The sequence below is a fragment of the Aminobacter sp. Piv2-1 genome (assembly GCF_037625995.1).
In the GTDB taxonomy this organism is placed as follows: domain Bacteria; phylum Pseudomonadota; class Alphaproteobacteria; order Rhizobiales; family Rhizobiaceae; genus Aminobacter.
Genome location: NZ_JARKMU010000001.1, coordinates 279,721 through 335,899, shown reverse-complemented (window position 1 = coordinate 335,899; position 56,179 = coordinate 279,721). Strand labels below are relative to the sequence as shown.

The following is a 56,179-nucleotide window of genomic DNA, read 5'->3' as shown; positions in this document are numbered from 1 at the left end:
CGCCTCGACCATGCGCACGATGCCGGCATAGGTGCTCGCGCGCGCGATGGCGGTCGCGCGCATGTGGAACGGCTCGCCCGCATTGACGGTGCCGCTGCGGAGCGGCTCCCCGGCCTGACGATGCTTCGCCAGCGGCTCTCCCGTGACCGCCGATTCGTCTATCCGGGCGGACCGCTCCAACAGGACGCCATCGACCGGCACCAGTTCCCCGGCGCGGACCAGCAGGCGGTCCTCGATCCGGACGTCGTCGACGGGGATGCGCTGCAGGCCCATAGCAGAGAGCCGATGGGCGATCCGGGGTGAGCGGTCGGTCAGCGCCCTGAGGTCGCGTTCGGCCCTACCCCTTGCGAAGTCCTCGATGACCGTGCCACCGACATACATGATGGCGACCACAAGCCCGGCCAGGGTCTGGTCGAGGACGATCGCGGCGGACATCGAAATCAGGGCGATCGCATCGACGCCGACGCGCCCGGCCAGGAGCTCCAAGGCAATGGACCGCGCAAGACTTAGCGCCACCGGCACCGTCGCCAATATGCGTATCGTGTCGGAAGGAATGCCCACGAAGGTCTGGGCCTCGCCCAGGAAACCTGCAACGAGTCCGGTCAGTGCGATCGCAAGTAGGGTTTTCCTGAGCAGCGGCTCGTTCACGGCGGTCTCTTGGCCTGCTAGGTCCGGCCGGGAAGCAATCTGGCTGCGGGCAAACGATCGAAACCCACCGTCGCTGCATTCAGGCAGCCGAACGCCGTTGCGCCGCCGATGTGGCGCGTCTTCCAGCCGGCACCTGCTCCGCAGGCAGCCACAACGTTTTCCATCGCGGATCCATCCTCCTGTCGTCCCTCTTTCGGGTATTGCCGGGCTTTGCGCCTTGACGCACGTCAATCCCGCTTGATGCCGGCGCGCCTTGACCTAGCGCAAGGCACGACGGCTGCCTTCGCGCTAGTTCTGGCGCCAGGCAAATCCTTCGAGAGGTTCCAAGCCATGCCATTCAGGACAATTCTTGCGATCACGGGCGTCCACGACGGAGACGGCGACATCAAGCTGGCCGCCAGACTGAGCGAACAGGCGGGAGCCCACCTTTCCGTCATGGCCGTCGCGCTCGCCGCTCCGCCGCCGATCGGCGACTATGCAGCCCCGCTGTCCGACGCCTGGGCGGAGGAGCGGCGGATGGACATGGCGAACCTGGACAAGCGGACCCAGGCGGTATCGAGCCTCCTGGCGGCCATGCCGATCTCCAGCGACGTGACCAGCGCATATGCCGAGATGGGCTGGTCGGACGAGATCATCGGCCGGCGTGCCCGCTACGCCGACCTGACCGTGATCGGACCGGAGATGCTTTCAGGCGGAACGCTCAGGAACAAGGCCATGGAAGGGGCACTGTTTTCATCGGGAAAGCCGGTTCTTCTGGCGCCTGCCGGCATAACCCCGACCCTGCAGCCGAAGCGGGTGATGGTCGCGTGGGATTCCCGCCTCGAGGCATCGCGCGCCGTTCGGGAAGCTCTGGAAATCCTGGCCCGGGCCGACGAGGTCCGCATCGTTCTCGTCGATCCTGTGGAGGGAGAATACGATCATGGCGAGGAACCGGGAGCGGACGTAGCAGTGTATCTCGCCCGCCATGGCGCCAACGTGGCGGTGGACCGGTTGCCGCGGTCCGGACAGGCCGTGGCCGACGTGCTCAGGCGCCATGCCGGCGACATGTCCGCCGACCTGCTGGTCATGGGGGCCTACGGGCATTCGAGGCTGCGCGAGCGAATCTTCGGCGGGGTGACCAAGTCCATGCTCGGCGAGCCATCCTTGCCAATCCTCACGGCTCGGTAAAGGCATGATGCCGGGGGCGGCGGCTTCAAGCTGCCCCCCTCGAGAACGTCAGTCGTCGACAGCCTCGCGGCCGGTCATCTGCTCGACGAAGATGCGGAAGAACAAATGCGACGAATGATCGGCTATGGGCTGTTCGCCCAGCTTGAGCCCCCCCGGCTCCCACCAGTTGACATGGGCGCTGAGAAGCCGCCAGGCATGTTCGCGTAGCTGCCTGTCCTCCGGAGAATCGCCGAGTTCCTCGTATCGGCCGTCGACGAGCACGCTTCGCCACTGCCGCCCCTCGCCGCGTTCCTCCACCAGAACGCAGACTTGCGGATTGGCGCGCATGCATTCGATCTTCTTGCCCGGCATCGAAAAGGCGTACAGCCAGTTGCCCGAGTAGCAGCAGTAGACGGGCACGACATAGGGCCGGCCGCCATGAGCGCATGCCAGATGGCAAAGGTGATTGTTCGTCAACACCTTGGTGCATTCGACTGTCGTGAGTGCTCTCAGTCTCATCGCATGATCTCCTCGGGAACGCGCCGCAGTCCAGCCTCATGGCCGGCCGCCGTGCATCTTCCCGATACGGCCGGCATTCGCGCCGTGGCCGGCGCGACCACCCAAACGTCATTCGCAGATGGAGATTTGCGCTTCCCGGCCAAGGCGACATTGACCTGCGTCAAATGCCGCCATGAGCCCTCTCATGAAGAAGCTCATGCCCGGCCGTCTAAGCAATCGCCTAGTGTGCGGCGGGCGGCGGCGAGGCCTGCCCGTAACAGTCCGCGCCCGTCTTGGTTCCGCATGGCTTGTTCCAATGTCCGGACGGCACCTGCTGGCACGCGGCGACGATCAACGCCGTGGCCAGCAGCGCCAGCGCCCGCACGCTCCGGATCGCCTGCGTGCGACCTGAGGAGCTTTCCTCATCCATCCGGCCAGCTTTCAAGGTCGTTCCACTCATCGATTTCATTTTCCTGCTCCCACTGCCCGATTGAAGTTTCCCCGGGTGCCGATCAGCGACACGGCCCGCAGAACTGCGATTGTTTGAGAATGTATCGCCTTCAGCCGGGCCCGCTTTGAGCCAGATCAAAAAGCAGATGCAGGTGCCGTGGAATCAGCCCCGAGCCATGTCACTGCAGCAGCTGTGTTCGACGCCGATGCCAGGGCCGTAAGCCTACCTCTTCTGGAAAGATTTGCGATATAAACATCTTGATCACATCCATTACGTCTAGACATCGTCCAAGACATATAAATATTGTTCGTTCTGATACTTTCCTAAAAATGCGTAGAATTTGAGAGCGCCATAATACTAACGTGAACGATCATGGGTACAGGTCATTCGGCAATGGCTGGCTTGGACGGCACCGTCACAGACTTAACGTTGATTGCTCCTATGTGCACCGACCTGCCAACTCCAACATCGTTCGACAGTACTCGGCCTTGTAGTCGACAACGAGCCCCGGCAGGATCTGACGCGGGCAGCCAAGCAGGTAACGTTAAAGCCAAGATGATCTGGCCCCACATGGTCGCGGCACTCTGAGAACTCGCCTAAGAAGGTGCTATGCAATCTAAAGTTGACCAGAGACAAACGTGAACGACATCGATTCCAAATTGATTGTCAATATATCAATACTAATTTTTGGAATTGTTTTGGCTACATTCTATATCTCAAGAGAGATATACTATGAAATAAATAAAATTCCGCTTATCAGAAGAAAACCTATTATGTTTTCCGATCTACTCTTGTCAACATACAAATCCATTTCTCCACGTCATGCCAGATATATACAACTTTCCTCTTTATTATTCGGGATAATAGTTGTTATTATTTCAATGTTTTAGATAATAAATATTTACGAAAATTTTTTAATATAGGCCGCGGCCTTTCCTTGCGGAACATCTCTCGACCTTTGATCCAGTAATACACGCGCTGCTGCTCGCCCTACATTCGACTCATCTGGGCAGTGCGCGTGCTCGGCCCATCATGTTCCCAGCAGCACCACCATTCTGCTAGACTTGGCAGCCATGGGAACGATATGGCGCGGGGCGTATTGCAGCGGCGTGGTGCAATCAATATCGCGAGGCCAAAATGACTGAGATTGCCGTCAATGTCCGCTACATGGTCGACGACGTCCAGGCTGCCGTGGAGTGGTACACCAAGCATCTGGGCTTCTCGCCCCTCACCAACTTTGCCCCGGCTTTCGCGGACGTGACGCGGGGCGCGCTGCGATTGCTGCTCAGCGGTCCGACCAGTTCGGCCGGCCGTCCGATGCCCGACGGCGACCGGCCGGGTCCGGGCGGCTGGAACCGCATCCATCTCATCGTCGACGACCTGAACGCCGAAGTCGAGCGGCTGCGGACCGCCGGCGTGACGTTCCGCAACGACATCGTCAGCGGCCCCGGCGGGCAGCAGATCCTGCTCGTCGACCCGTCGGGCAACCTGGTCGAGCTGTTCCAGCCGGCCCAGAGCGGGCCTGCGGCAAGGTAGCCTGACGCGACCGATCACCGCCAGCGGCGTCGGCGACAGGGCGCGAGTCTTCCAATGCGAAAAAGGCCCCGGATCGCTCCGGGGCCTTCTGTTCGTTTCGGACGTTCATCCGCCTCAGTGGTGCGCGGGTTCCGCCATCTGCTTGGCGTCCGGCATCTCGGCGTGGGCCGCGACGTCCTTGCGGGCGATGAAGGTGTAGAACATCGGCACCACGAACAGCGTGAACACCGTTCCCACCAGCACGCCGGCGAAGATCACCAGGCCCATCGAATAGCGCGCCGCCGCACCCGCGCCAGAGGCGATGATCAGCGGCACGACGCCGAGCGCCATCGCCGCCGTGGTCATCAGGATCGGCCGCAGGCGAACCTTGGCCGAAGCGATGATCGCCTCCTTGCGCGACATCCCATGCTCCTCGCGCTGCTGGTTCGCGAATTCGACCAGAAGGATGCCGTGCTTGGTGATCAGCCCTATCAGCGTGATCAGGCCCACCTGGGTGTAGATGTTCAGCGTGCCCAACCCGAGATTGAGCGGAACGATGGCGCCGAAGATCGACAGCGGCACCGACATCATGATGATGAACGGGTCGCGGAAGCTCTCGAACTGCGCGGCCAGCACCAGGTAGATCACCACGATCGCGAGCGCGAAGGCGATGAGGATGGTGTTGCCCTGCTCGCTTTCGAGGCGCGACTGGCCGGAATAGTCGATGAAGAAGCCGGCCGGCAGCAGCGGCCGGGCAATCTCCTCGATCGTCTTCAGGCCGTCGCCCGTCGTCACGCTCGGAACCGGCAGCGCCGAGATCGTCGCCGAATTGAGCTGGTTGAACTGCTCGATCGACGCCGGCGAGGCGTTGGTCCTGATCGTCACCACCGCCGACAGCGGCACCATCTGGCCGTTGACGCTGCGGACGAAGAACTCGCCGAGCTTCTCCGGATTCTCGCGGTACTGCTGCGGCACCTGAATGATGATGTCGTAGCTGTTGGAATCGCGGTCGAACTGGGCGATCGACCCGCCGCCGACGAGCAGGCTCAGGGTCTGGCCGATCTCGCGTACCGACAGGTTGAGCGCGGCCGCCCGGTCGCGGTCGATGGTCACCGTGACCTGCGGCGCATCGAAGGACAGGGAGTTCTGCACGACGATGAAGCGCCCCGAGGCCTGGGCCTTCTCGCGGATCTGCTCGGCCACCTCGTAGACCTGGCTCGGGTCGCCGGTCGACTGGATAACCACCGAGATCGGCAGGCCGCCGCCGGCACCCGGCAGCGATGGCGGCGCGAACACCAGCGCCTCGACGCCGTTGACCTTCGACAGCCGGCCCTGGATGTCGGCCTGGATCTCCTTCTGCGAGCGCGTGCGGTCCGCCCAGTCCTTGAGCGCCCAGACGGAGAAGCCCGAATTGGTGCCGCCGCCCATGCCGACGATCGAGAAGGTGGTCTTGAGTTCCGGCAGGTCCTTGGTGAGGTCGCGGATCTGGTCGGTGTAGAGGCTGGTGTATTCGGTCGTCGCGTAGCGCGGCGCCGTCACCAGCGCGAACAGGGCGCCCGAATCCTCCTCGGGTGCCAGTTCGCTCGACGTCTTGAAGAACATGAACGCCGTCACCGAGACCAGAGCCACGACGATCAGAAGCGTCACCGGCCGGTAGTTGAGCGAACCCGCGACCAGCCGCTCGTAGCGGTTGGTGACACGTTCGAAGGTGCGGTCGACGAAGGCGGAGAAGCGGCTGTGGCTGCCCGATTTCAGGAGGCGCGCCGACATCATCGGGGTGATCGTCACGGCGATGAAGCCGGAGAGGATCACCGCGCCCGCGAGCGTGATGGCGAACTCGCGGAACAGCGACCCGGTCAGGCCGCCGGTGAAGACGAGCGGCGCGAACACGGCGGCGAGCGTGATGGTCATCGCCACCACCGGCGCGAAGATCTCGCGCATGCCCTTGAAGGCCGCCTGCATCGGCGTCATGCCGTCCTCGATGTGGCGATGGATGTTCTCCACCACCACGATCGCGTCGTCGACCACCAGGCCGATCGCCAGCACCATGGCCAATAGCGACAACAGGTTGATCGAGTAGCCCATCATCAGCAGCACGAAACAGACGCCGATCAGCGATAGCGGGATGGTCACCACCGGCATCAGCACCGAGCGGAACGAGCCCAGGAACAGCAGGATGACCACGATGACGATGGCGACCGCTTCGGCGATCGTCTTGAACACTTCGTCGATCGAGGCGGCGATGGTTTCCGTCGAATCGTAGACCATGGTGATGGTCATACCGTCGGGCAGGCTGGCCCGGATCGCCGGCAGCTCGTCGATGACGGCCGCCGCCGTGTCGAGCGGATTTGCCGAAGGCGTCGGGAAGATGCCGATGAAGGTGCCCGGCTCGCCGTTGAAGTTGACGACCGTATCGGTGCTCTCGGCCGCAAGCTCGACGCGTGCCACGTCGCGCAGCCTGACGACGTTGCCGTCCTTGGACGTGAGCGGCAGCTCGGCGAAGGCTTCCGGCGTCTGCAGCGTCGACTTCATCGTGATCGAATAGGCGACGTATTCGTTCTTGGTCTTGCCGGGCGCCGACAGGAAGTTGGAGGCGTTGATGGCCTGCAGCACTTCGGCGGCCGTCAGCCCTCGCGCGGCGAGCCTGACCGGATCGATCCAGACGCGCATCGAATATTTCGCCGCGCCCAGCACCTGCACCTCGGCAACGCCCTCGATGGTCGACATGCGCGGGCGGATGACGCGCTCGATGTATTCGGTCAGCTCTTCCGCCGTCATGTTGGGGTTCTGCATCGCCAGGTACATGATGGCGAACTGCATGCCCGTGCCCTTGACGATGGTCGGGTCCTCGGCGTCCGACGGCAACTGGCCGCGCACCTGCTGAACCTTCGACATGACCTCGGTGAGCGCCGTGTCGGGGTTGGACCCGAGCTCCATCTGGACCGTCACCGTGCTTGATGACGGACGGCTCTGCGAGGTCACGTAGTCGATGTTCTCGGTGGTCGAGACGGCCGAGGCGATCGGGGCGGTGATGAAGCCCTGGATCAGGTCGGCGCTGGCGCCGGGATAGACGGTGGTGATGGTGATCACCGTCTCCTCGACCTCTGGATACTGCCTCACCGCCAGGTTGAAGATACCCTGGAAGCCGACGAGCAGGATCATGAAGGCCACCACCGTCGCCAGGACGGGGCGGCGGATGAAGATGTCGGAGAAACTCATTTCGATGCCGCCTGCGCGTTGGTCGACGCCGTGGGCGACACGGTGTTGTCGACCTTGACCGGGGTTCCGTTGCTCAGCCTGTTCTGGCCGGCGACCACGAGTTCGTCGTCGAGCTTCACGCCCTCGAGAATTTCGACGCGGCCTTCCGAGCGGCGGCCGACCTTGACGAAGACCTGGTGGGCGGAAAGCGTCGGCTCGGCCTGCGACTGGGCCTGGGCGGCGCCTGCCTCGGCCGATGCGGCCTCCGGCTTTGCGGCCGGCCGCACGACATAGACGAAATCGCCATAGAGGCTCGAGGTCAGCGCGGTCTGCGGCACGGCGACGACGCCGTCCTCCTCGGGCAGCACGATGCGCACGCGCACGAACTGGCCCGGGCTCAGCTTGCCCTCGGGATTGGCGATCTCGGCGCGCACGGACACCAGCCGGCTCTGGGGATCGACCTTCGGATCGATGCCGACGATCGAACCCTTGAACGGCATGTCGCCCTCGGCGAGGCCGAACTGCACGGGCTGGCCGATCTTGAGCAGGCCGAGCTGCTGCTCGGGAACCGAGAAGTCGGCACGCATGGTGTCGAGATCCTGCAGCGTCGCGACGATGTTGCCGGGGGCGACATACTGGCCGTTGTCGACCTTCGGGATGCCGATCGTTCCCGAGAACGGCGCGCGCAGCTGCTTCTGGTCCAGCACGGCCTGCAGCTTCTGCACCTGCGAGGCCGAGGTCGACGCGGTCGCACGCGCCGCATCCAGCGCGACGTCGGAGCCGACGCCGCGGCGGCGCAGTTCGGTCGCCCGGTCCAGCGCCTGCTGGTCCAGGTCGGCCTGGGTCTTGGCGGCGGCCAGGTCGGCGCGCTGCACGGTGTCGTCGAGCTGGATCAGGATGTCGCCCGCCTTGACATGCTGGTTGGCCGAGAACCCGATCTCCTTGACGATGCCGTTCACTTCCACGGTCAGGTCGACGCCCTGGGATGCGCCCACCGTGCCGATCGTTTCGATGCCAGGCTTCCACGGCGCCGCTTGCACCTTGTCCGTCGCCACGGTCACGGCGGAAACCGGCATATTGGCGAAGAACTGCTCGATGGCGTTGTCGCGGAAAATATTGAACCCGACGATGCCGCCCACGACCAGGACGAGCAGCACGAGGGCGATGATGAGACGCTTGATCAAAGGAGATCCCCATTCTCTGTCAGGAATCTGCATCCGGCTGCGGCCCGATGCACATTGGCTCGACATATCATGAAATCAGAGGCGCGCTTACTGTACCGTCTGGACGGTAATGTCAATCGGGGTTAAAGGTGCTGCTGACAAATGAGGTGCCGCTAATGTCTGGAAACAGAGCCAGTTCCCGTGAGAAGATCCTCGCGGCAGCAGCCGAACTCGCCGATTGCGTCGGCCCGGGCAACCTTTCGCTTGACGCCGTCGCCCAGCGCGCCGGCGTTTCCAAGGGCGGCCTCCTCTACAACTTCCCCAGCAAGGCCAAGCTGATGCAGGCGCTGGTGGAAGACTACATCTCGAAGTTCGATACCGACCTTGCCGCCAAGTCCGCGGACCAGCATGGCGTTCCCGCCAGCCGCCTTGCCGCCTACATCGAGTTGTCCGCCGAAGAGTGCGCGCAGGTCCACCCTTCCGCGGCCGGGGTCGTCGCGGCACTCGCGGAGGACCCGGATTTCCTCAAACCCATCCGCAACTACAAGCGCCGCCTGCTCGACAGCCTGAAGGCCGAAAGCACGGACCCCGCCAAGCTCATCGTCGCATTCCTGATGATCGAAGGCCTGCGCAGCATGAAGCTGTTCGACATGGACATACTGCACGAAGATGAACGCAGCATGGCGCTCTCCTACCTGCTGGCGGAGGCCGCGGCGTCGCAAGAATCGACGGGAAACTGAACTGAGCGGCCGGCTTCAAATCAGCCGGTAAGTTGGGCAGCGCCAATCTTGCGCAGGCTGCGGGATCAGCTCGCCTCGCGCAACGCTTCGGCCGCCTGGAGGTCGACCGAAACGAGTTGGCTCACGCCCTGCTCGGCCATCGTCACGCCGAACAGCCGGTCCATGCGCGCCATGGTGATGGGGTTGTGGGTGATCACGACGAAGCGCGTCTCGGTCGAGGCGGCCATCTCGTCCATCAGGTTGCAGAAGCGCTCGACATTGTGGTCGTCGAGCGGCGCGTCGACCTCGTCGAGAACGCAGATCGGCGCCGGATTGGTCAGGAACACCGCAAAGATCAGCGCCATCGCCGTCAGCGCCTGCTCGCCGCCGGAAAGCAGCGTCATGGTCTGCGGCTTCTTGCCCGGCGGGCGGGCCAGGATCTCGAGCCCCGCTTCCAGCGGGTCTTCGGACTCGATCAGCTGCAGCTCGGCCGTTCCGCCGCCGAACAAGTGCGTGAACAGCCGCTGGAAATGGCCGTTGACCAGGTCGAAGGCCGCGAGCAGCCGTTCGCGACCCTCGCGGTTCAGCCCCTGGATGCCCTGGCGCAGCTTGCGGATGGCCTCGATGATGTCCTCGCGCTCGGAAACGATCGCTTCGAGGCGCTCGGACAGTTCCTTCTGCTCCTCCTCGGCGCGCAGGTTGACCGCGCCCAGGCGTTCGCGTTCGAGCTTCAGCCGTTCCAGCGTCCTCTCGATGTCCATCGGATCCGGCATCGGGCTGTCGGCATCGAGGCCGGTGTGGCGGAAGACCAGATGCGGCGGCGTGTTGAGCGCCTCCTGGATGCGCGCCTCGATCTCGCGGCGGCGTTCGTCGGCGGCAGTCAGGCGCTCTTCGGCCCGCGCCCTCGCCTCGCGCGCCTCGGCGAGGCCCTGGATGGCGGCCGTCGCCGACTTGTCGAGCGCCGCCTGCCTGGCCTCGGCCTCCTGCAGCTTGTCGGTCGCGTCCTTGCGCAGCGCTTCGGCCTGCGACAACTGCGACATCAGCATGCGGCGGCGGGCGTCGAGTTCATCGGGCGCCTCGGCCAGCGCCTCGCGCTCGGCGGCGGCTTCCTCGCGCCGCTCGGTCAGCGCTTCGATCTGCTCGGCCGCGCTTTCGGCGCGCTGCACCCAGCTCTGCCGCTCGGCGGCTATCGAACCCAGCCTGCGCGACCGCGCCTCGGCCTCTCGGTTGAGGCCGTCGTGCACGGCACGGGCGTCGGCGAGCGCGGAGCGATCGCGTGCCACGGTAGCCGAAAGCTGGTCCAGCAGCGCCTGGAGTTCGCCGAGATCGTGGGCGGAACCCAGCAAATCCTCGGCTTCCACATAGGCGGCCTGAGCTTCCTCATGCGCGTCGGCCACCCGGGCGCGCGCCTCGTCGAGCGCCGCACGCCGGCTGACGAGCTCGCCGGCGGCCTTCTCGGCCTGCGCCAGCGCGTCGCGCGCAGCCCCGACCTGATGCTGGGCGTCGCGCCACCCCTGGCGGGCCAGCCGCTCGGCTTCGGTACCGGCGCGCACGGCGGCTTCGGCACGCGCCAAGGCCTCTTCGGCGGCGCGCACGCGCTGCGTCGCCTCGACCGCCTCGGCGTCGAGTTCGGCGAGCCGGTTCTTCTGGGCCAGCCTCTGGGCTGCGGCGGTGGGAGCGTCGGCGCTCGCCGTGAAGCCGTCCCAGCGCCACAGCGCGCCCTCGCGGCTGACGAGCTTCTGGCCGGGCGCCAGCAGCAGCTGGAGCCTCGACCCGTCCGCCGCGTCCACCACGCCGATCTGGGCGAGACGCCGCGCCAGCTGGCGCGGCGCACGCACGACTTCGGCGAGGCTGCGCACGCCCGCCGGCAACTTCAGGGCGGCGTCCGCCGGCCCCATGTCGCCCCAGTGGACGGGTGCTGCGGGGTCGAGTGCCGCATCCAGGTCCTCGCCCAGCGCCGCGCCCAGCGCGGTCTCGAAGCCGCGCTCGACGCCGATCTGCTCCAGAACCGCCGGATAGGCATCGCCCGAGGCGGCGTTGATGATCTTGGCCAGCGTCCGCGCCTCGGTCTCGGTGCGCGCGAGTTCCGCCCTGGCCTCCTGCAGGGGCTGGCGCGAAGCAGCTTCCGCCTGTCTGGCCTCAGCAACGGCGCGCTCGGCCTCGGTCGCCGCATATTCGGCTTCCTCGAGCGCTTCCTGCGCCGCTTCGGCGAGCATGCGCTTTTCCGCCGGGTCGGCGAGCGTCGCGATGCGGGCGGCGATCTCGCCGGCCTCGCGGTCGAGTTCGGCCAGCTGCCGGGCGAAGCGGTCGCGCCGCTCGGCGGCTTCGCGCATCGCGCGCTCGGCCTGGGTGCGGCCCGCGGCAGCCTCGGCACGCTCGGCGGTCGCCCGCCCCAGCTCAGCCTCGGTCCCCGACAGCGTCGCCATCGCCTCTTCAAGGGCGTCGCGGGTCGCCGCCTCGCGATCGGCGGCGCCGTCATTCTCCTCCCGCAGCGACTTTTCCTCGGCGTCGAGGCGCGCAAGGATCGCGTCATTGTCGCCGATCATGCGCTGTTCGCGGGCTATGTCGGCGTCGAGCTGCTGCAGCCGGCGGTCGAGTTCGCTCTGGCGCTGGCCGATGCGGCCGGCCTCCTCCTCGAGCTGCGAACGGGCGATCGACAGGCGCTGGAAGGTGGCGGCGGCGGTCGCTTCGGCCTCACGCAGCGCCGGCAGCTTGTGCGCCCCCACCCCCTGATCCTTGGCGGCCGTCATCTGGGCGGCGGCCCTATCGCCGACCAGCGCGGTCGCCGAGGCAAGTGCAGACTGCGCCTCGCCTTCCTGCGTCTTTGCGAGCGTCCAGCGCAGGTGAAGCAGTATCGCTTCCGCCTTGCGGATGTCGGCCGACAGGTTCTTGAAGCGGGATGCCTGGCGGGCCTGCCGCTTCAGGCTTTCGATCTGGCTTTCGAGTTCGCCGACGACGTCGTCGAGCCGCTCGAGATTCTGCTCGGCGGCGCGCAGGCGCAGTTCCGCCTCGTGCCGGCGCGAATGCAGGCCGGAAATGCCGGCCGCCTCTTCGAGCAGGGCGCGGCGCGCCTGGGGCTTGGCCTGGATCAGCTCGCCGATGCGCCCCTGCCCCACCATCGACGGCGAACGGGCGCCGGTCGACTGGTCGGCGAAAAGCAGCTGCACATCCTTGGCGCGAGCTTCCTTGCCGTTGATGCGATAGACGGAGCCGGCCTCGCGTTCGATGCGGCGCGACACCTGCAATTCGTCGGCATCGTTGAAGGAGGCCGGCGCGGTGCGGTCGCTGTTGTCGAGGAACAGCGTCACCTCGGCGGTGTTGCGCGCCGGGCGCGTGCCGGAGCCGGAGAAGATGACGTCGTCCATGCCGGAAGCGCGCATGTTCTTGTACGAGCTTTCGCCCATAACCCAGCGCAACGCTTCGACCAGATTGGACTTGCCGCAGCCGTTCGGCCCGACGACGCCGGTGAGGCCCCGTTCGATGACGAACTCACCGGGCTCGACGAAGGATTTGAAACCGAGGAGGCGGAGGCGCGAAAACTTCATTCGCGCCACCCCATGCAAAAGGGCGCACCGAAGCTGGACCGCTTCGGCGCTACGAGAATGTCAGAGCATGCCGTCGATGATCGCCGACATTTCCTCAATCGACATTGCCCCCTTGTACAGCTTTCCGTTGATGAAGAACGTCGGCGTCGAGTCCACCGCGAAGTCCTTCTCGCCGCGGGCGCGCACGGCCCTGATATCGTCCAGAAGCTTCTGATCCGTCAAGCAGGCCTCGAACGACTCCTGTGTAAAGCCGGCGAGCCGCGCGATCTGCAGGAGCGCATCCTTGGGGTTCTGCGAGGCGGCCCAGGTCTGCTGCTGCTTGAACAGCACCTCGACCATCGGGAAGTAGTTGTCCTTGGAGCAGCGTGCGAGCATGAAGCCGGCCTCGGCCAGCGGATCGAAGGCGAACTCGCGATAGAGCAGGCGCACCTTGCCTGTGTCGATGTACTTCTTGGTCAGTTCCGGCAGGGTCGCCTCATGGAAGCGCGCGCAGTGCGGGCAGGTCATCGACGCGTATTCGACGATGGTCACCGGCGCATCCGCCTTGCCGAGCACCATTTCCGGCAGCGGACCGGCCTCGAGCAGCTTGGCCATGTCCACATTGCCCTGCGAGGGCGGCGCCTCGACCGTTGCAGCCGGCGCGGCCGACTGGCCCGAGGCGGCGGCCGGTTCGGCAGGCTTCGCGGTCGCCTTGGCCTCCTCGCTGGAGTCGCTGCAGGCAGACAGAAGCGTGGCCGCCGAAACGGCTGCCAGCCCGGTAAGTGCGGTCCTGCGGGAAATGGGTCGGATCATACGAATCACCTGACGATTGTTGAACTTTGCAGTACGCGAATACGTGAAAGCGAGAGTTGGCGCGAATTAAGGCATCGATTTCCCCAAGCCAATCGCCAATCGCCCTGCTCTCCGATCACATTGTTGCGAGCGCTGGAAGGTTATTTGCGGGAAGCAACGATGGCCGCCCCGAGTTTTTCCAGCGATGCCCTGAGGCCTTCGTCCTCGATCTTGCCGACGGTTCCGCACAGTTTCGACTGCTCGGCATCGCTGAGCTTGCGCAGCCGTGGGCGGGTCGGCGCTACCGATGCGACGGGTTTCTGGACGATGCGGATGCGGCCCACCGCGTTGAAGCCGAGGAAGGCGTTCACCCGGCCGATGATCTCGCCGGTCTCGTGTTGCAGGTGAAGGGCCGCAGGTCCCGAGCAGGCGACGACCAGCACCGCCGGCTCGAAGGGGTCGTCCTCATGCAGGCGTCTCGGCCACTGGATCTTCTCGGGCCGCGAGTTCAGCGCCAGCCTCGGACCGACGATCTCCTCCCAGGACTGGACGAGGCCGACCGAGATGCCGGTGCGCTTGCGCAGCACCGGATCGAGGATCGCGCTCGCCAGGTCGCTGACAGGCACGGGATTGCCGCGCCACTTGTTCCCTGCCATGTCGTACTCCAGAAATGACATGTCGCCAGATATGAGCCCGGCGACACGCAACGCCGAAGGCAGTCCGGTCCATCAATGGCATTCCGAAACGATACCCGCAAGCGTGCGCCGAACGCCGCCGGCCTGATCGCGACCCTGTTGCTCGACTGGTACGACACCCATCACCGCGACCTGCCGTGGCGCATGCCTCCGCGCGAACTGACGAAGGGCGGCAGGCCCGATCCCTACCGCGTGTGGCTGTCTGAAATCATGCTGCAGCAGACGACCGTCGAGGCGGTAAAACCCTATTTCCGCGCCTTTCTGGAGAAGTGGCCGGACGTCAGGTCGCTCGCCGCCGCCGACACGGAAGACGTCATGAAGGCTTGGGCCGGGCTCGGCTACTATTCCCGCGCCCGCAACCTCAAGGCCTGCGCGGAGGCCGTCGCCGCTCTCCCCGGTGGCCGCTTTCCCGACAGCGAGGCCGGGCTGCGTGAACTGCCCGGCATCGGCCCCTACACGGCGGCGGCCATTGCTTCCATAGCCTTCAACCGGCCGGCGGCGGTCGTCGACGGCAATGTCGAGCGCGTCGTCACCCGGCTGTTCTCGATCGCGACGCCCCTGCCCGAGGCGAAGCCCGAAATCCGCGGCCATGTCGAGCGCATGCTGGCGGTCGCGCGTCCGGGCGACTTCGCCCAGGCGATGATGGATCTGGGCGCCACCATCTGCACGCCGCGCCGGCCGCGCTGCATGCTTTGTCCGTTGCGCGAGGACTGCAGCGCGATCGCCAACGGCGACCCCGAGTTCTATCCGGTCAAGCCGGCCAAGGCCGAGCGGCCGACGCGGCGCGGTGCCGCCTTCGTGGCAGTGGCTCCCGACGGTTCGGTTCTTCTGCGCAAGCGCCCGGGAAAAGGCCTGCTCGGCGGCATGACCGAAGTGCCGACGACGGGCTGGACCGCGCGGATCGACGGCGCGACCGGGATGGACGCCGCCCCCTTCCCGGCCGCATGGCGGCGGGCCGGCAGCATCACCCATGTCTTCACCCATTTCGCGCTCGACCTCGACGTCTTCCGCGCGGACCTCAAGTCGGCGGTGCATCCGCACGGCCACTTCTGGTCGGCCGCCGGAGACCTCGCCGGCGAAGCCTTGCCAAGCGTCATGAAAAAGGTCATCGAAACTGCCATACCGGGCGCAACGCAACGAGGACGCTAGGGAAATGAGCGAGATCCGCCACATCGTCTACGACATCGGCAAGGTCCTGATCCACTACGATCCGGACCTCCCCTTCAGCCGCATCATCCCGGATCCTGCCGAGCGCCGCTGGTTCTTCGACAACGTTTGCACCAGCGAATGGAACATCGAGCAGGACCGCGGCCGCACCTGGGAAGAGGCCGAGGCGCTACTGATCGCCAAGTTCCCCGAGCATGAATGGAGCATCCGCGCCTTCCGCCAGCACTGGCACGAGATGGTGCCGCACCACTACGAGGACAGCGTCGACCTGATGGAAGGCCTGGTCGCGGCCGGCCACGACGTCACCATGCTGACCAACTGGGCGTCGGACACGTTCCGCGAGGCGCGCGGCCGCTTCCCGTTCCTGGAGACGCCGCGCGGCGTGACGGTCTCTGGCGACATCGGCCTGATCAAGCCCGACCAGCGCATCTACGAACACCACGTCGCCGCCTTCGGCCTCGACCCCAAGGCGTCGCTGTTCATCGACGACAGCCAGAAGAACGTCGACGGCGCGATTGCTGCAGGCTGGCAGGCGGTGCTGTTCACAAATGCGAAAACGCTCGAGGCGGACCTCAAGCGTCTCGGGATCGGACGGTGACTGGAAACCGGCCGATCGGCGAACCCTAAGGCGCCTGGGCGCCCGGAATTCGAACTGTTCTGCCAGGACTGGCAGGGCTTCTGAAGGTCCAGATGGCACAAGCCATGGAGCCTGATCCGCCGCGCGGGTGAAGCGCGACGGAAGCCGATCTTGAAGCGGCTTACGCCCCGGCCTTTTCCATGCCGACGCGGACGATGCGGCGCAGTTCGTCGATCTGGGTCAGGCCGCCCGCCCGCTCATAGTGCCAGAAGGTCCAGCCGTTGCAGGCGTCGAGCCCCTGCACGGCAGCGCCGACGCGATGGATCGAGCCGGCGGTTTCGCCGATCGCCAGCGTGCCGTCGGCGCGCACCTTGGCGGCCCAGCGCTTCTTGGCGTCGTAGAGCGTGGCGCCCGGCGCCAGCAGGCCCATGTCGATCAGGCTGACGAATGCGACGCGCGGCTCGGCGCGCTTGCCGGTGAGCACGGTGAGTTCAGGACCGTCGAGCGTGCGCACCGAGGCGATGCGCTCCTGGGCGGCATCGATATAGGCCTGCTCGCGCTCGATGCCGACGAAGTGGCGGCCGAGCCGCTTGGCGACCGCGCCGGTCGTGCCCGAGCCGAAGAAGGGGTCGAGGATGACGTCGCCCGGCTTGGTCGATGCCAGCATGATGCGGGCCAGCAGCGCTTCCGGCTTCTGGGTCGGGTGCAGCTTGTTGCCGTCCTCGTCCTTCAGGCGCTCGCCGCCGGTGCAGATCGGGAACAGCCAGTCCGAGCGCATCTGCACGTCGTCGTTCGACGCCTTCATGGCCTCGTAGTTGAAGGTGTAGTTCTTGCCTTTCTGGTCGCGCGAGGCCCAGATCATGGTCTCGTGCGCGTTCTGGAAGCGGCGGCCGCGGAAGTTCGGCATCGGGTTGGTCTTGCGCCAGACCACGTCGTTGAGGATCCAGAAGCCGAGGTCCTGCATCTTGGCGCCGACGCGGAAGATGTTGTGATAGGAGCCGATGACCCAGATCGTGCCGTTCGGCTTGAGCACGCGGCGCGCCGCCAGCAGCCAGGCGCGGGTGAAGGCGTCATAGGCCTCGAAGCTCTCGAACTGGTCCCAGTGGTCGTCCACGGCATCGACCTTGGACTGGTCCGGCCGGTGCAGGTCGCCGTCGAGCTGCAGGTTGTAGGGCGGGTCGGCGAAGATCACGTCGACCGAGGCCGAGGGCAGCTTGTCGAGCGCTGCGATGCAGTCGCCCTTGATGATGGTGTCGAGCCATTCGGACGGCTGGGGCGTGCGGGAAAGCTGGCTGAGAGGACGCACTGCTGACATGCTGATACCCAAATGACGCGTTACTGTTTACTCGCCGTTATGGTTACCGATCAGCGTAAACAATTGATGAAGCAGGCGTCCGAATTTGCGGTTCCGGCCGGAATGGTGTAATCGCCGCGCCTTGAGTTCCCCGGCCCGCGCCATGCGCCGGCCCATTTCTTCCGGATCGCCATGAACCAGCCAGACCTAGTCATATTCGATTGCGACGGCGTGCTCGTCGATTCCGAAATCATCGCCGCGCGCGTCGAGTCCGATCTGCTGACCGCGGCGGGTTTCGAGATTTCGGCCGAGGAGATCGCCGAGTCCTATGCCGGCCTCACCTTCAAGGACATCCTGCTCAAGATCGAGGAGAAGGCCGCCATCCCGTTCCAGGCCTCGCTCATCACCCAGGCCGAAGAGCTGGTCGACCGGCGGCTCAAGAACGAGGTGCGCGCCATCGACGGCGTGCACGAGGCCGTCGCCGACGTCACCGCGCCGAAGTGCATCTGCTCGAACTCGACCTCCGAGCGCATCGAGATGATGCTCGATCGCACCCGCATCCTGCCGCTGTTCAAGGGCCGCATCTTCTCGGCGCTCGAAACGCCGAGCCGCCGACCGAAGCCGGCTCCGGACGTTTTCCTGCACGCAGCCAGGACGCTCGGCGCGGACCCGGCCAACACCTTCGTCATCGAGGACTCCGTCCACGGCATCGCCGGGGCGGTGGCGGCCGGCATGCGGGTCATCGGCTTCACCGGCGGGGCGCACAGCTATCCCGGCCATGCCGACATGCTGACCGATGCGGGCGCCGAAACGGTGATCCGGCGCTGGGCCGACCTCGGCGGCGTGATTGCCGCGCTGAGCATGTGGTCGGAAAACGCCTGAAAGCAAAAGCGCCGGTCGATGACCGGCGCTCCGATGGCTCAGCCCTGAGGCTTCTTCTTCTGCGGCCCTTCGTCGTAACCCACGAAGATCTGGACATCGCGCGCCGTCGGCTTGGGGATGGTGATGTTCGGGATGGTGAACACCCACTGGGTCGCCATCGACGTATCGGCGACCTGCACAGCGTTCTTGTGCAGCTGCGAGTAGAGAACCTCCTCGCCGCGAATGACCGCAATGCGGATCGGCATGTTGACGGTGCCGGGGCCGCCAGCCGGTCCGGTGACCACCTTGCCGGCGACGCCGACATTGATGCTCATGGTGGTGTCGGTGCGCGTGCAGTTGCGGGTCGCGTCGGTGATGGCCGACTGGTAGGTGAGCTTGGCCGGGTCGTCCTGGCCGCCCTTGGCGTAGCTGTTGAAGAAGGCCGTGCCGTCGCGGAGCGTCACGTTGGGGCAATAGGCGAGCAGTTCGCTGGCCAGGATCTTGCCTTCCTCTTCCGCGATCTGCTTCGGATCCTTGGGCTGAGGGGGGGCAAAAAAGCCGCCGCCGCTGCCGCCGGATTGGCAGGCTGCGACGATAAGCATAAAGCTGGAGGTCGCCAAAGTCGCCATAAAGCGACCGTCGATCTTACGAAACAACATGAACTGCACTTCCCTCTCGCAAAGCTGTCGTTCTATATCAACCGCGCGGCAAAAATGCGACTGAGGGAGCGCAGTTTTCCCCTTCCCGCCGATGACCGGCAGGACGCACCGCCTTGGAACGGATAGATATGCACTATGTGAGCACCCGCGGGGAAGCTCCCGCGCTTGGATTTTCCGACGCAGTACTGGCCGGCCTCGCGCGCGACGGCGGCCTCTATCTCCCCGCCGAATGGCCGACCTTCAGCGCCGCCGAAATCCGCAAGATGCGCGGCCTTTCCTATGCCGATCTGGCCATCAGGCTGCTCACCCCGTTCCTCGGCGGCGAGATCAAGCAGGACGTGCTCGAGCGGCTCGTCAGGGAAGCCTACGCGACCTTCCGCCACGACGCCGTCTGCCCGCTCGTCCAGACCGGCGCCAACAGCTTCGTGCTCGAGCTCTTCCACGGCCCGACGCTCGCCTTCAAGGACGTCGCCATGCAGCTTTTGGCGCGCCTGATGGACCATGTGCTGGCCGAGCGCGGCCAGCATGCGACCATCGTCGGCGCCACCTCGGGCGACACGGGTGGGGCTGCGATCGAGGCCTTCGCCGGGCGCGAGCGCACCGACATATTCATCCTGTTCCCGCACGGCCGGGTCTCGCCGGTGCAGCAGCGCCAGATGACCACCTCGGCTGCGGCAAACGTGCATGCCCTGTCGATCGAAGGCAACTTCGACGACTGCCAGGGCCTGGTGAAGGACATGTTCAACGACCACGGCTTCCGCGACCGCATGCGGCTGTCGGGCGTGAACTCGATCAACTGGGCCCGCATCATGGCCCAGATCGTCTACTACTTCTCCTCGGCGATCTCGCTCGGCGCACCCGACCGGCCGGTTTCGTTCACCGTGCCGACCGGCAATTTCGGCGACATCTTCGCGGGCTACGCCGCCAAGCGCATGGGCCTGCCGATCGACCGGCTGATCATCGCGACCAACGACAACGACATCCTCGACCGCACGCTGAAGAGCGGCGAGTACCGCACGACGGGCGTCGTCGCGACCACCTCGCCTTCCATGGACATCCAGGTTTCCTCGAACTTCGAGCGCCTGCTGTTCGAGGCTTCCGACCGCGACCCCGCGGTTGTTCGACGCTACATGGCCGGCCTCAAGCAGTCGGGCTCCTTCACCATCGAGGAAAAGGCGCTGGCAGGCATCCGCGGCGAATTCGCCGCCGGCCGGGCCGCCATGGACGAAACCGCCGCCACCATCCGCAGGACGCTCGAAGGCACCGGCTATCTGCTCGATCCGCATACCGCAACCGCAGTGCATGTCGCGGCAGGCCAGCCTGCCAGCGACGTGCCGATGATCGTGCTTGCGACCGCCCATCCGGCGAAATTCCCGGCGGCGGTCGAGGCTGCGTCGGGCATCGCGCCCAATTTGCCGAAATGGCTCTCCGGCCTGATGGAACGTAACGAAAGGTTCACGGTACTTCCATCAGAGATAAAAATGGTGGAAGATTACATTAGCCGCCGCACACGAGCGGCACGCTAGGGAGTACGTTGCATATGAGTGTTGAGGTAAGCCGTCTGTCGAACGGCCTGACAGTAGCCACCGAAACACTTCCAAGCGTAGAGACCGTAGCTCTAGGGACCTGGGTCAAGTCCGGCGCGCGCAACGAGCGTGACGACGAGCATGGCATGGCCCACCTCCTCGAGCACATGGCCTTCAAGGGCACCAAGAGCCGCACTGCCTTCGAGATCGCTTCGCAGATCGAGAACGTCGGCGGCGAGATCAACGCCGCGACGAGCGTGGAGACGACTTCGTTCTACGCGCGCGTGCTCTCCGGCGACGTGCCGCTGGCGGTCGACATCCTCTCCGACATCCTGCAGGATTCCGAATTCGACCCCGAGGAACTCGAGCGCGAGCAGCACGTGATCCTCCAGGAAATCGGCGCCGCCCACGACACGCCCGACGACATCGTCTTCGACCGCTTCACCGAGACGGCCTTCCGCCACCAGACGATCGGCCGCTCGATCCTCGGCACGCCCGAGACGGTCAAGTCGTTCACCTCGGAGCAGCTCCACGACTTCATGAAGCGCCAGTACGGCGCCGAGCGCATGGTCGTGGTCGCCGCCGGCGACGTCAAGCACGACGACTTCGTCCGCGAGGTGGAGAAACGCCTCGGCAATTTCCGCACCAAGGCCGAAAGCGCCATTCCCCAGTATGCGCAATATGTCGGCGGCGACTTCCGCGAGGATCGCGACCTGATGGACGCGCAGATCGTGCTGGGCTTCGAGGGCCGGGCCTATCACGTCCGCGACTTTTACGCCTCGCAGGTGCTTTCGATGATTCTCGGCGGCGGCATGTCGTCGCGCCTGTTCCAGGAAGTCCGCGAGAAACGCGGCCTCTGCTATTCGGTCTACGCGTTCCACTGGGGCTTTTCCGACACCGGCATCTTCGGCATCCATGCCGCGACCGGTCAGAGCGACATCGCCGAACTTTTGCCGGTCATCATCGGCGAGTTGCAGAAGGCCGGCGAAAGCATCCTCCAGGAAGAGCTCGACCGCGCCCGCGCGCAATATCGCGCCGGCCTGATCATGTCGGCCGAGAGCTGCTCCAGCCGCGCCTCGCAGATCGCCCGCCAGCTGCTTCTGTTCGGCAGGCCGATCGCCAAGGAAGAGCTGATGGAACGGCTTTCGGCACTTACCGTCGAACGGCTGACGGACCTGTCTTCGCGGCTGTTCTCCACCCGGCCGACCATCACCGCGGTCGGTCCGGTCGGCACGCTCGCGCCCTACGAATCGATCCTGGATTCCCTGCCCGGCACGCAGACGGCCGCGCGCAAGCTCGCGGTCTGAGCTTGCAGCATGCTTTCGCTCCCGTTCTTCCGCCGCCAAGCGCCGGCGCTGAAAGGCGAGCGTGTTACGCTGCGCATGCCGGTGTCGCGCGACTATCACGAATGGGCGACGCTGCGTGCCGAAAGCCGTTCCTTCCTCGTGCCCTGGGAGCCGAGCTGGGCGCCCGATGAACTGGACCGCTCGGCGTGGCGTGTCCGCCTCGCCCGCTACCAGGACGACAACGTCCAGGGAACCTCGGCCGCCTTCTTCATCTACGAAAATGCCGGCGATAAGCTCGTCGGCGGCATCACGCTCGGCAACATCCGCTACGGCGTCGCCCAGACCGGCCACATCGGCTACTGGATCGGCGAGCGCTATGCCGGCCAGGGCCTGATGCTGGACGCCGTCCGCCTGCTTGTTAGGCATGCCTTCGATACGCTGAGATTGCACCGGATCGAGGCTGCCTGTATCCCGGAAAACACTCGCTCCGTACGCGTGCTTGAAAAAGCCGGATTCCGGCGCGAAGGACTTCTGCGATCCTATCTGCGGATCAACGGCGAATGGCACGACCACTATCTTTACGCGCTGATCGCGGACGACCCGCAGGCCGTCATCACGAAGGGCTGATCTTGTCGAAGCACCTGCTGTCGCCGCTGTTTGCGTTTGTCCTGTCGATCGTGGCGATCGTCCTCGCGGCGTCGCAGGCGTCCGCCGTGGAGGCAATCAAGATCTCACGAGACGATGTCGCGTTGAACCTTACCGGCGCGGTCGAGATCTATCGCAATCAGGGCGAGAATTTCCAGATTTCGACGGCTCCCGGCCCGGATGGAATCGTCCGCCGCATCGAGGTCGAGGCGAAGGACAAGCGTTCGAGCGGCGACTGGGCCGTGTTCGCGCTCGCCAACACCACCGACCAGCAGCTCGACCGGCTGATCGTCGCGCCGCATTTCCGGCTCGTCGGTTCGGGACTGTTCTGGCCCGACCTCGGCTCGAGCCGAATCGCTTCCATCACCCCAAGCGAGGGCTTTGCGCTCGACCGGCAGCAGAGCAGCGACGCGGACGTCTTCCTCGTCACGCTCAACCCCGGCACGGTGGTGACCTTCATCGCCGAGCTCGCCTCGCCCAAGCTGCCGCAGGTCTATCTGTGGGATCCCGAATCCTACAAGGACACGGTCAACTCCTACACGCTGTTCCGCGGCATCGTCATCGGCATCGCCGGCCTGCTGGCGCTCTTCCTGACCATCCTGTTCGTCGTCAAGGGTACCTCGATGTTCCCCGCGACGGCGGCGCTGGCCTGGGCGGTGCTCGCCTATATCTGCGTGGATTTCGGCTTCCTCAATAAGGTCATCGAGGTCTCGCCGGGCAGCGAGCAGATATGGCGCGCGGGCACCGAGGTGGCCCTTGCGGGCACCTTCGTGGTGTTCCTGTTCGCTTATCTCAACCTCAACCGATGGCACGGGCATTTCAGCTACGGCGCTTTTGTCTGGATCGTCGGACTGCTGCTGATCGCCGGCGTCGCCATCATCGATCCGGCCGTGGCCGCCGGCATCGCGCGCATCTCCTTCGCGGCGACCGCCATCACCGGCCTCGGCCTGATCGTCTACCTCAGCATCCGCGGTTATGACCGGGCCATCATGCTGGTGCCAAGTTGGGCGATGGTGCTCATCTGGCTCGCCGGTTCGTGGATGACAATCACCGGCGTGCTCGACAACGACATCGTGCAATCCGCGCTCGGCGGCGGCCTCATCCTCATCATCCTGCTCATCGGCTTCACCGTCATGCAGCATGCATTCGCCGGCAGCGCCCTGCACCAGGGCCTGTTCAGCGACATGGAGCGGCAGGCGCTGGCCATCGCCGGATCGGGCGACATCGTGTGGGACTGGGACGTGCTGCGCGACCGCGTCGTCACCCGGCCCGACGTCAGCATCCAGCTCGGGCTTCCGGCCAACAGCCTGGGCGGCGCCGCGCGCAACTGGCTGCCGGTGCTGCACGCCGACGACCGCGATACGTTCCGCACCACCCTCGACGTCGTGCTCGAACACCGCCGCGGCCGCGTCTCGCAGAGCTTCCGCCTGCGCGGGGCCGACGGCCACTACCACTGGTTCTCGCTCAAGGCGCGGCCGGTGATCGGCTCCGACGGCGAGGTGATCCGTTGCGTCGGCACGCTCGTCGACGTCACCGAGCAGAAGAAATCGGAAGAGCGGCTGCTGCACGACGCCGTGCACGACAACCTCACCGGCCTGCCGAACCGCGAACTGTTCATGAACCGGCTGGAGGCGATCATCTCCATCGCCCGCACCGAGGAGAAGGTCAGGCCCTCGGTCTTCGTCATCGACATCGACCGCTTCAAGCAGGTCAATGACGGTCTCGGCATCTCGGCCGGCGACACGATCCTGTTGACCATCGCCCGCCGCCTGCACCGCCTGCTCAAGCCGAAGGACTCGCTGTCGCGCTTCGCCGGCGACCAGTTCGCGCTCATGCTGCTTTCCGAAGAGGACCCCTCGCGCATCGCCGCCGTGGCCGACGCCATCAAGCAAGCGATCAAGGCGCCGATCACCTTCGCCAAGCGCGAGATCGTCCTTACCGCATCGGTCGGCCTCATCACCTGGACCACGGCCCAAGCCTCGGCCGAGGACATGGTCAAGGACGCCGAGCTTGCCATGCACCAGGCCAAGCGCTTCGGTGGCGACCGCATCGAGCCGTTCCGACCCGCCTTCCGGACGGTGGGCACCGACCGGCTGCAGCTCGAATCGGATCTCCGGCGCGCCATCGAACGCAAGGAGTTCACACTCGCCTACCAGCCGATCGTGCGGCTGGAGGATGGCTCCGTCGCCGGCTTCGAGGCGCTGCTCAGGTGGGACCACCCGCGTCGCGGCCTCATTCCGCCGGGCGACTTCATCCCCGTCGCCGAGAGCTGCGGCCTGATCGTACAGCTCGGCCTTTTCGCCATGCAGCGCGCCGCCGAGGACCTAGCGGAATGGCAGAAGCAGATCGGCGACCAGCCGCTGTCGGTTTCGGTCAATCTTTCCAGCCGCCAGCTCATCCGCCGCGACCTCGTCAGCGACGTGCGCTCGGTCATCGCCCGCGCCAATCTCAAGCCGCGCTGCTTCCGGCTCGAGCTCACGGAATCGCTGGTCATGGACAATCCTGAGCAGACCAACCACGTCCTGACCAAGCTCAAGCAGCTCGGCATCGGCCTGTCACTCGACGATTTCGGCACCGGCTATTCATCGCTGTCGTACCTGACCCGCTTCCCCTTCGACACGATCAAGATCGACAAGAGCTTCGTCGACGACACCTCGCCGAAGCGCGCCGTCCTCATCAAGTCGATGGTCAACATGGCGCACGAACTCGGCCTTTCGGTCGTCGCCGAGGGTATCTCGGACGAGAGCGACGCGCTCGAACTCAGGCAGATGGGCTGCGAGTACGTGCAGAGCTTCATGTTCGGGGCGCCGGTCCCCGGCGATCAGGCGCTGAAGCTCCTGAAGGAGCAGTTCTCGACAGGCTCAGGCGTGACCGGCTGAGCCGCTCAGCCGCGCCAGGTCGATCCCGAGCGAAGCCACCACGCGGTCGTACTTTCGGTCGAGATCGGTGTCGAAGAGCAGTTCAGGCGTGGCCGGACAGGTCAGCCAGCCATTGGCGGCGATCTCGCCTTCCAGTTGGCCGGCGCCCCATCCCGAGTAGCCGAGCGCCATCAGGGCATGGCGCGGCCCGCGCCCGACCGAGATCGCGCGCAGGATGTCGACGGTCGCCGTGAGGCAGATTGCATCCGAGACGGGCAGCGAGGACTCGACCTTGTAGTCGTCGGTGTGCAGGACGAAGCCGCGGCTGCGGTCGACCGGGCCGCCGTTGCGCACGATGAAGTCCTTGGCCTTCAGCGGCAACCTGATTGCCTCCTGCTCGTCGAGGATGCCCAACTGCACCAGGAGGTCGGGGAACAGCAGCGGCTGGACCTGGTTGATGATCAACCCCATGGCGCCCTCGTCGCTGTGGGCGCAGATGTAGATGACGGCGCGCGCGAACCTGTCGTCCTTCATCCCGGGCATCGCGATGAGGAACTGGTCGTCGAGGAAACCGCGCCGCGAGGCGCCCTTTTTCTGGCGCAGAATATCCATCCCGGCAGCGTAACGCGTTTCCCTTCGTCTTGAAAGATGGGGATGGGGCGGCGCCGGGCCCCCGGGCGTTCCGATTGGAACATTCCGTCACGGAAATATGATTGCCCAAGGACAACGTGACCGATTGCGATTGCACGTCGACACGTTCAAATCACGGACATGATACTGCAGAAAACTCTCGCCGCCGGTCTTGGACTCATCCTGTTCGGCGTGGCGGCACCGGCATATTCCTCGGCATCGGACTGGGGCACGACCGAAGGCGGTCGCTTCCGCCTGGTTACCGCAGGCAGGCCCGACGCCGAGGGCAAGCTCCAGGGCGTGCTTTTCATCGAGCTGAAGCCAGGCTGGAAGACCTACTGGCGCGACCCCGGCGATTCCGGCGTGCCGCCGCAGATCGACGTCACGGCCTCGCGCAACGTGTCGGCGGTGGAGATGTCGTTTCCAGCGCCGCAACGGCACGACGACGGATATTCGATCTGGGCCGGCTACGACTATCCGGTGGGCCTGCCCGTGACCTTCACTATCCCCTCGCCCGGCGAACCCTCGCTGATCGAGGCGGACGTCTTCCTCGGCGTCTGCGAGACGATCTGCGTGCCCGTGCAGGCCCGGTTGCAGGTCGACCCCGCAGCCGATCCCGACAACCCTGACGACGTGGCGCTGGTGGAGGCGGCCTTTGAGGCGCTGCCGGCTCCGGCGCAGGCCGACTTCGGCGTCACGCCCACCCCGGGTGGGGACGGGATGCTGTCGGTCGTGGCCAACGTGCCGGGAAGTCCGGAGGGCGTGGATCTCTTCGTCGCCGGCACGGACGGCTACCTGTTCGGCGTGCCGAAGCGAAACGCAGAGGCAGGCAAGCTGACCTTCACCGTCAAGGTGATCGACCGCCCGGACGCGCCCCCGACCGGCAAGGGCATTCCCTACACGCTGACGACGGCGACGTCCGCGGTCGAAGGCTTCCTGCCCTATCCCTGAGCCAATGGTTCGGGCTGCACGGGTGTTGGCCTGAGCCGCCATCTGCGCTAGAGCAATTCCAGGAAAAGTGCGAAGCGGTTTTCCGTCCGGAATTGCGTCCAAACAAAGAGATGGAGCGTTTTCGCGTTTCGAGAAAAGCGAAAGTGCTCGGTGGACGGTCTGATCCGATACCTTCAACCGACATGCGAGGAACCATGACCATTGCGATCGGCGAAAAGCTGCCCCAGGCCACCTTCAAGACGATGACGGCCGACGGCGCCAAGAGCCTCAACACCGACGACGTCTTCGCCGGCAAGAAGGTCGTGCTGTTCGCCGTGCCGGGCGCATTCACGCCGACCTGCAGCAACAACCACCTGCCCGGCTACATCGAGAATTTCGATGCCATCGTCTCCCGCGGAGTCGACACGATCGCCGTCGTCTCGGTCAACGACGTGCATGTCATGGGCGCCTGGGCACGCTTCAGCGGCGGCGAGGGCAAGGTGCAGTTTCTCGCCGATGGCAGCGGCGATTTCGCCCGTGCGATCGGCCTCGACACCGACCTGTCGGCCAACGGCATGGGCCTGCGTTCGAAGCGCTACTCGATGATCGTCGAGGACGGAAAGGTTGCGCAGCTCAACCTGGAGGGCGCTCCGGGCCAGGCGGTCGACTCGGGCGCGGCGCGCATCCTCGAGCAGCTCTGAAACCAGACCGGCGCGCCGTCTTGAGGCGACACGCCCCTGCCTTGGCCGCAACGGCGGCCAAGCTCTAGGCGGATGCCCTGCGACCGCCCTTGAAGGGCGCCATGCCCTCGCGCGCCAGTTCGTCGGCGCGCTCGTTCTCCGGGTGTCCGGCATGGCCCTTGACCCAGTGCCACTTGACCTTGTGGCGCCTGTTGGCCTCGTCGAGCGCCTGCCACAGCTCGCCGTTCTTCACCGGCTTCTTGTCGGCGGTCTTCCAGCCGTTCTTCTTCCAGCCGAATATCCACTTCGAGATCCCGTCCATCACGTACTTGCTGTCGGTGTGCAGGTCGATCTCGCATGGCTCCTTCAGCGCGTTCAGCGCCGAGATCGCCGCAAGCAGCTCCATCCGGTTGTTGGTGGTCTCGGCCTCGCCGCCCGACAGTTCCTTGGTCTTGCCGTTGTAGCGCAGGATCGCACCCCAGCCTCCGGGGCCCGGGTTGCCCGAGCAGGCGCCATCGGTGAAAATCTCGATATGCTTCATTTCAGTCCGTATTCCTGCGGCGACCTGATCGCCCTGTGGAAGCGCAGGCGGCGGATGTATTCCATCGGATCGCGCTTCATCACCAGCCCGCCGTCGGGGATGGTCAGCCAGTCGTAGAGCCTGGTCAGCATGAAGCGCAGCGCCGAACCGCGCGCCAGGATCGGCAGCGCCGCCTTCTCGTCCTCGCCGAGCGGCCTGACGCTCTGATAACCGTCCAGCAGCGCCGTCCCCTTGGTCAGGTTGAAGGAAAAATCCTTCTCGAAGCACCAGGCGTTGAGACAGGTGGCGAGGTCGTAGGCGTAGAGGTCGTTGCAGGCGAAATAGAAGTCAATGAGGCCCGACAGTTCGTCGCCGAGGAAGAAGACGTTGTCGGGGAACAGGTCGGCGTGGATGACGCCCGACGGCAGGTCTTTCGGCCAGCCCTTCTCGAACTCGGCGAAATCGGCGTCCACTTCCGTGGCCAGCCCCGGCTCCACCTCGTCGGCCCGCGGCCGCGCCGCATCCCAGAGCTTGCGCCAGCCGTCGATGGCAAGCGCGTTCGGGCGCGTCATCGCAAAATCCTGGCCGGCGACGTGCATCCCGGCCAGGGCCTTGCCGACCTCGCGGCAGTGCGCGACCGTGGGCCGGCGCATCCACATGCCTTCGAGGAAGGTGATCACCACGGCAGGACGTCCCGCGAGCGTGCCTATGACGTTGCCGTCGTTGCCGTCCACCGGCAGCGGACAGGAAATGCCCTTGTGGGCGAGATGCTGCATCAGGCCGAGGAAGAACGGCAGATCGGCTTTCTCGACCCGCTTCTCGTAGAGGGTCAGGATGTACGACCCCGTCGTCGTGTGCAGCAGGAAGTTGGAATTCTCGGTGCCTTCGGCGATGCCCTTGTAGGACAGCAGGTCGCCGACCGGATAGTTGCGGAGGAACGCCTCGAGTTCACCCTCAGTCACGTCCGTGTAGACGGCCATCAGCGGGTACCGTTGACGAAGGCCATGTCGGCCGGGGTCAGTTCCACGTCGCGCAGAGCCCGCATCACCGGGAAATCCTCCGTCTCGGTCGCCGTCACGGCAAGTTCCACGGTCACGTCGAAGCGTTCGCGGAAGGCATTGATGATCTCGTCGACTATGATCTCGGGGGCCGAGGCACCCGCCGACAGGCCAAGCGTAGCGATGTCGCCGACCCCGCTCCACGGGATCTCCGACGCGCGCTGAACCAGCAGCGACATCTTGGCGCCTGCCCGCTCGGCGACCTCGACCAGGCGTCGGGAATTCGAAGAATTGGGCGCACCCACGACCAGATAGAGGTCGGCGCCGGGGGCCGTTTCCTTCACGGCCTCCTGGCGATTGGTCGTGGCATAGCAGATGGATTCGGCAGCCGGTGCCTGCAAGGCCGGAAAACGCTCCTGCAGCGCCCGCAATATGCCGGCGGTGTCCTCGACCGACAGCGTCGTCTGCGTCACGAAGCCGAGCGCCTCGGGATCGGCCGGCTGGAAATTCTGAACGTCGGCCTCGGTCTCGATCAGCGTCACGCCGCCTTCGTCCAGCTGCCCCATCGTGCCGATGACCTCGGGATGCCCGGCATGGCCGATCAGCAGCACGTGGCGGCCATGGCGGCGATGGCGCATCGCCTGCTTGTGCACCTTCGAGACCAGCGGGCAGGTCGCGTCCAGATAGAACAGGTTGCGCGCCTGGGCATCGGCCGGGACCGACTTGGGCACGCCGTGGGCGGAAAACACCACCGGGGCATCGCGATGCTCGTCGGGAATCTCGTTTAGCTCCTCGATGAACACCGCGCCCAGGTTCTGCAGGCCCTCGACCACGTAGCGGTTGTGCACGATCTCGTGGCGCACATAGACCGGCGCGCCGTATTTCTTGAGCGCCAGGACGACGATCTGGATGGCGCGGTCGACACCGGCACAGAAGCCGCGCGGCTGGCAGAGCCTGATCGTCAGGGGCGGTTTCGTCGCGGTGTCGAGCATGTGAATCTGGTTCCGTTCAGAGCCGAGATGAGGGGCCGCCGCCCTGCTGTCAAGGGCGACGGGGCGTCATTGGCGCTCCGGCTTGCGCATGAGCCAGACGGCCATGACCCCGAGCAGCGCCGCCGCCAGCCCGTACCAGGTGATGACGTATTGCAGGTGGTTGTTGGGCATGTCGACCAGGGTGACGCCGCCGACCGGCAAGCCGCCGGGATTGGGTGCCTTGCCGGCGTCGACGAAGAACGGCACGACGACGGCGCCAGCAGGCAGGCCCGCGGTCGCGGCCATGGCGTCGCGGTCCTTCCAGTAGAACACGTTCTTCTTGAGGTCATTGTCCGGCACCAGGGAACCCGGCTTGCCGTCCAGAGGATTGCGGGCAAGGCCGGTGATCGTCACCGGGCCGGCAACCTGGCCGTCCTGGCGCCTTGCTGCATCCTTGCGATCGTAGGGCACGAAGCCGCGGTTGACCAGCACATAGCGGCCGTCGTCCAGCCTCAGCGGCGTATAGACGTAGAAGCCCGACTGGCCCTGCCAGGTGGCGAGGAAGTGGCGTTCACCCTCATGCAGGAACGTGCCGGACACGGTCACCGGCCAATAGTCGACGTCGCCGGTAGCGCGGTACTTGACCTCCATCTCGGCGAGCGGCAGCGGCTCGGAGCCGATGCGTCCGTCGATCTGAGCGATCAGCGCATCCTTCCAGTACATGCGCTGGACCTGCCAGCTGCCGAGCGCGACGAGCACGCCGAAGACGATCAGGCCGAGCGCCAGGGCCAGCAGACGCCGTGGACGCTTGGCGGAAACAGAACCAGTCATGGGAACGCTCATTCGCGGGTATCCAGCCGTCCCTCGGCTGCCTTGTTGCGGTATTGGAGGGTGATCAGCACGCCTTTCAGCAGGCGCAGCGCAGTGAGGCTGAGGATGACCGCCAGGGGTATCCACAACAGGAAATGCAGCCACAGCGGCGGCGCCAGCGACACCTCCGTCCACAAGGCGAGACCGACCACCACGAAGCCGATGATGAGGATGACGAAGACCGCGGGGCCGTCCCCCGCGTCGGCGAAGGAATAGTCGAGCCGGCACACGCCGCACTGCTTGCCTACCTCGAGGAAGCCGGAGAACAACTTCCCCTCACCGCAGCGCGGGCACCTGCCCTTGAGACCTGCGGAGACGGGATCGACCGGCGGCCAGATCGCCTTGTCCTCAGCCATGGTTCAATACTCCTCGCCTGCCCTAAACGACGAAGGCGGCTGCGTTGCCGCAGCCGCCTTCCAATGCTTGGCGGCCCGCTCAGCCGCCGTGCGCGATAGTCGCGCCGGACGAGGCCCAGACATAGATCGCGGTGAACAGGAACAGCCACACCACGTCGACGAAGTGCCAGTACCATGCAGCGGCCTCGAAGCCGAAATGCTGTTTCGGCGTGAAGCCGCCGGCCATCGCGCGGAGCAGGCAGACCAGCAGGAAGATGGTGCCGACGATGACGTGGAAGCCGTGGAAGCCGGTCGCCATGAAGAAGGTCGCGCCATAGATCGAGTCACGGAAGCCGAACGGGGCGTTCATGTACTCGTAGGCCTGCACGAACGAGAACAGCAAGCCGAGGGCGACCGTTATCGCGAGGCCGTTGACCAGGCCCTTGCGGTCGTTGTTCAGCAGCGCATGGTGCGCCCAGGTCACGGCTGTTCCCGACAGCAGCAGGATGATGGTGTTGTAGAGCGGCAGGTGGAAGGGATCGAGCACCTCGATGCCCTTCGGCGGCCACACGCCACCGGTGTAGGCGGTACGGGCGACCTGGGCTGCCTCGCCCGGGAAGAGGCTGGCATCGAAGAAGGCCCAGAACCAGGCGACGAAGAACATCACCTCGGAGGCGATGAACATGATCATGCCGTAGCGCAGGTGCAGGGAAACGACGCGGGTGTGATGGCCCTCGTTGGCTTCCTTCACCGTGTCCGACCACCAGCCGAACATGGTGTAGAGCACGATCGCCAGGCCGATGGCGAAGATCCAGTACTTGGCATTGGCCATGTCGTAGCCGAAGATCGGCAGGTTGCCGCCCTTCAGGTACGACATCCATGCGACGCCACCGAAAGCCATGACGAGCGCGCCCAGCGACCCGAGGAAGGGCCACGGGCTGGGATCGATGATGTGATAATCGTGTTGCGGTTTTGCGTGCGCGTCTGCCATCTCATCCCCCGGCTTTTACGTCGGAATTAACAGTTGTCGTTTCGCCGTCGACCTTGGGCGCGGCAGCTACTGGCTTCTCCCGCTCGAGCGGGAAGAAGGTATAGGACAGCGTGATCGTCTTGATGTCCTTGAGTTCAGGCACGTTCACGATGTCGGGATCGACATAGAAGACGACCGGCATGTCGATCGAGGCGCCCGGCTCCAGCGTGGTATCCGTGAAGCAGAAGCACTCGACCTTGTTGAAATAGGCTCCGGCCAGTTCGGGCGTGACGTTGAAGGTTGCGCGGCCCGAGGTCGGCGCCGTGAACAGGCTCGTGGCCTTGTACTGCGCCTGCGTCGTCTCGCCAATCTTGATCTTGATCTCGCGCGCGACCGGCTTGAAATCCCACGGCACGCCGGCCGTATTGGCGTCGAAACGGACGGTGATCTCGCGATCGAGAACGCGGTCTGAATACTGTTCGACGCGCTGCGTGGTGCCACCATAGCCGGTGATCTGGCAGAACATGGCGTAGAGCGGCACCGCCGCGTAGGCCATGCCGACCATACCGCCGACGAAGGCCAGGCACATGCCGGCGATCATCCCGTTGGAGCGCGGCTTCCACACCACGGCCGGCTGAGCCTCCTTGGTCGCCTCGCTCATAGCGGACGATCCAGGATGGCCGGACCGAACTTGGCGATCGTGGCCAGGTAGAAGATGATCACCAGCGCCGCCAGCGCGAGGCCGATGGCGATGTTGCGGCTGCGCCGCGCTTTCTGCTGGCTTTCGGTAAGCGTAACCATTTCCTTGTCCGTCATGTTCAGACGCCCCCAAGCGCAACGACTCGGCCGATGACGCTGTCTGCGAGGTAGGCGGCAAAGATCGCGAAAAGATAGAGCAACGAATAGGCAAACAACGCCTTGGCCGGCTTCATCGCCTTGTCGGTGTCGGGCATCCGGAGCACCTTCCAGGCGTACCAGACGAAACCCGCGCCCAGCGCCACCGACACCGCACCGTAGCCGGCGGTCGTGTAGCCAAGCAGCCAGGGCGCCACGCCGACCGGCGCAAGCAGCAGCGAATAGGCGAATATCTGCCTGCGAGTCGAGGCGGCACCCGCCACGTTCGGCATCATCGGGATGCCGGCGCGCTCGTAGTCCTCCGACTTGAACAGCGCCAGCGCCCAGAAGTGCGGCGGCGTCCACAGGAAGGTGATGAGGAAGAGGACGAAGCTCTCGAAGCTGACATTGCCGGTCACGGCGGCCCAGCCGATCATCGGCGGCAGCGCGCCGGCGGCGCCGCCGATGACGATGTTCTGCGGCGTCCAGCGCTTCAGCCACATCGTGTAGACGACGGCATAGAAGAAGATGGTGAAGGCGAGCAGTGCGGCCGACAGCCAGTTGACCAGCACACCCAGCGTCATCACCGAGAGAACCGACAGCACGAGGCCGAAGGTCAGCGCCTCGCGCGGGCTCACCTTGCCCATCGGCACGGGCCGCTTGGCCGTGCGCGTCATGACGGCGTCGATGTCGGCGTCGTACCACATGTTGAGGGCGCCCGAGGCGCCGGCGCCGACTGCGATCGCCAGGATCGCGACGATGGCGAGGAACGGATTGATGGTCACCGGTGCGGCCACCATGCCGACGAAGGCCGTGAACACGACCAGCGACATCACGCGCGGCTTCAGCAGGGCGAGAAAATCGCCCGCCGTCGCCTCCGACATGCGGAAGGCCTGATCGTCAAGTCGGTTGTTGACAAGGGCCATGCGTACCTGCGTCCAGTCGTTCGGTTTGTCCGAAGCCGCCGGTCGCCCGGCGGCTTCGATTTCAGTCAGTGCCTTACTTGATGCGCGGCAGCTGTTCCCACTGGTGGAACGGCGGCGGCGAAGGCAGCTGCCATTCCAGCGTGGTCGCACCCTCGCCCCACGGATTGGCGCCGGCGGCGCGCTTCTTCGAGAAAGCCTCGAAGACGCCGAACAGGAAGATCAGCACGCCGACGGCGGAGATGTAGGAGCCGTAGGACGACACCATGTTCCAGCCGGCATACGCATCCGGGTAGTCGATGTAGCGGCGCGGCATGCCGGCCAGGCCGAGGAAGTGCTGCGGGAAGAAGACCAGGTTCACGCCGACGAACGTCACCCAGAAGTGCGTGTTGGCGATCACCGGCGAGTACATGTAGCCGCTCATCTTCGGGAACCAGTAGTACCAGGCGGCGAAGATGGCGAACACGGCGCCCAGCGACAGCACGTAGTGGAAGTGCGCGACCACGTAGTAGGTGTCGTGCAGCGAACGGTCGAGACCGGCGTTGGCCAGCTGCACGCCGGTGACGCCACCGACGGTGAACAGGAAGATGAAGCCGATCGCCCACAGCATCGGCGTCTTCATCTGGATGGAGCCGCCCCACATGGTGGCGATCCACGAGAAGATCTTCACGCCCGTCGGTACCGCGATGACCATCGTGGCGAAGACGAAGTAGCGCTGCGTGTCGAGCGACAGGCCGGTCGTGTACATGTGGTGGGCCCACACGACGAAGCCGACGGCGCCGATGGCGACCATGGCGTAGGCCATGCCGAGGTAACCGAAGATCGGCTTGCGCGAGAAGGTCGACACGATGTGGCTGATGATGCCGAAGCCCGGCAGGATCAGGATGTACACTTCCGGGTGACCGAAGAACCAGAACAGGTGCTGGAACAGGATCGGGTCGCCGCCGCCTTCGGGCGCGAAGAAGGTCGTGCCGAAGTTGCGGTCGGTGAGCAGCATCGTGATGCCGCCAGCCAGGACCGGCAGCGACAGGAGCAGCAGGAAGGCGGTGATCAGCACGGCCCAGGCGAACAGCGGCATCTTGTGCAGCGTCATGCCCGGGGCGCGCATGTTGAAGATCGTGGTGATGAAGTTGATCGCACCGAGGATCGACGACGCGCCGGCGATGTGCAGCGACAGGATCGCGAGATCCATCGCCGGTCCGGGCTGGCCGGTGGTCGAGAGCGGCGGATAGATCGTCCAGCCGCCGCCGACGCCGTAGGCACCCGGCGCGCTCGGCACGAAAGCCGAGATGATGAGCAGGATGAAGGCCGGCGGGAGCAGCCAGAAGGAGATGTTGTTCATGCGCGGGAATGCCATGTCCGGCGCGCCGATCATGATCGGCACCATCCAGTTGGCGAAGCCGCCGATCAGCGCCGGCATGACCATGAAGAAGATCATGACCAGGCCGTGGGCGGTGGTGAACGCGTTGAACATGCTCTTGCCCGCGTCTATCGCGGCGTCGCCCTCGACGCCGTAGACCATGGAGGCAAGGCCGTGGAATATCTGGATGCCCGGCTCGGCGAGCTCCCAGCGCATCATGACGGACAGGAATCCGCCGACACACCCCGCCATGATCGCGAAGATCAGGTAGAGCGTTCCAATATCCTTGTGGTTGGTCGAGTACACCCACCGGACCCAGCCCTTCGGCTTGTGGTCGTGGTGGTCGTGAGCTGCAGCGCCTGCCATATTCCGCTCCGTTCCCTGATCCCTATTCAACCGCGGCTCAGTTGCCGGCGGCCGCGACCTTGGCAGCGCCTTCGACCTCGGCCATCAGCGCCTTGTTGGCACCCGGCAGATCGGTCTTCGCGGCGGCCAGCCACGTGTTGTACTGCGCATCGTTGACGACGCGGATTGCGATCGGCATGAACGCGTGGTCCTTGCCGCAAAGTTCGGAGCACTGGCCGTAATACAGGCCTTCCTTCTCCGCCTTGAACCAGGTCTCGTTGATGCGGCCGGGCACGGCGTCGGTCTTCAGGCCGAAGGCCGGCATGGCGAAGGCATGAATGACGTCGCTCGCGGTGACGAGCAGGCGCACCGTGGCGTTGACCGGCACGACCACCTCGTTGTCGACGGCCAGGAGACGCGGATAAGCGCCCTTGTCTTCCTTGCCGGCCGCGGCGCGATCGCCCTCGGCGAGCATCGCCGAGTTGAATGAGAGCGGCTCGTCGACCTGGTACTCGTAGTCCCAGTTCCACTGGTTGCCGGTGGCCTTGATGGTCAGCTTCGCCTCTTCGGTCGGCGTGTACTGCGCCGTCAGCAGCTGGAAGGACGGAACCGCGAGGAACAGCAGAACGACCACAGGCCCGACGGTCCAGACGACCTCGATCAGCGTGTTGTGGCTGGTGCGCGACGGCGTCGGATTGACGCTCGCGCGGAACTTCACGATGCAATAGGCCAGAAGCGCCAGCACGAAGAGCGTGATCGGGACGATGAACCACAGGGTGTAGCGCTCGAACCACGTGATCTGTTCCATGATGCCGGTTGCAGCCGGCTGGAACGTGGCCTGCCAGGGTGTCGGCTGAGCCGCAAGGGCCGCGACACTGGCAAGGGAAGCAGTCGCCGTGACGGCGCTAGCAAGGATCTTTCTCATTACCCTCTGTATCTCCCAACTCCGCGCGGGCTGACCGCAAGGACATCTCGCCGCTCCGGGACGGGAATCCCAGAGACGTTCGGAGGTTCAAACCATACTCTCTTTGCATCCGCAAGGAAGCAGAGGCATAACTCATGCGGCATTTTTGCGCGCAGGGTGGACAACCCGGCACGGCGGGCCTAGTGGCGCCGGGTCGGGAAGACGATGCGTCCGCACAGCAAGGCCATAGCCCTGCAGCATGCCCAAATTCGGGCCGATTTGGGCTGGAAGTCTGGGAATAGTGCAGATTTCAGGATGGCGTGCGGGGCCTCTTGTTATTTACTTGCCGCACGCGCGACCTAAATTGTCGTGATTCGCAATGGAGCCGTCATGAAGTCTGGGCTGTTTAAAACCTTGGCCAAGGTGTTGGTCGCCGCCGCCTTCGTGGTGCCGCTGCCGGCCGGCGCCCAGCAGCAGAGCGGCAAGGTCAAGTCGACTCACGGCGCGTGGTCCATCATCTGCGACACGCCGGCGGGCGCCAGCACCGAGCAATGCGTGATGATGCAGAACGTCATCGCCGAGGATCGCCCGGAAATGGGGCTCTCGGTCGTCGTGCTGCGCACCGCCGACAACAAGGCCGAGATCCTGCGCGTGCTCGCGCCGCTCGGCGTTCTCCTGCCAAACGGCCTCGGCCTCAATGTCGATCAGAAGGATATCGGGCGCGCCTATTTCGTCCGCTGCTTCCAGGACGGCTGCTATGCCGAGGTGATCCTGGAGAAGCAGCTGCTCGACACGCTGAAGACCGGCAAGGCCGCCACCTTCATCGTCTTCCAGACCCCCGAGGAAGGCATCGGCATCCCGGTCGACCTGAACGGTTTCGCCGAGGGCTTTGCGGCGCTGCCGTGAACCATTGACCCGGAGGCATTGTCCGGCGTCGCTGCGTCGCCTACATCGGGGAGACGACCTCCCAAGGATCAAAGGCGACGTGCCATGACCAGCCTGCTCAGCCAGTTCGACATCTCCGAAGACCGCGTGCGCCGGATCGTAGCCGATACGATCGAAGGCGCCGACGACGGCGAGCTCTACGTCGAATATCGCGAGGGCGAAGCCCTGATGTTCGACAACGGCCGGCTGAAGACGGCCAATTTCAACACCGACCAGGGTTTTGGTCTGCGCGCCGTCGCCGGCGAGGCGACCGGCTATGCGCACGCGAGCGAGCTATCGGAAGCGGCGCTGCTGCGCGCCTCCGACGCGGCATCGGCCGTCAAGGGCGGCTACAGCGGCACGCTTGCCGCCGCGCCGGCCCGCACCAACCGTCATCTCTACGGCGAAGACAACCCGATCCCCTCCCCCTCCTTCGAGGCCAAGGCCAGGCTCTTGCAGGAGATCGACGCCTGGGTGCGCGCCAAGGACCCGCGCGTGCGCCAGGTGACGGCGTCGCTCGCCTCGTCGTGGCAGCATGTCGAGATCCTGCGCGGAGACGGGCATGTCGTGCGCGACATCCGTCCGCTGGTGCGCATGAACGTTGCGGTGGTCGTCGGCGATGGCGATCGCCAGGAGAGCGGCTCCTATGGCGTCGGCGGCCGCAAGAACTTCGACGAATTCCTGACCGAGGAAAGCTGGCGAGGCGCGGCAAGCGAGGCACTGCGCCAGGCGCTCGTCAATCTCGAGGCCATCCCCGCCCCGGCCGGCACCTTCGACATCGTGCTGTCCTCCGGCTGGCCTGGCGTGATGCTGCACGAGGCCGTCGGCCATGGGCTCGAAGGCGACTTCAATCGCAAGAAGACCTCCGCCTTTGCCGGCCTACTCGGCCAGCAGGTCGCCGCCAAGGGCGTCACCGTCATCGACGACGGCACCATCGCCGAGCGCCGCGGCTCGCTTACCGTCGACGACGAGGGCACGCCCAGCGCCCGCAACGTGCTGATCGAGGACGGCAAGCTCGTCGGCTACATGCAGGACCGGCAGAACGCCCGGCTGATGGGCATGGCGGCCACCGGCAACGGCCGGCGCGAATCCTATGCGCACCAGCCGATGCCGCGCATGACCAACACCTACATGACCTCGGGCGACATGACGCCGGAGGAGATCATCGCCTCGGTCAAGGCCGGCATCTATGCCGTCTCCTTCGGCGGCGGCCAGGTCGACATCACCAGCGGAAAGTTCGTGTTCGGCTGCACCGAGGCCTACATGATCGAGGACGGCAAGGTGACCCGGCCGATCAAGGGCGCCATGCTGATCGGCAACGGCCCGGACGCGATGCACCGCGTCACCATGGTCGGCAACGACATGAAGCTCGATACCGGCATCGGTATGTGCGGCAAGGCCGGACAGGGCGTACCGGTCGGGGTCGGCCAGCCGCATCTGCGCATGAACCAGATGACGGTCGGCGGTACCCGCACGTAGCAGCCGGCGGCTTGAGCTGGTCAGTTGCCGGCGCGGAACCGCCGGCCGGCAAAAAAACTCCGCGGCTACATGCCCCATCGCCTGGACGACGGCGCATGCACCCGCGGAGCATCAAGATGCGTTTGAGCCGCCTGGGTTCAGCTCAAGCCGCATCTGCCTCCGGCTGGATCAATGCCGTGCGCTTGCCCCGGTGCAAATCCACGGCAAAGGTGCAGGCTGCACTATGGCCGGGCGACAGCTTGTAGGCCGCCGGCACCTGCTGCTTGCACTCGTCGACCACCAGCGGGCAGCGGGTCCGGAACCGGCAGCCCGACGGCGGGTTGGTCGGGCTCGGCACCTCCCCGATCATCAGCGGTGCCTTGCGCTGCCTTTCGGCGATCGGATCGGCCTCGGGAACCGACGCCAGCAGCATCTGCGAATAGGGATGGCTCGGATGGTCGTAGAGTTCCTGCGACGGCCCATGCTCGACGATCTTGCCGAGATACATGACGTAGACGCGCGAGGCCGCCTGCCTGACGAGTTCGAGGTCGTGGGCAATGAACAGGCAGGCCACGCCCAAGTCCTTCTGCAACCGCAGGAACAGGTTCATCACCTGGGCGCGGATGGACAGGTCCAGTGCGCTGACCGGCTCGTCGCAGATCAGCACCCGGGGATTGACCGCAAGCGAACGGGCGATGGCGACGCGCTGGCGCTGGCCGCCGGACAGTTCGCGTGTGTGACGGTCCTTCACCGCATCGGCCAGGCCGACCTGGTCGAGCAGTTCCTTGGTGCGGCGCTCGCGATCGGTCCTCGACCTCATCCCGTCGATCTGCAGGGCCTCGTCGATGGCTTCGCCGACCGTCTGCCGGTCGTTGAGCGACGAGTAGGGATCCTGGAACACGTATTGCAGCGCCCTGCGGCTGTTGCGCAGAGCCACGCCCGAGAGCGTGCTGAGGTCCACGCCGTCGAGCAGCACGCGTCCGGAACTCGCCTTTTCGAGCCCGACGATGGTGCGCCCGAGGGTCGACTTGCCGCAGCCCGACTCGCCGACCAGGCCGACGATCTCGCCCGGATACAGCTCGATGGAAACGTCGTCGACGGCATGCACGAACTTGCCCCGCTGTACGCTCTTGAACCGCGTCTGCAGGTTTTCGACTTTAAGAACAGGCGCGTGTGTCATGCGGCTGCCTTTCCTTGATTGACGACCGGGCAGGCTACGAAGACGCTGCCGTCGGGCGTTGGCACCAGAGGGGGACGGCTGGCTGAACACGCCGCCACTGCGAATCCGCAGCGCGACGCGAAGGCACAGCCCTTGAACGGCGCGCCGAGCGTCGGCGGCACGCCGGGCAAGCCGCGGAATTCCGAACCGATCGGGTCCTCTCGCCGCGGGATCGCGTTGATCAGGCCCCTGGTATAGGGGTGGCGCGGACTGACCAGGACCTTGTCGACCGGACCGCGCTCGGCAGCGCGGGCGGCATACATGACGACGATGTTGTCGGCGGCACCGGCAACCACGCCCATGTCGTGGGTGATCAGCACCATGGCCATGTCGAGGCGCTTCTGCAGGTCCTTGAGGAGCCGCAGGATCTGCGCCTGCACCGTCACGTCGAGTGCGGTCGTCGGCTCGTCGGCGATCAGCAGCTTCGGCTCGCCCGCCAGCGCGATCGCGATGACGATGCGCTGCCGCAACCCGCCCGAAAGCTCGTGCGGATACTGCCTGAGACGTGCCGCGGGATCCGAGATGCCGACGAGCTTGACCAATTCGAGGGCTCGGGCTTCGGCCGCGCTCGGCGACATGCCGAGATGCAATTCCGCCATTTCCGCGATCTGCCGGCCGATGCGGCGCACCGGATTGAGCGCGCTCATCGGGTCCTGGAAGATGAAGCCGATGGACCTGCCGCGGAACTTGCGGATTTCAGCCTCCGGCCGGCCGATGAGTTCGTGGCCGTCGAACTTGACCGAGCCGGACAGCACGGTCGTCACGCCCGTCGGCATCAGCCCGAGCGGGGCGAAGTTCATCACGGTCTTGCCGCTGCCGCTTTCGCCGACGATGGCGAGGCATTCGCCCTGGCGGACCGAATAGCTCACGCCGTCGACCGGTCGCACCGCGGATTTTGCGGTCAGGAGGTCGACCGTCAGGTTGCTGACGGTCAGGAGCGGTTCGTTATGCATCGGAATTCTCCTTGGCCCAGCCCGCGGCCTCGAGCCGGCGTGCCGCAAGCATGCGCCTGGTGAGGGGCTTCGGAATGCGGTTGAGCGCGATGGATTCGCCCAGCGTGTTGAAGCCGATGACAGCCGCGGTCAGCGCGAGACCGGGCAGGAGCACCTGGCGCGGATCGGATTCGAGATATGGCAGGGCATCGACGAGCATCTGGCCCCATTCGGGCGTCGGCGGCTGGATGCCGAGGCCGAGGAAGCTCAGCGTCGCGACCGCAAGGGCGGCGGTGCCGGCGTCGGCCGTGGCATACACCATCACCGCGCCGATGGTGCCGGGCAGGAGATGGCCGAAATAGATCCGCCAGGGGCTGGCGCCCAGCACCCGCAGCGCCTCGATATGCGGCTTGCTCATGATGCTGACGGCCACGGCGCGGCTGATGCGGCCGCTCATCGGCCACCAGGCAAGCGCCAGCGCCATCACCATGGTCCAGTAGCCGGGGCCGACGATGCCGATCACGGCGAGCGCAATGATCAGGCTGGGGATGGAGAGGCCGACGTCGACGACGCGCATCAGGAGGTCGTCGACCCAGCCGCGGTGGTAGCCGGCGATCGTACCCATCAGGATACCGATCGTCATGGCGATGCCGAGGACCGAGCCCACGCTGACGAGCGAGGTGTTGGCGGCGATGATCAGCCGGCTCAGCGTGTCACGTCCGAGGTGGTCGGTTCCGAGCCAGTGCGCGGCGCTCGGCCCGAGGCCTGCGTCCAGCAGGTTCTGGGCGCTGGGATCCTGAGGAGCCAGCCAGGACGCGAAGGTGCCCAGGGCGACGAACAGGCCGATGGTGATCAAGGCCGCGCGCGGCATCTTCTTCAACCGGGCCAGGATAGAATTGAGTTTTTCCATGATCAGCTCCATTGGCGCCGAATGCGGGGATCGGTCAGCAGAACCGCGAGATCGACGATCAGGTTCACGATGATGAAGAAGGTGAGGAAGATGAGCAGGCACGCCTGCACCACCATGAAGTCGCGGAAGCGCACGCCGTTGAGGAAGTAGTCACCCAGTCCCTGCCAGGCGAACAGCGGTTCGACGATGATGGCTGTCGCCGTCATCAGGCCGACCTGGGTGCCGAGCGCATTGATGAACACCGGCGTGATGTTCGGCAGCGCGTCGCGGAACAGGATCGCGGTACGGCCCAGCCCCTTGCTCTTGGCTGTGAGCACGAAGGGACTGGTCATCGCCTCCTCCAGCCCGACGCGCACGACACGGCTCAGCACGGCGGCTGGCAGGACGGCGACGGTGAGCCAGGGCAGGATCCAGCTTTCAGGGCCTTCGAAGCCGAAGGACGGAAACAGCTGAAAGGTGACGGAGAAGCCGTAGATCATCAGCGCCCCGACGAAGAATGTCGGTGTCGAGGCGCCGACGAGCGCCAGACCGCGCGATACGCGGTCCGGCAGTTTGTATGGCCAGAGGGCCCCGAGGAAGCCAAGCACCAGGCTGATCAGGGTCGCAAGCGCGCCGCCACCGGCGACGAGTGTTCCCGTGACGAGCATGCGCTTTGGCAGGTCCGCGTTAACCTCCTGGCCCGTTCGGTAGGAGATGCCGAAATCTCCCCGGACTGCGTCGCCAAGCCAATCCACGTAGCGCACCAGCAGTGGCTTGTTCAGTCCTATCTCTTCGGCAACCTGATCGACATATCCCGGAACCGAGACCGCGCCACGCAGCTCGGCAATCAGGACCGCGACATTGCCCGGGGCAGAAACCACGAGCATGAAGCAGACCACGGACGCGAGGAAGAGCAGGACCAGGGAGTGCTTCAGCCGCTTGCTGATGAAGTGGATCAAGGCAACCTCCTGTTAGTCCGCCAGCACGATGTTTTCGTACGGCATGTCGTATTCCGTGGCCGCAGTGCTGAAGCCCTGGACCCGCTTGGAATGCGCCCAGATGGTGGGGACATAGATCAGCGGCGCGATCGCGTCGTTGTCCCGCAGCCAGTCGTAGAACTTCTGCAGGGCGGGCTCCACCTCGTCTTCCGAGGCCGACGCGGCGGCGTTGATCAGCGGATCGAGATTGACCGGATCGGTGACCAGCTTGCCCTCGACGTCATTCTTGAACGTGGAGAGGAAGAGGCCGACGATGGTTCCGAACGGCTCGAAGGGTGCACCATAGGTCAGGAAGAAGCCGAGATCGTACTTCTTCTCAAGCATGTCGGTGTGCTTCGACGCATGGTCGACCGAACGGATGGTCAGGTCGATGCCGATCTCCTTGAGCTCGGACTGGATGACCTCGGCCACCACGCGCGCGCCAGGTATGGCCTCCGGGCTGACGACCATCTCGAGCGTCAGCGGCTTGCCGTCCTTGGAGCGCACCGGACCACCGGTCCAACCGGCCTTCTCGAGCAACGCAGACGCCGCCGCCACGTCGCGGACCGGAGCGTCATATTGCTTGCCGGCCAACGGCAGTGCGTCGGAAAACAGGTTGCCGGCCGGCCTGGCGTAGCCGAGGTAGAGCGCCTGGGCGATCGCGGCACGGTCGATGCCGGTGCTGATCGCCTTGCGTACCAGAGGATCCTTCAGGACCTCGGCTCGATCAGGGTTGAAGGCCATCACCAGCGTGACGTTGCCGGGATCGATGACGACGGGAACGCCGGCCGCGTCGAGCTGCTTGGCTTCGACCGGGGTCAGTCCGGCAACCCAGAAGCCGCCGATCATGTCGAGTTCGCCGGCCCGCAGCGCCGCGACGCGCGAGCGCGGATCGGGGACGACCTTGGCTTCGAGACGGTCATAGGACGGCTTGTCGCCCCAGTAGCCATCGTAGCGTTCGAATACGCTCTGGGTGTCGTCGGCGCTGATCTGGCGCCACGGTCCCGTACCTACGGGTTCGCCGAACTTGCCATCGGCTCCGACGGACTTGGGGCTCAGGAAGCGCGGCGGCCGGGTGTAGGAGAGTTCCTGCAACAGCGCGAGCGGGGCTTCCTTGAAACGCAGGGTGATGTGGTAGTCGTCGACCACCTCGACCGACTGGAAATACTTGGAGCAGTTCATCCAGCTGAACTGATCCTTCCCCATCCAGCGATCGAGGTTCCACTTGCACGCAGTCGCATCAAAGACGGTGCCATCCTGGAAGGTGACGCCCTGGCGCAAGGTCAGCTGGAGCGTCTTGCCGCCGTCCTCGAGCTTCCAATCGGTGGCAAGGCACGGTTCGATCTTGCCGCCCTTGCCGTACTTCACCAGCGGCTCGAACATCAGGTCCTGGATGGCCCAGATCGCAAAGTGGCTTTGCGGATCGAGATTTCCTGCCGGCTTTGCGATCGCCACGCGCAGAGTGCCGCTCGCACCTTGCGCATAGGCAAGCTTGGTAAAGGCTGCCTCGGCCATGACCAGCCCCAGGGCACCAGATGTACCCTGCAAAAATGTACGCCTATTCAATGACATAGGTTTCTCCTCTCTAAGTTTTTGGGTCCTCGGCGCTTCAATCTGCCGTTACGTCAGAAGCGCTCTTTTTGTATAGACATATAATGTGTCTCATGTATACGATTAAACGTCAAGATCGTATTTTAGATGGAATGCGATTGTGATTACAGACTGTATCGCCGTACCGTGGAATGTGGGGCCAGACCCCTCGGCGCATTGCGTGATCCGCCGGGTACAAAAACCGGTCGGCCCGCGGCAAACGCCGTGCCAAACAAGGATTTTTGCGCCATCCGACATAAATCGGCACTGTTTTCGGCCGCATCCAAATGTATGAGGAGGGTCTACTCCGCATCCCATTTTTGCATACAGCGTGGAATAAAATTGTATACTCAACAAAATACGATGGGTAGGAAATGCAAATCAAGCTAATAAACCCAAACACGACCGCCTCCATGACTGAACTCATGGGAGAAGCTGCTCGTGCGGTCGCAGCGCCCGGCAGCGAAATTCTTCTCGCGACTTCGCGATCGGGGGCGGCGTCGATCGAAGGACACTACGACGAGGCCCTGAGCGTTCTCGGCGTCCTGGATCAGATTCTGGAGGGCGATCCGGCCGATGCCTATGTGATCGGCTGTTTCGGAGATCCGGGCCTGCTCGCCGCGCGCGAAGCGACCTCTTCTCCCGTCTTCGGCATCGCCGAGGCCGCCATGCACGCAGCTACGTTCGTGGCCACCAGCTTCTCTGTCGTCACTACGCTCGAACGCACCCGCGTGATCGCCGAGCATCTCGTGCGAAACTACGGCATGCAGGATCACTGCCGCCGCGTGCGCGCCACTGACGTGCCCGTCCTCGACCTCGACAGGCCGGAATCGAACGCCCGTGCCGTTATCCTGGCCGAGTGCGAGAAGGCGCTGCGCGAAGATCGCTCCGAAGCGATCGTGCTCGGCTGCGCCGGCATGGCGGACTTGGCGCAGTTTCTCGAAAGGGAGTTGAGCGTGCCGGTGATCGACGGCGTCGCCGCGGCCGTGAAATTCGCCGAGGCGATCGTCGGAATGGGTCTTCGCACGTCAAAGGCCGGCGATCTCGCCTACCCGCTGCCCAAGCCCTACATCGGAAAGTTGTCCGGTTATGCTCCGGCGCGGCTGTTTCCAGCCAACGAGCGTCAACGCATCGCTCGCGCGGCGATATAGGGGAAAGACATGGACTTCGATTTCGCCGAACTGCCCGAGAAGGACCGCTACCGGCTGCTCAGCAATTTCGTCGGCCCGCGGCCGATCGCGCTCGTCACCACCATCGACGAGCACGGCTGCAACAACGCCGCCCCGATGAGCTTCTTCAACGTGTTCTCGCACGAGCCGCCGCTCTTGATCCTCGGCATGCAGACCAGGCCCGACGGCACCACCAAGGACACCGTCGCCAACATCCGCCGCTCCGGCGAGTTCGTCGTCCACATGGTCGACATGGCGATCGCCAGGGAGATGATCGTCACCGGCATCAACTTCCCCGCCGATGTCGACGAGATCGAGTTCGCCGGGCTGACCAGCACGCCCTCGGTCAAGGTGGCAGCGCCCCGCATCGAGCAATCGCCCTGCGCCATGGAGTGCAAGGTGTCGCAGATCCTCGACTACGGCCGCCGCACCATCGTCGTCGGCGAGGTGGTGCAGATGTATGTCCGCGACGAATGCCTCGACGAGCGTGGCCGCTATGTCCGGCCGGAGGTCTACCAGCCGATCGCCCGGCTCCATGCCGACAACTACATCGTCGCCGACAACCAGTTCGTGCTGAAGAAGCCCGAAGACCTGCTCCATCACGAATTCTGGACAAGCGGCGAAGCCCCCCCGAAGGACGAGAAATAGCCCGCGAGGCTATCTCCCGACGTCGCCGATGCGTCCCCGATGACAGGTAGCCGACCGCCGGCGGCAGCGTAGCCCGCTTCCGGTACGGCCGCCGCTCGGATCGGTCAGACGGCGAGCGCCCTCTCGAGCAGGTCCAGGCCTTCGTCGACGATCGCCTCAGGGGCCGTCAGCGGCACCAGGATGCGGATCGTGTTGGCGTTGACGCCGCAAGAGAGCAGCACCAGGCCGTTCTCGTAGGCGGCCCTGGTGACGCGCCTGGTGGCCTCGGCGTCCGGCACCTCGCCGGCGCGGTCCTGGACGATGTCGAAGGCGACCATCGCGCCGGGGCCGCGCACGGCCGCGATCGGCAGCAGGTCGTTGCGGGTCCTGAAGCTCTCGAGGCGGGCCCTGAGGCGCGCGCCGATGGCGTTGGCGCGCTCCAAGAGCTTCTCCTCCTCGAATACGTCGAGCACGGCGAGCGCGGCCGCGCAGGCGAGCGGATTGCCGGCATAGGTGCCGCCCAGGCCGCCGGCCTCGGCCGCGTCCATGACCTCGGCGCGGCCGATGACGCCCGACAGCGGCAGGCCGCCGGCCAGGCTCTTGGCCACGCAGATCAGGTCGGCATGGACGTCGTAGTGCTCCATGGCGAACATCTTGCCGGTGCGGCCGTAGCCGGTCTGCACCTCGTCGGCGACGAGCAGGATGCCGTGGTCGTCACAGACCTTGCGCAGCCCCCGCATCAGGTCGGCCGGCGCCTGGTGGAAGCCGCCCTCGCCCTGCACCGGCTCGATGACGATGGCCGCGACGCGCGCCGGGTCGATGTCTGCCTTGAACAGGAACTGCAGGTACTTCAGCGACTCCTCGACCGAGACGTCGTTCTGCGGGCTCGGGAACGGCACGTGCCAGGTCTCCGGCTGTGCCGGGCCAAGCCCCTTCTTGTAGGGCACCACCTTGCCGGTCATCGACATGGCCATGATGGTGCGGCCGTGGAAGCCGCCGGTAAAGGCGATGACGCCGGAGCGGCCGGTGGCGGCGCGGGCGATCTTGATGGCGTTTTCGGTCGCCTCGGCGCCGGTGGTGAAGAAGCCGGTCTTGGCCGGCCCCTTGATCGGCGCCAGCGCGTTGATGCGCTCGGCCAGTTCGACATAGGGCTCGTAGAGCAGCACCTGGAAGCATGTGTGGGTGAAGCGCTCCATCTGCTCGCGCACGGCGGCCATCACCTTGGGATGGCAGTGGCCGGTGTTCAGCACGGCGATACCGCCGGCGAAATCGACATAGCGCTTGCCCTCGACGTCCCAGACCTCGGAGTTCAGCGCGCGCGCGGCCGATATCGGCGTGGCGTGGCCGATGCCGCGCGGCACGGCGTTCTGGCGGCGGGCGTAGATTTCAGCGTTGGTGCTCACAGCAACTTCTCCGGAACAGGGGAATGCGAGGCGTTCGCGACCGGCGGCAACCCGGTCCTTGGGAACCGAGCTCGGTCGGGCAGCGTGAACTCTATGCCGCCGTCGCCGGCGAGGCAAACGGCCGGACGGCGGCCGACCGGCGCGCCGAGACCGAGCAAGATGCCTGATTTGCGGTGTACGGGTTGCCCGTTGGAGCCGCAGCGCGGCCGGCTGTAGCTGCTGGCTAGCGCCGCCTTTTCGGCTTCTCCAGCAAGGCCACGGCTTCGACATGATGCGACCAGAGGAACTGGTCGATCGGCGTCACGCTCTTCAGCGTGTAGCCGCCGTCGAACAGGATCCTGAGATCCCGTGCGAGCGTCGCCGGATTGCACGACACGGCCGCCACATAGGGCACGTCGGAGCGGGCGATCTGTTTGCACTGGTCCTCGGCCCCTGCCCGAGGCGGATCGAAGGCGATGCCGTCGAAGGAATTGAGTTCCTTGAAGGTCAGCGGCCGGCGGTCGAGGTCGCGGCGCTCGACGGTCACGCGCTTCAACCCGCTGGCGAAGCGGAAACCGCGGTCGAGGGCTGCGAGTGACGCGGCATCGCCTTCCACCGCATGGACCTCGGATTTCGCCGCGAGACGCAGCGAGAATGTCCCGCAGCCGGAATAGAGGTCTGCGACCTTCTTGGCCTTGCGCAGGTGTTCCACGACGAGCCCGGCCATGGCCTCCTCGGCCGCCGCGACTGCCTGGACGAAGCCGCCGGGCGGCGGCGTCACCGTAGCCGAACCGAAGGACAGCGTCGGCTTGACCGGCTCGACGATGATCTCGCCGTCGATGGAAAGCCTGGCGATCCTGGACTTGATGACGAAATCGGTCGCGGCGCGGCGGATTGCTTCGGTCGGCTTGCCGCAATCGGCAGCCGCCACGTCGAAACCGGACTCGGTGGCAGTGACCAGGAACTTGAAAGGCTTGGATGTGTTGGCGATGATCCCGGCAAGGTGCCGCAAGGTGCCCGCCGCCTCGACGATGGACGGCAGCAGGACCGGGCATTCCTCGATGTCGACGAGCGTGTGAGAAAACGCCTTGTTGTATCCGAGGTGGAGCCCCGTCTCGGTGTTGCGTGCGGTGAAGGCTGCGCGCCTGCGGCTTTGCGGCGGGCAAGCAACCAACTCGCCAACCGGGATATCGATTCCCCTGCCCTTCAGTGCGTGAGCCACCAGCCCGCGCTTCCACTCGCGATAGGCGCCGTCATCGAGATGCTGGATCGAGCAGCCGCCGCATTCGGTGAAATGCTTGCAGGCGGGCGCGATGCGCTCGGGCGACGCCTCGAGCACGGCCAGAAGCTGCGCCCGGTCCTTGTCGCGCGCCGCAGTCACCGTCTCGCCGGGCAGCGCGAAGGGAATGAAGACATGGCCTCCGTTGACGTCGGCGATGCCGTCGCCATGTCCGCCCAGCCGCGCGATCTCGAAACGCACCGTCATCGATCCTTCACTCCGCCGAGCAGAAATTCATGATTGCCGTCGCCGCCCTCGACCGGCGAGTCGCAGATACCGAGGGCTCGCCAACCGGGAACCGCGTCGAGCCAGGCGCGCAGCTCCTCGGCCACGCGCGGACGATCCGCCGGGTTCTTGAGCAGGCCGCCCTTGCCGATCGCCTCGCGCCCGGCCTCGAACTGCGGCTTGACCAGGAACACGCCCCTGGCGCCCGGTGCGGCCAGTTCGAGCGCGTTGGGCAAGGCCAGCCTGAGCGAGATGAAACTCACGTCGGAGACCAGCAAGTCCGGCCGCCGGCCGTCGAGATCGTCGAGCACCAGATTGCGCGCATTCAGGCCTTCGCGGCAGGTGACGCGTGGATCGGCCTTCAGCTCCTCGTCCATCTGGCCGTGGCCGACATCGATGGCGACCACGTGCGCCGCACCTCGTTCCAGCAGCACCTGCGTGAAGCCACCGGTGGAAGCGCCGATGTCGAGCGCCTGGGCGCCCTTCGGGCCGAAGCCGAAATGGTCGAGGCCGGCGATCAGCTTGAGGGCCGCGCGCGACACATAGGCCTGCGCCGGGTCATCGACGGCAATTTCCACGCTCGCCGACACCGTCTGGCCCGGCTTCTTCGCCGGCTGGCCGTCGACGGTGACGGCACCGCGCGCCACCGCGTCGCGGGCGCGCGAACGGCTGGCAAACAGCCCACGGCTGACGAGCAGCTCATCGAGCCTCAGGCTGGCCTCGGGGCGCTGCGCATCGTGCTTTCCGAAAATCGATTCCGATTTTCGGGCCGATGCGCGGGCTTGCCTCGAATTGTCCATGGCTTTCAATGGCGAATGCGCGACCGCAACGCAAGCGCCGGTCAGGCGCGCGCCGCCCGCACCGACTTGCCCAGCGCCGCGAATGCCGCGCGCACGATGCCGGCGGCATCGAGCCCGGCGTCGGCATACATCTTGTCGGGGTTGGCGTGATCGACGAAGCGGTCCGGCAGCGTCATCGGCCGCACCTTGAGGCCGTTGTCAAGCAAGGCGTTGCGGGCGAGGAAATCCAGCACCTGGCTGGTGAAGCCGCCGACCGAGCCCTCCTCGACCAGCACCAGCACCTCGTGCGAGCGCGCCAGGCGGCGGATCAGGTCCTCGTCCAGCGGCTTGGCGAAACGGGCATCTGCGACCGTCGTCGAAAGGCCGGCGGCACCCAGTTCCTCGGCGGCGAGCAGGCAGTCCTTGAGGCGCGTGCCGAAGGACAGCAGCGCCACCTTGGTGCCTTCCTTGACGATGCGGCCCTTGCCGATCTCCAGCACCTGTCCGCGCTCGGGCATGTCGACGCCAACGCCGTTGCCGCGCGGATAGCGGAACGAGATCGGGCCCTCGTCGAACTCCGCCGCCGTGCGCACCATGTGGCGTAGCTCGGCCTCGTCGCTTGCTGCCATCACGACGAAATCGGGCAGCGAGGCGAGATAGGCTGTGTCGAAGGCGCCGCAATGGGTCGGGCCGTCGGCGCCGACGAAGCCGGCGCGGTCGATGGGGAAGCGCACCGGCAGCTTCTGGATCGCCACGTCATGCACCACCTGGTCGTAGGCGCGCTGCAGGAAGGTCGAGTAGATGGCGACGAACGGCTTGTAGCCCTCGGTCGCGAGGCCCGCGGCGAAGGTCACCGCATGCTGTTCGGCGATCGCCACGTCGAAGGTGCGCGACGGGAACGCCTGGCCGAACAGGTCGAGGCCGGTGCCCGAGGGCATCGCGGCGGTGACGGCGACGATCTTGTCGTCCTCGCGCGCTTCCTGGATCAGGCTCTCGGCGAACACCTTGGTATAGCTCGGGGCATTCGCCGGCGCCTTGGCCTGGGCGCCGGTGATGACGTCGAACTTGTTGACGCCGTGATACTTGTCGGCGGCGGCTTCCGCCGGCGCATAACCCTTGCCCTTCTGCGTCACGACATGGATCAGCACCGGGCCTGTGCCGTTGTCGCGGACGTTCTTCAGCACGGGAATGAGATGCTCGAGATTGTGGCCGTCGATCGGGCCGATGTGGAAGAAGCCCATCTCTTCGAACAGCGTGCCACCGGTGACGAAGCCACGCGCATGCTCGACGGCGCGGGTGATCGCGCGGTCGACGCGGCGGCCGAGATAGGAGGTCAGCTTCTTGCCGAGCTCGCGCACGCCGGCATAGGTGCGGCCCGAGGCGAGGCGCGCCAGATAGGCGCTCATCGCCCCCGCGGGCGGGGCGATCGACATGTCGTTGTCGTTGAGGATGACGATCAGGCGGGCATCCAGCGCACCGGCATTGTTCATCGCCTCATAGGCCATGCCGGCGGACATCGCGCCATCGCCGATCACGGCAATCACGTTGTTCTTGCCGCCCTGCAGATCGCGCGCGACCGCCATGCCGAGGCCGGCCGAGATAGAGGTCGACGAGTGCGCCGTGCCGAACGGGTCGTACTCGCTCTCGGCTCGCTTGGTGAAGCCGGAGAGCCCACCCTCCTGGCGCAGCGAGCGCATGCGCTCGCGCCGGCCGGTCAGGATCTTGTGCGGATAGGCCTGGTGGCCGACGTCCCAGATGATGCGGTCGTCAGGCGTGTCGAACACGTAGTGCAGCGCCACCGTCAGCTCGACCACGCCGAGGCCCGCGCCGAGATGCCCGCCGGTCTGCGACACGACGTCGATCAGTTCGGCGCGCAGTTCGCTGGCGAGCTGCGGCAGCTGGGCTTCATCCAGCGCACGCAGGTCCGCCGGCAGGCGAACCTTGTCGAGCAGTGGCGTTTCGGGCTTTGCGTTCATCAATCCGCACCAGTTGAACTTCGGCAGATACGGCGACGGGCCTGGAAAGTAAATGCGTGGCGGTACCGCGCCCTGGAGCGGCCCGCCCGTCAAGCCACTCCATCTCCTTGATCTTAAGCAATTCCGGACGGAAATCCGCTTCGCACTTTTCCTGGAATTGCTTAGCCCTCGGGCAGAGGGATGAACTCCTCCTCATCGCCTGGAACGATATCGAAGCGGCCGGTCTTCCATTCATTCTTGGCCTGCTCGATGCGCTCCTTGGAGGAAGAGACGAAGTTCCACCAGATATAGCGCTTGGAGCCGAGCGAGGCCCCGCCGAACAGCATGAAGTGGGCACCGAGCTCCGACGATACCACGATCTCGTCGCCCGGCCGGAACACCAGCAGCCGCTCGATCGGGAAGCGGTCGCCCAGAATGTCGATCTCGCCGCCGAGCGTGTAGATCGCGCGCTCCTCGGCATCCGCGGGAATCTTGATCCTGGCGCCCGGAGCCAGCCGGATGTCGGCATAGAGCGTGTCGGAGGCCTGGCGAACCGGCGACCTGACGCCCTTGAACTCGCCGATGATGAGGCGGCCCGAAGCGCCGTCGCCGTCGAAGGTCGGCAATCCGGCGGCGGCCGTGTTCTCGAACAGCGGGGCCATCTCCTCCTTGGCGTCGGGCAGCGCCAGCCAGGTCTGCAGGCCCGATATCGACATCGGCGCGCCGCGCAGTTCCTCCGGCGTGCGCTCGGAATGGACGATGCCACGGCCGGCCGTCATCAGGTTCACGTCGCCCGGCGCGATCACCATCTCGGTGCCGAGCGAATCGCGGTGCCGGATCTTGCCGTCGAACAAATAGGTGACGGTGGCAAGCCCGATATGCGGATGCGGGCGCACGTCGAGCGCGTGCCCTGCCCTCAGGATCGCCGGGCCCATGCGGTCGAAGAAAATGAACGGCCCGACCAGCCGGCGCTTGGCCGTCGGCAGCGCCCGGCGCACCTGGAAGCCGTCGATGTCCTTGGCGTTGGGCACGACCATCAGTTCGATCTGGTCGCAGGAGAACGCATCGCCCGGTGTCGGGTCTTCGGCTGGGAAGAAACTCATGGCTGCATCCTGACCTGATTGAAGCTTGGTTGTCGCCGGAGCCGGGCCACTCAGGCAAATCTCAGCGCCGAGCGCGCCTTCGCCTTGACGGCCTCTTCCTCGCGATTGCGGGGATGCTGGTGCGTTTCCATCTGATGCAGCATGTCGTGCGCTGCCTCGGCGATCCTGTCCACCGCGAGGAAGAACGCCTCTTCGTTCTTCTTCGACGGCTTGTTCGAGCCGCTCAGTTTGCGAACGAACTGCAGGGCGGCGTCGCGGATCTCGTCATGCGTCGCTGGCGGGTCGAAGTTGAACAATGTCTTGATGTTGCGGCACATCGCCTGCTCCCGGGCTTCATCAACCTTTGGGTATCCCAAAACTGGGGGCAACGTGCCGCAAGGTCAAGCCATTCGGCCGCCGGTCCTGCCGGCAGCCGAATGGCTTTGGGTCATTCGGCGTCGAGCGGCTCCGTGCCGGCGGGCTTGCCGTCACGCGACAGGCGGATCTTCTCGACCTTGTCCTCGGCCGACTTCAGCAGCCGGTCGCAATGCGCCTTCAACGCCTCGCCACGCTCGTAGATCTTGATCGACTGGTCGAGCGGCACGTCGCCGCGCTCGAGGTCGTCGACGATCTTCTCGAGAGCGGACAGCGCCTGCTCGAAGCTCATCGCCTTGATTTCGTCATTGGGCTCGACGGCCATGGTTCATCCTTTCATCAGGCGTTTGACGTGGGCGGCAACCGAGAAGGCCAGCCCCTGCAGGTCATAGCCGCCCTCGAGCAGGCTGACGAGGCGGTTCGACGAATGCCGCGCGGCGCGGTCCATCAATTGCCCCGTCGCCCAGTCGAAATCGGCTTCGGTCAGGTTGATCTCGGCCAGCGGGTCGCGATGGTGCGCGTCAAAACCGGCGGAGATGATGATCAGGTCGGGCGCGAAATTGTCGAGCGCCGGCAGCACGCGCGAGCGGAACGCCTCGCGGAAATGGTCGCTGCCGGTGTCGGGCGACAGCGGCGCGTTGACGATGTTGTTGCCGATGCCGGTCTCGCCCTTCGCACCGGTGCCCGGAAACAGTGGCATCTGGTGCGTCGAGCAATAGAGCACGCTCGGATCGTCCCAGAAGACGTCCTGCGTACCGTTGCCGTGGTGCACGTCCCAGTCGACGATGGCGACGCGCTCGACGCCGTGCCGCCTTTGGGCATGGCGCGCGGCAATCGCCGCGTTGTTGAACAGGCAGAAGCCCATGGCCGTGGTCTTTTCGGCATGGTGGCCCGGCGGACGCGAGGCGACGAAGACGTTGTCGGCCTTGCCGGCGAATACGTCGTCGACGGCCGCATTGGCGGCACCGATCGCCGTCAGCGCCGCCTGCCAGCTCTTGGGGCTCAGCACCGTGTCGCCGTCGATCCGCTCCATGCCCTCCTCCGGCACCCTGCGGCGGATGCCTTCCACGAAGGGCTCGGGGTGGACTTGGAGAATCGTCTGCTCGTCGCCTTCCGGCGCCTCGACGCGGTCGAGCGCATCGAAAGGCTCGTCGTCGAGCACGCGCTGGATGGCGCGCAGCCGGTCGGGCCGCTCGGGGTGTCCGGCGGGCGTCAGGTGTTCGAGATAGATCGGATGGGTGTAGAGCCGCGTGGTCATCAGCCCACTCTATCAGCAATGACCGGCCAGACCACGCAATAGGTGTCAAAGCCCTGGGGAAAATCGGCGGGCCTCACTGGCAGCCGCGGCGCCCCGGCTGCGCAGGCCTTCGAGCATCGCCTTGGTGGCCTTCGCGGCCTTCGGCGCCACGGCCTTGGGATCGTCGGCATTGGCGATCCACTGGGCGGCATGGATGGTGGCGCCGTTGATCAGCCGCGCCGCGGCCTCGGGGTCGATGTCGACCAGCGTCCCGTCCTCGACCAGCCTGCGCAGGCTGTCGGTCATCGCGCGGATGCAGGCGCTCTGGGTCGGCCAGTTCCAGGGATCGCCGAGCACTGCAGGGCCGTCGCGCAGCACGATGCGCTGTATTTCCGGCTCCAGCGCCATTTCGATATAGGCGATGCATTCGTCGACGAAGCCTTGCCAGGGGTCCTCGGCCCGGGCCGCAACAGCGCCCAGCCGCTCGGACATTTCAGCGTCGATCTGCAGGATCACCGCCTCCAGCAGCCCCTTCTTGTCACCGAAATGATGGTAGAGCGCGCCGCGCGTCAGCCCCGCCGCCGCGGTGAAGTCGTCCATCGAGGCCGCGGCATAGCCTGTCGCGCCGAACGCATGGCGCGCGGCCGCAGTGAGCTTGGCGCGCGTCTCGGCGATCATCTCCTTGCGCGGCTTGTGCATCAGCAAACCCTTAAATGACATACGTCATGTATGTGAATTGACATTTCCAGCCTGCGCCCCTAACTAACTCACATACGCGCCGTATGTAAGTGCCATGCGGCGGAAATTCCAGGATATTCCCAATGCCAAACCCCTATGGCGAGATCTTCACCGCGCCTGGCGCGAAGGCCTTTTCGGCAGCAGGTTTCATCGCCCGCCTACCGCTGTCGATGATCACGCTCGGCATCGTCACCATGCTTTCCGAAACCCATGGCGAGTATTGGCTGGCGGGTGCGGTGGCTGCGACCTTCGCCTTCTCCAATGCCCTCATCGCGCCGCAGGTGTCGCGGCTGGTCGACCGCTACGGCCAGAGCCGCATCCTCATCCCCGGCACGCTCTTGACCGTCGCCGCCTTGACCGGGCTCATTCTGGCCACCCGATATGGCGCGCCGAACTGGGTGCTGTTCGCCTTCGCGGTGCTTGCCGGCGCCATGCCGAGCATGAGCGCGATGATAAGGGCGCGCTGGACCGCGCTCTATAGCGGCACGCCCAGGCTGCACACGGCTTTCGCCTTCGAATCGGTGGTCGACGAGGTCATCTTCATGACCGGCCCGATCGTTGCCATCGGGCTCAGCGTCGGGGTCTTCCCCGAGGCGGGCCCGCTGGTCGCAACCGTCCTGCTCGCCATCGGCAACATGCTGTTTGCGGCGCAGAAGGCGACCGAGCCGCCCGTCCATGCGCGAAACAGGAGCGATGGCGCCTCGGTGATCCGGCTCGGCTCGCTGCAGGTCATCGTGCTGACCCTGATTGCCATCGGCGCGATCTTCGGCACCGCCGAGGTGACGGCGGTGGCCTTCGCCGAGGGACAGGGCAACAAGGCCGCCGCCGGCTTCGCGCTGTCGGCCTATGC

The 56,179-nt window shown here is 65.5% G+C and carries 53 protein-coding genes (2 of these 53 running past the window's edge); 17 read left to right on the top strand and 36 right to left on the bottom strand.

The window, feature by feature from the left end:
• Positions 1–648: the start of a heavy metal translocating P-type ATPase gene (locus tag AmiPiv_RS01635; RefSeq protein ID WP_340035501.1), read on the bottom strand. 1,329 nt of this gene lie to the left of the window's left edge; the window shows 648 of its 1,977 coding nt (coding positions 1–648); it begins with the start codon at positions 646–648; the stop codon falls past the left edge of the window.
• Between the two features lie 330 nt (positions 649–978).
• On the opposite strand from AmiPiv_RS01635, the gene AmiPiv_RS01630 reads away from it, so the two are divergent.
• Positions 979–1,815 carry a universal stress protein gene (locus tag AmiPiv_RS01630; protein ID WP_340035500.1) on the top strand — a complete coding sequence of 279 codons (837 nt, stop codon included), beginning with the start codon at positions 979–981 and terminating at the stop codon, positions 1,813–1,815.
• Between the two features lie 48 nt (positions 1,816–1,863).
• Here AmiPiv_RS01630 and AmiPiv_RS01625 read toward each other — a convergent pair whose 3' ends face one another.
• Both AmiPiv_RS01625 and AmiPiv_RS01620 read right to left on the bottom strand, forming a co-directional pair.
• Positions 1,864–2,313 (bottom strand): pyridoxamine 5'-phosphate oxidase family protein, encoded by a 450-nt coding sequence (locus AmiPiv_RS01625; RefSeq protein ID WP_340035499.1) that lies wholly within the window; start codon positions 2,311–2,313, stop codon positions 1,864–1,866.
• Between the two features lie 220 nt (positions 2,314–2,533).
• Positions 2,534–2,761, bottom strand: coding sequence for a hypothetical protein (locus tag AmiPiv_RS01620; RefSeq protein WP_340035498.1), 228 nt, complete (start codon positions 2,759–2,761; stop codon positions 2,534–2,536).
• Positions 2,762–3,880: 1,119 nt separating this feature from the next.
• Between AmiPiv_RS01620 and AmiPiv_RS01615 the strand changes: the two genes are divergently transcribed.
• Positions 3,881–4,279, top strand: coding sequence for a VOC family protein (locus AmiPiv_RS01615; protein ID WP_340035497.1), 399 nt, complete (start codon positions 3,881–3,883; stop codon positions 4,277–4,279).
• A gap of 114 nt (positions 4,280–4,393) precedes the next feature.
• Here the strand turns inward: AmiPiv_RS01615 and AmiPiv_RS01610 are convergent, their stop codons facing one another.
• Positions 4,394–7,477, bottom strand: coding sequence for an efflux RND transporter permease subunit (locus AmiPiv_RS01610; RefSeq protein WP_340035496.1), 3,084 nt, complete (start codon positions 7,475–7,477; stop codon positions 4,394–4,396).
• On the bottom strand, positions 7,474–8,640 hold the full coding sequence (locus AmiPiv_RS01605; protein WP_340035495.1) for an efflux RND transporter periplasmic adaptor subunit: 1,167 nt from the start codon (positions 8,638–8,640) through the stop codon (positions 7,474–7,476). The genes AmiPiv_RS01610 and AmiPiv_RS01605 overlap by 4 nt, the downstream gene beginning before the upstream one ends.
• 155 nt (positions 8,641–8,795) lie before the next feature.
• On the opposite strand from AmiPiv_RS01605, the gene AmiPiv_RS01600 reads away from it, so the two are divergent.
• Complete coding sequence (locus tag AmiPiv_RS01600; RefSeq protein ID WP_340035494.1) at positions 8,796–9,359, top strand: TetR/AcrR family transcriptional regulator; 564 nt, start codon at positions 8,796–8,798, stop codon at positions 9,357–9,359.
• 65 nt (positions 9,360–9,424) lie between these two features.
• Here AmiPiv_RS01600 and smc read toward each other — a convergent pair whose 3' ends face one another.
• The 3 genes from smc to AmiPiv_RS01585 all read right to left on the bottom strand — a co-directional run bounded on the left by smc (position 9,425) and on the right by AmiPiv_RS01585 (position 14,310).
• Positions 9,425–12,883: a chromosome segregation protein SMC gene (smc, locus tag AmiPiv_RS01595; RefSeq protein ID WP_340035493.1), complete on the bottom strand. Its 3,459-nt coding sequence runs from the start codon at positions 12,881–12,883 to the stop codon at positions 9,425–9,427.
• 60 nt (positions 12,884–12,943) lie between these two features.
• Entirely contained in the window at positions 12,944–13,675 is a 732-nt protein-coding gene (locus AmiPiv_RS01590; RefSeq protein WP_340035492.1) for a DsbA family protein, read from the bottom strand.
• Positions 13,676–13,815: 140 nt separating this feature from the next.
• Positions 13,816–14,310 carry a DUF721 domain-containing protein gene (locus AmiPiv_RS01585; protein ID WP_340035491.1) on the bottom strand — a complete coding sequence of 165 codons (495 nt, stop codon included), beginning with the start codon at positions 14,308–14,310 and terminating at the stop codon, positions 13,816–13,818.
• Positions 14,311–14,385: 75 nt separating this feature from the next.
• Between AmiPiv_RS01585 and mutY the strand changes: the two genes are divergently transcribed.
• Both mutY and AmiPiv_RS01575 read left to right on the top strand, forming a co-directional pair.
• A complete protein-coding gene (mutY, locus tag AmiPiv_RS01580) occupies positions 14,386–15,498 on the top strand; it encodes an A/G-specific adenine glycosylase (protein WP_340035490.1) in 1,113 nt (370 codons plus the stop codon).
• A 4-nt stretch (positions 15,499–15,502) separates the two neighbouring features.
• Positions 15,503–16,114, top strand: a complete 612-nt coding sequence (locus tag AmiPiv_RS01575) for an HAD family hydrolase (protein WP_340035489.1) — start codon at positions 15,503–15,505, stop codon at positions 16,112–16,114.
• A gap of 160 nt (positions 16,115–16,274) precedes the next feature.
• On the opposite strand, the gene AmiPiv_RS01570 is transcribed toward AmiPiv_RS01575, so the two are convergent.
• On the bottom strand, positions 16,275–17,408 hold the full coding sequence (locus AmiPiv_RS01570; RefSeq protein ID WP_340035488.1) for a site-specific DNA-methyltransferase: 1,134 nt from the start codon (positions 17,406–17,408) through the stop codon (positions 16,275–16,277).
• Positions 17,409–17,579: 171 nt separating this feature from the next.
• Here AmiPiv_RS01570 and AmiPiv_RS01565 point away from each other — a divergent pair, with 171 nt between their 5' ends.
• Positions 17,580–18,269, top strand: coding sequence for an HAD family hydrolase (locus AmiPiv_RS01565; protein ID WP_340035487.1), 690 nt, complete (start codon positions 17,580–17,582; stop codon positions 18,267–18,269).
• 38 nt (positions 18,270–18,307) lie between these two features.
• Here the strand turns inward: AmiPiv_RS01565 and AmiPiv_RS01560 are convergent, their stop codons facing one another.
• Entirely contained in the window at positions 18,308–18,850 is a 543-nt protein-coding gene (locus tag AmiPiv_RS01560; protein ID WP_340035486.1) for a hypothetical protein, read from the bottom strand.
• A gap of 185 nt (positions 18,851–19,035) precedes the next feature.
• On the opposite strand from AmiPiv_RS01560, the gene thrC reads away from it, so the two are divergent.
• From thrC to AmiPiv_RS01540, 4 genes are read left to right on the top strand one after another with little or no spacing between them, the layout of a single operon-like run.
• Positions 19,036–20,433: a threonine synthase gene (thrC, locus tag AmiPiv_RS01555; protein ID WP_340035912.1), complete on the top strand. Its 1,398-nt coding sequence runs from the start codon at positions 19,036–19,038 to the stop codon at positions 20,431–20,433.
• A 14-nt stretch (positions 20,434–20,447) separates the two neighbouring features.
• Complete coding sequence (locus tag AmiPiv_RS01550; protein WP_340035485.1) at positions 20,448–21,740, top strand: M16 family metallopeptidase; 1,293 nt, start codon at positions 20,448–20,450, stop codon at positions 21,738–21,740.
• A gap of 9 nt (positions 21,741–21,749) precedes the next feature.
• The gene (locus tag AmiPiv_RS01545; protein ID WP_340035484.1) at positions 21,750–22,346 is read left to right on the top strand and encodes a GNAT family N-acetyltransferase; all 597 of its coding nucleotides are present in this window, start codon (positions 21,750–21,752) and stop codon (positions 22,344–22,346) included.
• Complete coding sequence (locus tag AmiPiv_RS01540; RefSeq protein ID WP_445206879.1) at positions 22,280–25,243, top strand: EAL domain-containing protein; 2,964 nt, start codon at positions 22,280–22,282, stop codon at positions 25,241–25,243. Before AmiPiv_RS01545 ends, AmiPiv_RS01540 begins: the two co-directional genes overlap by 67 nt.
• Here the strand turns inward: AmiPiv_RS01540 and AmiPiv_RS01535 are convergent.
• The gene (locus AmiPiv_RS01535) at positions 25,226–25,834 is read right to left on the bottom strand and encodes a YqgE/AlgH family protein (RefSeq protein ID WP_340035482.1); all 609 of its coding nucleotides are present in this window, start codon (positions 25,832–25,834) and stop codon (positions 25,226–25,228) included. The two genes, AmiPiv_RS01540 and AmiPiv_RS01535, sit on opposite strands and share 18 nt — an antisense overlap.
• Positions 25,835–25,993: 159 nt before the next feature.
• Between AmiPiv_RS01535 and AmiPiv_RS01530 the strand changes: the two genes are divergently transcribed.
• Positions 25,994–26,803: a protein-disulfide reductase DsbD domain-containing protein gene (locus tag AmiPiv_RS01530; RefSeq protein WP_340035481.1), complete on the top strand. Its 810-nt coding sequence runs from the start codon at positions 25,994–25,996 to the stop codon at positions 26,801–26,803.
• Positions 26,804–26,997: 194 nt separating this feature from the next.
• On the top strand, positions 26,998–27,483 hold the full coding sequence (locus AmiPiv_RS01525; protein WP_340035480.1) for a peroxiredoxin: 486 nt from the start codon (positions 26,998–27,000) through the stop codon (positions 27,481–27,483).
• Between the two features lie 64 nt (positions 27,484–27,547).
• Here the strand turns inward: AmiPiv_RS01525 and rnhA are convergent, their stop codons facing one another.
• The 11 genes from rnhA to coxB all read right to left on the bottom strand — a co-directional run bounded on the left by rnhA (position 27,548) and on the right by coxB (position 36,513).
• A complete protein-coding gene (gene rnhA, locus AmiPiv_RS01520) occupies positions 27,548–28,003 on the bottom strand; it encodes a ribonuclease HI (protein ID WP_340035479.1) in 456 nt (151 codons plus the stop codon).
• On the bottom strand, positions 28,000–28,962 hold the full coding sequence (locus AmiPiv_RS01515) for a homoserine kinase (RefSeq protein WP_340035478.1): 963 nt from the start codon (positions 28,960–28,962) through the stop codon (positions 28,000–28,002). The genes rnhA and AmiPiv_RS01515 overlap by 4 nt, the downstream gene beginning before the upstream one ends.
• A complete protein-coding gene (ispH, locus tag AmiPiv_RS01510; protein ID WP_340035477.1) occupies positions 28,962–29,972 on the bottom strand; it encodes a 4-hydroxy-3-methylbut-2-enyl diphosphate reductase in 1,011 nt (336 codons plus the stop codon). Before ispH ends, AmiPiv_RS01515 begins: the two co-directional genes overlap by 1 nt.
• Before the next feature lie 66 nt (positions 29,973–30,038).
• Entirely contained in the window at positions 30,039–30,782 is a 744-nt protein-coding gene (locus AmiPiv_RS01505) for an SURF1 family protein (RefSeq protein ID WP_340035476.1), read from the bottom strand.
• An 8-nt stretch (positions 30,783–30,790) separates the two neighbouring features.
• Entirely contained in the window at positions 30,791–31,177 is a 387-nt protein-coding gene (locus AmiPiv_RS01500; protein ID WP_340035475.1) for a DUF983 domain-containing protein, read from the bottom strand.
• 79 nt (positions 31,178–31,256) lie between these two features.
• Complete coding sequence (locus AmiPiv_RS01495; RefSeq protein WP_340035474.1) at positions 31,257–32,147, bottom strand: cytochrome c oxidase subunit 3; 891 nt, start codon at positions 32,145–32,147, stop codon at positions 31,257–31,259.
• 1 nt (position 32,148) lies between these two features.
• Positions 32,149–32,787 (bottom strand): cytochrome c oxidase assembly protein, encoded by a 639-nt coding sequence (locus AmiPiv_RS01490; RefSeq protein ID WP_340035473.1) that lies wholly within the window; start codon positions 32,785–32,787, stop codon positions 32,149–32,151.
• Positions 32,784–32,942: a hypothetical protein gene (locus AmiPiv_RS01485; RefSeq protein WP_340035472.1), complete on the bottom strand. Its 159-nt coding sequence runs from the start codon at positions 32,940–32,942 to the stop codon at positions 32,784–32,786. The genes AmiPiv_RS01490 and AmiPiv_RS01485 overlap by 4 nt, the downstream gene beginning before the upstream one ends.
• Before the next feature lie 2 nt (positions 32,943–32,944).
• On the bottom strand, positions 32,945–33,886 hold the full coding sequence (locus AmiPiv_RS01480) for a heme o synthase (RefSeq protein WP_340035471.1): 942 nt from the start codon (positions 33,884–33,886) through the stop codon (positions 32,945–32,947).
• A 73-nt stretch (positions 33,887–33,959) separates the two neighbouring features.
• Positions 33,960–35,609, bottom strand: a complete 1,650-nt coding sequence (gene ctaD, locus AmiPiv_RS01475) for a cytochrome c oxidase subunit I (protein WP_340035470.1) — start codon at positions 35,607–35,609, stop codon at positions 33,960–33,962.
• A gap of 37 nt (positions 35,610–35,646) precedes the next feature.
• Entirely contained in the window at positions 35,647–36,513 is an 867-nt protein-coding gene (gene coxB / locus AmiPiv_RS01470) for a cytochrome c oxidase subunit II (protein ID WP_340035469.1), read from the bottom strand.
• 369 nt (positions 36,514–36,882) lie between these two features.
• On the opposite strand from coxB, the gene AmiPiv_RS01465 reads away from it, so the two are divergent.
• The gene (locus AmiPiv_RS01465; RefSeq protein ID WP_340035468.1) at positions 36,883–37,398 is read left to right on the top strand and encodes an invasion associated locus B family protein; all 516 of its coding nucleotides are present in this window, start codon (positions 36,883–36,885) and stop codon (positions 37,396–37,398) included.
• Positions 37,399–37,482: 84 nt separating this feature from the next.
• Positions 37,483–38,895: a metalloprotease TldD gene (gene tldD / locus AmiPiv_RS01460; RefSeq protein WP_340035467.1), complete on the top strand. Its 1,413-nt coding sequence runs from the start codon at positions 37,483–37,485 to the stop codon at positions 38,893–38,895.
• Between the two features lie 142 nt (positions 38,896–39,037).
• Here tldD and AmiPiv_RS01455 read toward each other — a convergent pair whose 3' ends face one another.
• Genes AmiPiv_RS01455 through AmiPiv_RS01435 form a run of 5 tightly spaced genes read right to left on the bottom strand, consistent with a single transcriptional unit; the run spans position 39,038 to position 44,463 of the window.
• Positions 39,038–40,054: an ABC transporter ATP-binding protein gene (locus AmiPiv_RS01455; protein WP_340035466.1), complete on the bottom strand. Its 1,017-nt coding sequence runs from the start codon at positions 40,052–40,054 to the stop codon at positions 39,038–39,040.
• Positions 40,051–41,046 carry an ABC transporter ATP-binding protein gene (locus AmiPiv_RS01450; RefSeq protein ID WP_340035465.1) on the bottom strand — a complete coding sequence of 332 codons (996 nt, stop codon included), beginning with the start codon at positions 41,044–41,046 and terminating at the stop codon, positions 40,051–40,053. The genes AmiPiv_RS01455 and AmiPiv_RS01450 overlap by 4 nt, the downstream gene beginning before the upstream one ends.
• Positions 41,039–41,947: an ABC transporter permease gene (locus tag AmiPiv_RS01445; protein WP_340035464.1), complete on the bottom strand. Its 909-nt coding sequence runs from the start codon at positions 41,945–41,947 to the stop codon at positions 41,039–41,041. The genes AmiPiv_RS01450 and AmiPiv_RS01445 overlap by 8 nt, the downstream gene beginning before the upstream one ends.
• On the bottom strand, positions 41,938–42,873 hold the full coding sequence (locus tag AmiPiv_RS01440; RefSeq protein ID WP_340035463.1) for an ABC transporter permease: 936 nt from the start codon (positions 42,871–42,873) through the stop codon (positions 41,938–41,940). Before AmiPiv_RS01440 ends, AmiPiv_RS01445 begins: the two co-directional genes overlap by 10 nt.
• Before the next feature lie 12 nt (positions 42,874–42,885).
• A complete protein-coding gene (locus AmiPiv_RS01435) occupies positions 42,886–44,463 on the bottom strand; it encodes a nickel ABC transporter substrate-binding protein (RefSeq protein WP_340035462.1) in 1,578 nt (525 codons plus the stop codon).
• A 392-nt stretch (positions 44,464–44,855) separates the two neighbouring features.
• Between AmiPiv_RS01435 and AmiPiv_RS01430 the strand changes: the two genes are divergently transcribed.
• Positions 44,856–45,632, top strand: coding sequence for an aspartate/glutamate racemase family protein (locus tag AmiPiv_RS01430; protein WP_340035461.1), 777 nt, complete (start codon positions 44,856–44,858; stop codon positions 45,630–45,632).
• Positions 45,633–45,641: 9 nt separating this feature from the next.
• Positions 45,642–46,298, top strand: a complete 657-nt coding sequence (locus tag AmiPiv_RS01425) for a flavin reductase family protein (protein ID WP_340035460.1) — start codon at positions 45,642–45,644, stop codon at positions 46,296–46,298.
• A 104-nt stretch (positions 46,299–46,402) separates the two neighbouring features.
• On the opposite strand, the gene gabT is transcribed toward AmiPiv_RS01425, so the two are convergent.
• From gabT to AmiPiv_RS01380, 9 genes are all read right to left on the bottom strand, one after another.
• Positions 46,403–47,680, bottom strand: coding sequence for a 4-aminobutyrate--2-oxoglutarate transaminase (gene gabT / locus AmiPiv_RS01420; RefSeq protein ID WP_340035459.1), 1,278 nt, complete (start codon positions 47,678–47,680; stop codon positions 46,403–46,405).
• Positions 47,681–47,903: 223 nt separating this feature from the next.
• A complete protein-coding gene (locus tag AmiPiv_RS01415) occupies positions 47,904–49,145 on the bottom strand; it encodes a class I SAM-dependent RNA methyltransferase (protein ID WP_340035458.1) in 1,242 nt (413 codons plus the stop codon).
• Positions 49,142–49,963, bottom strand: coding sequence for a TlyA family RNA methyltransferase (locus tag AmiPiv_RS01410; RefSeq protein WP_445206878.1), 822 nt, complete (start codon positions 49,961–49,963; stop codon positions 49,142–49,144). The genes AmiPiv_RS01415 and AmiPiv_RS01410 overlap by 4 nt, the downstream gene beginning before the upstream one ends.
• Before the next feature lie 41 nt (positions 49,964–50,004).
• Positions 50,005–51,918 (bottom strand): 1-deoxy-D-xylulose-5-phosphate synthase, encoded by a 1,914-nt coding sequence (gene dxs, locus AmiPiv_RS01405; protein WP_340035457.1) that lies wholly within the window; start codon positions 51,916–51,918, stop codon positions 50,005–50,007.
• 161 nt (positions 51,919–52,079) lie between these two features.
• Positions 52,080–53,000, bottom strand: a complete 921-nt coding sequence (locus AmiPiv_RS01400; RefSeq protein WP_340035456.1) for a pirin family protein — start codon at positions 52,998–53,000, stop codon at positions 52,080–52,082.
• 50 nt (positions 53,001–53,050) lie between these two features.
• Positions 53,051–53,317, bottom strand: a complete 267-nt coding sequence (locus AmiPiv_RS01395; protein WP_340035455.1) for a DUF2277 domain-containing protein — start codon at positions 53,315–53,317, stop codon at positions 53,051–53,053.
• A gap of 110 nt (positions 53,318–53,427) precedes the next feature.
• Positions 53,428–53,679, bottom strand: coding sequence for an exodeoxyribonuclease VII small subunit (locus AmiPiv_RS01390; protein ID WP_340035454.1), 252 nt, complete (start codon positions 53,677–53,679; stop codon positions 53,428–53,430).
• Positions 53,680–53,682: 3 nt separating this feature from the next.
• Complete coding sequence (locus AmiPiv_RS01385; RefSeq protein WP_340035453.1) at positions 53,683–54,612, bottom strand: histone deacetylase family protein; 930 nt, start codon at positions 54,610–54,612, stop codon at positions 53,683–53,685.
• Between the two features lie 45 nt (positions 54,613–54,657).
• Positions 54,658–55,290, bottom strand: a complete 633-nt coding sequence (locus AmiPiv_RS01380) for a TetR/AcrR family transcriptional regulator (protein ID WP_340035452.1) — start codon at positions 55,288–55,290, stop codon at positions 54,658–54,660.
• A gap of 122 nt (positions 55,291–55,412) precedes the next feature.
• Here AmiPiv_RS01380 and AmiPiv_RS01375 point away from each other — a divergent pair, with 122 nt between their 5' ends.
• Positions 55,413–56,179, top strand: partial view of an MFS transporter gene (locus tag AmiPiv_RS01375; protein ID WP_340035451.1) — the 5' portion only. It continues 442 nt past the right edge of the window; only the first 767 of its 1,209 coding nucleotides appear in the window; its start codon is at positions 55,413–55,415; the stop codon falls past the right edge of the window.

Bases quoted from the DNA above. Each gene is read 5' to 3' on its own strand.
- AmiPiv_RS01450 (WP_340035465.1), bottom strand. From the start codon at position 41,046: ATGCATAACGAACCGCTCCTGACCGTCAGCAACCTGACGGTCGACCTC.
- AmiPiv_RS01530 (WP_340035481.1), top strand. From the start codon at position 25,994: ATGATACTGCAGAAAACTCTCGCCGCCGGTCTTGGACTCATCCTGTTC.
- AmiPiv_RS01435 (WP_340035462.1), bottom strand. From the start codon at position 44,463: ATGTCATTGAATAGGCGTACATTTTTGCAGGGTACATCTGGTGCCCTG.
- AmiPiv_RS01600 (WP_340035494.1), top strand. From the start codon at position 8,796: ATGTCTGGAAACAGAGCCAGTTCCCGTGAGAAGATCCTCGCGGCAGCA.
- AmiPiv_RS01490 (WP_340035473.1), bottom strand. From the start codon at position 32,787: ATGAGCGAGGCGACCAAGGAGGCTCAGCCGGCCGTGGTGTGGAAGCCG.
- AmiPiv_RS01485 (WP_340035472.1), bottom strand. From the start codon at position 32,942: ATGACGGACAAGGAAATGGTTACGCTTACCGAAAGCCAGCAGAAAGCG.
- AmiPiv_RS01445 (WP_340035464.1), bottom strand. From the start codon at position 41,947: ATGGAGCTGATCATGGAAAAACTCAATTCTATCCTGGCCCGGTTGAAG.
- dxs (WP_340035457.1), bottom strand. From the start codon at position 51,918: ATGAACGCAAAGCCCGAAACGCCACTGCTCGACAAGGTTCGCCTGCCG.
- AmiPiv_RS01625 (WP_340035499.1), bottom strand. From the start codon at position 2,313: ATGAGACTGAGAGCACTCACGACAGTCGAATGCACCAAGGTGTTGACG.
- AmiPiv_RS01425 (WP_340035460.1), top strand. From the start codon at position 45,642: ATGGACTTCGATTTCGCCGAACTGCCCGAGAAGGACCGCTACCGGCTG.
- AmiPiv_RS01495 (WP_340035474.1), bottom strand. From the start codon at position 32,147: ATGGCAGACGCGCACGCAAAACCGCAACACGATTATCACATCATCGAT.
- AmiPiv_RS01500 (WP_340035475.1), bottom strand. From the start codon at position 31,177: ATGGCTGAGGACAAGGCGATCTGGCCGCCGGTCGATCCCGTCTCCGCA.
- AmiPiv_RS01380 (WP_340035452.1), bottom strand. From the start codon at position 55,290: ATGCACAAGCCGCGCAAGGAGATGATCGCCGAGACGCGCGCCAAGCTC.
- ctaD (WP_340035470.1), bottom strand. From the start codon at position 35,609: ATGGCAGGCGCTGCAGCTCACGACCACCACGACCACAAGCCGAAGGGC.
- AmiPiv_RS01570 (WP_340035488.1), bottom strand. From the start codon at position 17,408: ATGTCAGCAGTGCGTCCTCTCAGCCAGCTTTCCCGCACGCCCCAGCCG.
- AmiPiv_RS01615 (WP_340035497.1), top strand. From the start codon at position 3,881: ATGACTGAGATTGCCGTCAATGTCCGCTACATGGTCGACGACGTCCAG.
- AmiPiv_RS01390 (WP_340035454.1), bottom strand. From the start codon at position 53,679: ATGGCCGTCGAGCCCAATGACGAAATCAAGGCGATGAGCTTCGAGCAG.
- tldD (WP_340035467.1), top strand. From the start codon at position 37,483: ATGACCAGCCTGCTCAGCCAGTTCGACATCTCCGAAGACCGCGTGCGC.
- coxB (WP_340035469.1), bottom strand. From the start codon at position 36,513: ATGAGAAAGATCCTTGCTAGCGCCGTCACGGCGACTGCTTCCCTTGCC.
- AmiPiv_RS01585 (WP_340035491.1), bottom strand. From the start codon at position 14,310: ATGGCAGGGAACAAGTGGCGCGGCAATCCCGTGCCTGTCAGCGACCTG.
- AmiPiv_RS01515 (WP_340035478.1), bottom strand. From the start codon at position 28,962: ATGGCCGTCTACACGGACGTGACTGAGGGTGAACTCGAGGCGTTCCTC.
- AmiPiv_RS01410 (WP_445206878.1), bottom strand. From the start codon at position 49,963: ATGGACAATTCGAGGCAAGCCCGCGCATCGGCCCGAAAATCGGAATCG.
- ispH (WP_340035477.1), bottom strand. From the start codon at position 29,972: ATGCTCGACACCGCGACGAAACCGCCCCTGACGATCAGGCTCTGCCAG.
- AmiPiv_RS01550 (WP_340035485.1), top strand. From the start codon at position 20,448: ATGAGTGTTGAGGTAAGCCGTCTGTCGAACGGCCTGACAGTAGCCACC.
- AmiPiv_RS01465 (WP_340035468.1), top strand. From the start codon at position 36,883: ATGAAGTCTGGGCTGTTTAAAACCTTGGCCAAGGTGTTGGTCGCCGCC.
- AmiPiv_RS01505 (WP_340035476.1), bottom strand. From the start codon at position 30,782: ATGACTGGTTCTGTTTCCGCCAAGCGTCCACGGCGTCTGCTGGCCCTG.
- AmiPiv_RS01430 (WP_340035461.1), top strand. From the start codon at position 44,856: ATGCAAATCAAGCTAATAAACCCAAACACGACCGCCTCCATGACTGAA.
- AmiPiv_RS01610 (WP_340035496.1), bottom strand. From the start codon at position 7,477: ATGAGTTTCTCCGACATCTTCATCCGCCGCCCCGTCCTGGCGACGGTG.
- thrC (WP_340035912.1), top strand. From the start codon at position 19,036: ATGCACTATGTGAGCACCCGCGGGGAAGCTCCCGCGCTTGGATTTTCC.
- AmiPiv_RS01630 (WP_340035500.1), top strand. From the start codon at position 979: ATGCCATTCAGGACAATTCTTGCGATCACGGGCGTCCACGACGGAGAC.
- AmiPiv_RS01565 (WP_340035487.1), top strand. From the start codon at position 17,580: ATGAACCAGCCAGACCTAGTCATATTCGATTGCGACGGCGTGCTCGTC.
- AmiPiv_RS01415 (WP_340035458.1), bottom strand. From the start codon at position 49,145: ATGACGGTGCGTTTCGAGATCGCGCGGCTGGGCGGACATGGCGACGGC.
- rnhA (WP_340035479.1), bottom strand. From the start codon at position 28,003: ATGAAGCATATCGAGATTTTCACCGATGGCGCCTGCTCGGGCAACCCG.
- AmiPiv_RS01525 (WP_340035480.1), top strand. From the start codon at position 26,998: ATGACCATTGCGATCGGCGAAAAGCTGCCCCAGGCCACCTTCAAGACG.
- AmiPiv_RS01395 (WP_340035455.1), bottom strand. From the start codon at position 53,317: ATGTGCCGCAACATCAAGACATTGTTCAACTTCGACCCGCCAGCGACG.
- AmiPiv_RS01620 (WP_340035498.1), bottom strand. From the start codon at position 2,761: ATGAAATCGATGAGTGGAACGACCTTGAAAGCTGGCCGGATGGATGAG.
- AmiPiv_RS01400 (WP_340035456.1), bottom strand. From the start codon at position 53,000: ATGAGTTTCTTCCCAGCCGAAGACCCGACACCGGGCGATGCGTTCTCC.
- AmiPiv_RS01575 (WP_340035489.1), top strand. From the start codon at position 15,503: ATGAGCGAGATCCGCCACATCGTCTACGACATCGGCAAGGTCCTGATC.
- AmiPiv_RS01535 (WP_340035482.1), bottom strand. From the start codon at position 25,834: ATGGATATTCTGCGCCAGAAAAAGGGCGCCTCGCGGCGCGGTTTCCTC.
- AmiPiv_RS01455 (WP_340035466.1), bottom strand. From the start codon at position 40,054: ATGACACACGCGCCTGTTCTTAAAGTCGAAAACCTGCAGACGCGGTTC.
- mutY (WP_340035490.1), top strand. From the start codon at position 14,386: ATGGCATTCCGAAACGATACCCGCAAGCGTGCGCCGAACGCCGCCGGC.
- AmiPiv_RS01385 (WP_340035453.1), bottom strand. From the start codon at position 54,612: ATGACCACGCGGCTCTACACCCATCCGATCTATCTCGAACACCTGACG.
- AmiPiv_RS01545 (WP_340035484.1), top strand. From the start codon at position 21,750: ATGCTTTCGCTCCCGTTCTTCCGCCGCCAAGCGCCGGCGCTGAAAGGC.
- AmiPiv_RS01590 (WP_340035492.1), bottom strand. From the start codon at position 13,675: ATGATCCGACCCATTTCCCGCAGGACCGCACTTACCGGGCTGGCAGCC.
- AmiPiv_RS01560 (WP_340035486.1), bottom strand. From the start codon at position 18,850: ATGCTTATCGTCGCAGCCTGCCAATCCGGCGGCAGCGGCGGCGGCTTT.
- smc (WP_340035493.1), bottom strand. From the start codon at position 12,883: ATGAAGTTTTCGCGCCTCCGCCTCCTCGGTTTCAAATCCTTCGTCGAG.
- AmiPiv_RS01540 (WP_445206879.1), top strand. From the start codon at position 22,280: ATGGCACGACCACTATCTTTACGCGCTGATCGCGGACGACCCGCAGGC.
- AmiPiv_RS01480 (WP_340035471.1), bottom strand. From the start codon at position 33,886: ATGGCCCTTGTCAACAACCGACTTGACGATCAGGCCTTCCGCATGTCG.